The 56,253-nt window shown below is 69.9% G+C and carries 51 protein-coding genes and 1 pseudogene (2 of these 52 cut by a window edge); 23 read left to right on the top strand and 29 right to left on the bottom strand.

All coding sequences use genetic code 11. The features are described from left to right. The 3 genes from ITJ67_RS10110 to ITJ67_RS10100 all read left to right on the top strand — a co-directional run. Positions 1 to 471, top strand: partial view of a DUF3090 domain-containing protein gene (locus ITJ67_RS10110; protein WP_104241000.1) — the 3' portion only. 138 nt of this gene lie to the left of the window's left edge; the window shows 471 of its 609 coding nt (coding positions 139-609); the start codon falls outside the window, past its left edge; it ends in the stop codon at positions 469 to 471. A gap of 110 nt (positions 472 to 581) precedes the next feature. Beyond that, entirely contained in the window at positions 582 to 1,325 is a 744-nt protein-coding gene (locus ITJ67_RS10105; protein ID WP_194677542.1) for an SCO1664 family protein, read from the top strand. Between the two features lie 213 nt (positions 1,326 to 1,538). Next, positions 1,539 to 1,997, top strand: a complete 459-nt coding sequence (locus tag ITJ67_RS10100) for an SRPBCC family protein (RefSeq protein WP_194677516.1) — start codon at positions 1,539 to 1,541, stop codon at positions 1,995 to 1,997. Between the two features lie 255 nt (positions 1,998 to 2,252). Here ITJ67_RS10100 and ITJ67_RS10095 read toward each other — a convergent pair whose 3' ends face one another. Continuing rightward, positions 2,253 to 3,446: a zinc-dependent alcohol dehydrogenase gene (locus tag ITJ67_RS10095; protein ID WP_160074397.1), complete on the bottom strand. Its 1,194-nt coding sequence runs from the start codon at positions 3,444 to 3,446 to the stop codon at positions 2,253 to 2,255. Between the two features lie 168 nt (positions 3,447 to 3,614). Between ITJ67_RS10095 and ITJ67_RS10090 the strand changes: the two genes are divergently transcribed. The 3 genes from ITJ67_RS10090 (at position 3,615) to ITJ67_RS10080 (ending at position 6,271) form a co-directional block, all read left to right on the top strand. After that, on the top strand, positions 3,615 to 4,232 hold the full coding sequence (locus ITJ67_RS10090) for a maleylpyruvate isomerase family mycothiol-dependent enzyme (protein ID WP_160074399.1): 618 nt from the start codon (positions 3,615 to 3,617) through the stop codon (positions 4,230 to 4,232). Further along, positions 4,229 to 5,251, top strand: a complete 1,023-nt coding sequence (locus tag ITJ67_RS10085; protein WP_194677515.1) for a carbohydrate kinase family protein — start codon at positions 4,229 to 4,231, stop codon at positions 5,249 to 5,251. The genes ITJ67_RS10090 and ITJ67_RS10085 overlap by 4 nt, the downstream gene beginning before the upstream one ends. A 267-nt stretch (positions 5,252 to 5,518) precedes the next feature. Next, positions 5,519 to 6,271, top strand: coding sequence for a sulfite exporter TauE/SafE family protein (locus tag ITJ67_RS10080; RefSeq protein ID WP_194677514.1), 753 nt, complete (start codon positions 5,519 to 5,521; stop codon positions 6,269 to 6,271). A 77-nt stretch (positions 6,272 to 6,348) separates the two neighbouring features. Here ITJ67_RS10080 and ITJ67_RS10075 read toward each other — a convergent pair whose 3' ends face one another. The 9 genes and pseudogenes from ITJ67_RS10075 to ITJ67_RS10035 all read right to left on the bottom strand — a co-directional run bounded on the left by ITJ67_RS10075 (position 6,349) and on the right by ITJ67_RS10035 (position 14,758). After that, positions 6,349 to 6,549, bottom strand: coding sequence for a hypothetical protein (locus ITJ67_RS10075; RefSeq protein ID WP_160074405.1), 201 nt, complete (start codon positions 6,547 to 6,549; stop codon positions 6,349 to 6,351). A gap of 113 nt (positions 6,550 to 6,662) precedes the next feature. Continuing rightward, a complete protein-coding gene (locus ITJ67_RS10070) occupies positions 6,663 to 7,694 on the bottom strand; it encodes a heme-dependent oxidative N-demethylase family protein (RefSeq protein WP_160074407.1) in 1,032 nt (343 codons plus the stop codon). Continuing rightward, on the bottom strand, positions 7,691 to 8,653 hold the full coding sequence (locus tag ITJ67_RS10065) for a PDR/VanB family oxidoreductase (protein WP_194677513.1): 963 nt from the start codon (positions 8,651 to 8,653) through the stop codon (positions 7,691 to 7,693). The genes ITJ67_RS10070 and ITJ67_RS10065 overlap by 4 nt, the downstream gene beginning before the upstream one ends. Beyond that, complete coding sequence (locus tag ITJ67_RS10060) at positions 8,650 to 9,522, bottom strand: dimethylamine monooxygenase subunit DmmA family protein (RefSeq protein ID WP_194677512.1); 873 nt, start codon at positions 9,520 to 9,522, stop codon at positions 8,650 to 8,652. The genes ITJ67_RS10065 and ITJ67_RS10060 overlap by 4 nt, the downstream gene beginning before the upstream one ends. Positions 9,523 to 9,542: 20 nt before the next feature. Continuing rightward, positions 9,543 to 9,944, bottom strand: a complete 402-nt coding sequence (locus ITJ67_RS10055) for a cupin domain-containing protein (RefSeq protein ID WP_104240990.1) — start codon at positions 9,942 to 9,944, stop codon at positions 9,543 to 9,545. A gap of 71 nt (positions 9,945 to 10,015) precedes the next feature. After that, a pseudogene (locus ITJ67_RS10050) lies at positions 10,016 to 10,333 on the bottom strand (biopolymer transporter Tol); the annotation flags it as partial. 158 nt (positions 10,334 to 10,491) lie between these two features. Next, on the bottom strand, positions 10,492 to 12,303 hold the full coding sequence (locus ITJ67_RS10045) for a dipeptide ABC transporter ATP-binding protein (protein WP_228502560.1): 1,812 nt from the start codon (positions 12,301 to 12,303) through the stop codon (positions 10,492 to 10,494). A gap of 65 nt (positions 12,304 to 12,368) precedes the next feature. Then, entirely contained in the window at positions 12,369 to 13,697 is a 1,329-nt protein-coding gene (locus ITJ67_RS10040; protein WP_194677511.1) for an enolase C-terminal domain-like protein, read from the bottom strand. A 161-nt stretch (positions 13,698 to 13,858) separates the two neighbouring features. Then, complete coding sequence (locus ITJ67_RS10035) at positions 13,859 to 14,758, bottom strand: LysR family transcriptional regulator (RefSeq protein ID WP_104240988.1); 900 nt, start codon at positions 14,756 to 14,758, stop codon at positions 13,859 to 13,861. 147 nt (positions 14,759 to 14,905) lie between these two features. On the opposite strand from ITJ67_RS10035, the gene ITJ67_RS10030 reads away from it, so the two are divergent. The 3 genes from ITJ67_RS10030 (at position 14,906) to ITJ67_RS10020 (ending at position 18,329) form a co-directional block, all read left to right on the top strand. Beyond that, on the top strand, positions 14,906 to 15,865 hold the full coding sequence (locus ITJ67_RS10030) for a 5-dehydro-4-deoxyglucarate dehydratase (protein WP_104240987.1): 960 nt from the start codon (positions 14,906 to 14,908) through the stop codon (positions 15,863 to 15,865). Positions 15,866 to 15,966: 101 nt separating this feature from the next. Beyond that, positions 15,967 to 17,313: an enolase C-terminal domain-like protein gene (locus ITJ67_RS10025; protein WP_160074415.1), complete on the top strand. Its 1,347-nt coding sequence runs from the start codon at positions 15,967 to 15,969 to the stop codon at positions 17,311 to 17,313. A gap of 41 nt (positions 17,314 to 17,354) precedes the next feature. Continuing rightward, a complete protein-coding gene (locus ITJ67_RS10020) occupies positions 17,355 to 18,329 on the top strand; it encodes a 2-hydroxyacid dehydrogenase (RefSeq protein WP_194677510.1) in 975 nt (324 codons plus the stop codon). A 762-nt stretch (positions 18,330 to 19,091) separates the two neighbouring features. Here ITJ67_RS10020 and ITJ67_RS10015 read toward each other — a convergent pair. The 4 genes from ITJ67_RS10015 to ITJ67_RS10000 form a co-directional block, all read right to left on the bottom strand. Further along, positions 19,092 to 19,820, bottom strand: coding sequence for a sulfite exporter TauE/SafE family protein (locus ITJ67_RS10015; protein ID WP_194677509.1), 729 nt, complete (start codon positions 19,818 to 19,820; stop codon positions 19,092 to 19,094). A 70-nt stretch (positions 19,821 to 19,890) separates the two neighbouring features. Continuing rightward, the gene (locus ITJ67_RS10010; protein ID WP_160075039.1) at positions 19,891 to 20,931 is read right to left on the bottom strand and encodes an ABC transporter permease; all 1,041 of its coding nucleotides are present in this window, start codon (positions 20,929 to 20,931) and stop codon (positions 19,891 to 19,893) included. Then, on the bottom strand, positions 20,924 to 21,952 hold the full coding sequence (locus tag ITJ67_RS10005; protein ID WP_104240982.1) for an ABC transporter permease: 1,029 nt from the start codon (positions 21,950 to 21,952) through the stop codon (positions 20,924 to 20,926). Before ITJ67_RS10005 ends, ITJ67_RS10010 begins: the two co-directional genes overlap by 8 nt. A 34-nt stretch (positions 21,953 to 21,986) precedes the next feature. Then, entirely contained in the window at positions 21,987 to 23,606 is a 1,620-nt protein-coding gene (locus tag ITJ67_RS10000; RefSeq protein ID WP_104331655.1) for an ABC transporter substrate-binding protein, read from the bottom strand. A gap of 276 nt (positions 23,607 to 23,882) precedes the next feature. On the opposite strand from ITJ67_RS10000, the gene ITJ67_RS09995 reads away from it, so the two are divergent. After that, on the top strand, positions 23,883 to 24,908 hold the full coding sequence (locus ITJ67_RS09995; protein WP_194677508.1) for a 2-hydroxyacid dehydrogenase: 1,026 nt from the start codon (positions 23,883 to 23,885) through the stop codon (positions 24,906 to 24,908). A 307-nt stretch (positions 24,909 to 25,215) separates the two neighbouring features. Here ITJ67_RS09995 and ITJ67_RS09990 read toward each other — a convergent pair whose 3' ends face one another. The 4 genes from ITJ67_RS09990 to ITJ67_RS09975 all read right to left on the bottom strand — a co-directional run bounded on the left by ITJ67_RS09990 (position 25,216) and on the right by ITJ67_RS09975 (position 30,281). Then, positions 25,216 to 26,796, bottom strand: a complete 1,581-nt coding sequence (locus ITJ67_RS09990) for an aldehyde dehydrogenase (NADP(+)) (RefSeq protein ID WP_160075033.1) — start codon at positions 26,794 to 26,796, stop codon at positions 25,216 to 25,218. Positions 26,797 to 27,047: 251 nt separating this feature from the next. Then, positions 27,048 to 28,433 (bottom strand): glucose-6-phosphate dehydrogenase, encoded by a 1,386-nt coding sequence (locus ITJ67_RS09985; RefSeq protein ID WP_194677507.1) that lies wholly within the window; start codon positions 28,431 to 28,433, stop codon positions 27,048 to 27,050. 163 nt (positions 28,434 to 28,596) lie between these two features. Next, positions 28,597 to 29,607, bottom strand: coding sequence for a DUF4166 domain-containing protein (locus tag ITJ67_RS09980; protein WP_194677506.1), 1,011 nt, complete (start codon positions 29,605 to 29,607; stop codon positions 28,597 to 28,599). Continuing rightward, on the bottom strand, positions 29,607 to 30,281 hold the full coding sequence (locus ITJ67_RS09975) for a TetR/AcrR family transcriptional regulator (protein WP_228502558.1): 675 nt from the start codon (positions 30,279 to 30,281) through the stop codon (positions 29,607 to 29,609). Before ITJ67_RS09975 ends, ITJ67_RS09980 begins: the two co-directional genes overlap by 1 nt. Positions 30,282 to 30,331: 50 nt before the next feature. Between ITJ67_RS09975 and ITJ67_RS09970 the strand changes: the two genes are divergently transcribed. The 6 genes from ITJ67_RS09970 to ITJ67_RS09945 all read left to right on the top strand — a co-directional run bounded on the left by ITJ67_RS09970 (position 30,332) and on the right by ITJ67_RS09945 (position 38,495). After that, positions 30,332 to 31,345 (top strand): epimerase, encoded by a 1,014-nt coding sequence (locus tag ITJ67_RS09970; RefSeq protein WP_194677504.1) that lies wholly within the window; start codon positions 30,332 to 30,334, stop codon positions 31,343 to 31,345. A 51-nt stretch (positions 31,346 to 31,396) separates the two neighbouring features. Continuing rightward, complete coding sequence (locus ITJ67_RS09965; protein ID WP_194677503.1) at positions 31,397 to 32,311, top strand: WcbI family polysaccharide biosynthesis putative acetyltransferase; 915 nt, start codon at positions 31,397 to 31,399, stop codon at positions 32,309 to 32,311. Continuing rightward, positions 32,308 to 33,285 (top strand): hypothetical protein, encoded by a 978-nt coding sequence (locus ITJ67_RS09960; protein WP_194677502.1) that lies wholly within the window; start codon positions 32,308 to 32,310, stop codon positions 33,283 to 33,285. The genes ITJ67_RS09965 and ITJ67_RS09960 overlap by 4 nt, the downstream gene beginning before the upstream one ends. Continuing rightward, complete coding sequence (locus ITJ67_RS09955) at positions 33,282 to 34,691, top strand: glycosyltransferase family 2 protein (protein ID WP_323741441.1); 1,410 nt, start codon at positions 33,282 to 33,284, stop codon at positions 34,689 to 34,691. Before ITJ67_RS09960 ends, ITJ67_RS09955 begins: the two co-directional genes overlap by 4 nt. A gap of 157 nt (positions 34,692 to 34,848) precedes the next feature. After that, positions 34,849 to 36,627: an ABC transporter transmembrane domain-containing protein gene (locus ITJ67_RS09950; RefSeq protein ID WP_194677501.1), complete on the top strand. Its 1,779-nt coding sequence runs from the start codon at positions 34,849 to 34,851 to the stop codon at positions 36,625 to 36,627. A gap of 5 nt (positions 36,628 to 36,632) precedes the next feature. Beyond that, positions 36,633 to 38,495, top strand: a complete 1,863-nt coding sequence (locus ITJ67_RS09945; protein WP_228502598.1) for an ABC transporter ATP-binding protein — start codon at positions 36,633 to 36,635, stop codon at positions 38,493 to 38,495. 4 nt (positions 38,496 to 38,499) lie between these two features. Here ITJ67_RS09945 and ITJ67_RS09940 read toward each other — a convergent pair whose 3' ends face one another. After that, on the bottom strand, positions 38,500 to 38,970 hold the full coding sequence (locus ITJ67_RS09940) for a hemerythrin domain-containing protein (protein ID WP_194677499.1): 471 nt from the start codon (positions 38,968 to 38,970) through the stop codon (positions 38,500 to 38,502). A gap of 223 nt (positions 38,971 to 39,193) precedes the next feature. Here ITJ67_RS09940 and ITJ67_RS09935 point away from each other — a divergent pair, with 223 nt between their 5' ends. The 4 genes from ITJ67_RS09935 (at position 39,194) to ITJ67_RS09920 (ending at position 43,516) form a co-directional block, all read left to right on the top strand. Then, positions 39,194 to 39,829: a pentapeptide repeat-containing protein gene (locus ITJ67_RS09935; RefSeq protein ID WP_160073212.1), complete on the top strand. Its 636-nt coding sequence runs from the start codon at positions 39,194 to 39,196 to the stop codon at positions 39,827 to 39,829. A gap of 266 nt (positions 39,830 to 40,095) precedes the next feature. Next, positions 40,096 to 40,548 carry a DoxX family protein gene (locus ITJ67_RS09930; RefSeq protein ID WP_194677498.1) on the top strand — a complete coding sequence of 151 codons (453 nt, stop codon included), beginning with the start codon at positions 40,096 to 40,098 and terminating at the stop codon, positions 40,546 to 40,548. Between the two features lie 140 nt (positions 40,549 to 40,688). Next, positions 40,689 to 42,554 carry an AMP-dependent synthetase/ligase gene (locus tag ITJ67_RS09925; RefSeq protein WP_194677497.1) on the top strand — a complete coding sequence of 622 codons (1,866 nt, stop codon included), beginning with the start codon at positions 40,689 to 40,691 and terminating at the stop codon, positions 42,552 to 42,554. Between the two features lie 44 nt (positions 42,555 to 42,598). Next, positions 42,599 to 43,516, top strand: a complete 918-nt coding sequence (locus tag ITJ67_RS09920) for a DUF1295 domain-containing protein (RefSeq protein ID WP_160073218.1) — start codon at positions 42,599 to 42,601, stop codon at positions 43,514 to 43,516. A gap of 27 nt (positions 43,517 to 43,543) precedes the next feature. Here the strand turns inward: ITJ67_RS09920 and ITJ67_RS09915 are convergent, their stop codons facing one another. Genes ITJ67_RS09915 through ITJ67_RS09885 form a run of 7 tightly spaced genes read right to left on the bottom strand, consistent with a single transcriptional unit; the run spans position 43,544 to position 49,053 of the window. Next, on the bottom strand, positions 43,544 to 44,587 hold the full coding sequence (locus ITJ67_RS09915) for an LLM class flavin-dependent oxidoreductase (RefSeq protein ID WP_194677496.1): 1,044 nt from the start codon (positions 44,585 to 44,587) through the stop codon (positions 43,544 to 43,546). Between the two features lie 36 nt (positions 44,588 to 44,623). Beyond that, positions 44,624 to 44,821, bottom strand: a complete 198-nt coding sequence (locus tag ITJ67_RS09910; RefSeq protein ID WP_160073222.1) for a tautomerase family protein — start codon at positions 44,819 to 44,821, stop codon at positions 44,624 to 44,626. Between the two features lie 6 nt (positions 44,822 to 44,827). Then, positions 44,828 to 46,309, bottom strand: a complete 1,482-nt coding sequence (locus ITJ67_RS09905; protein WP_160073224.1) for an aldehyde dehydrogenase — start codon at positions 46,307 to 46,309, stop codon at positions 44,828 to 44,830. Next, on the bottom strand, positions 46,302 to 47,075 hold the full coding sequence (locus tag ITJ67_RS09900) for an alpha/beta hydrolase (protein ID WP_323741440.1): 774 nt from the start codon (positions 47,073 to 47,075) through the stop codon (positions 46,302 to 46,304). Before ITJ67_RS09900 ends, ITJ67_RS09905 begins: the two co-directional genes overlap by 8 nt. Positions 47,076 to 47,087: 12 nt before the next feature. Continuing rightward, entirely contained in the window at positions 47,088 to 47,639 is a 552-nt protein-coding gene (locus ITJ67_RS09895; protein WP_104240962.1) for an amino acid synthesis family protein, read from the bottom strand. After that, entirely contained in the window at positions 47,636 to 48,292 is a 657-nt protein-coding gene (locus tag ITJ67_RS09890; RefSeq protein ID WP_194677495.1) for an amino acid synthesis family protein, read from the bottom strand. The genes ITJ67_RS09895 and ITJ67_RS09890 overlap by 4 nt, the downstream gene beginning before the upstream one ends. Positions 48,293 to 48,345: 53 nt before the next feature. Beyond that, on the bottom strand, positions 48,346 to 49,053 hold the full coding sequence (locus ITJ67_RS09885) for a GntR family transcriptional regulator (protein WP_104240960.1): 708 nt from the start codon (positions 49,051 to 49,053) through the stop codon (positions 48,346 to 48,348). Between the two features lie 117 nt (positions 49,054 to 49,170). On the opposite strand from ITJ67_RS09885, the gene ITJ67_RS09880 reads away from it, so the two are divergent. Both ITJ67_RS09880 and ITJ67_RS09875 read left to right on the top strand, forming a co-directional pair. Next, entirely contained in the window at positions 49,171 to 50,115 is a 945-nt protein-coding gene (locus tag ITJ67_RS09880) for a flavin reductase (RefSeq protein WP_194677494.1), read from the top strand. A 69-nt stretch (positions 50,116 to 50,184) separates the two neighbouring features. Next, complete coding sequence (locus ITJ67_RS09875) at positions 50,185 to 51,933, top strand: BCCT family transporter (RefSeq protein ID WP_160073231.1); 1,749 nt, start codon at positions 50,185 to 50,187, stop codon at positions 51,931 to 51,933. Here the strand turns inward: ITJ67_RS09875 and ITJ67_RS09870 are convergent. Both ITJ67_RS09870 and ITJ67_RS09865 read right to left on the bottom strand, forming a co-directional pair. Continuing rightward, the gene (locus tag ITJ67_RS09870) at positions 51,903 to 52,121 is read right to left on the bottom strand and encodes a hypothetical protein (RefSeq protein ID WP_160073233.1); all 219 of its coding nucleotides are present in this window, start codon (positions 52,119 to 52,121) and stop codon (positions 51,903 to 51,905) included. The two genes, ITJ67_RS09875 and ITJ67_RS09870, sit on opposite strands and share 31 nt — an antisense overlap. 218 nt (positions 52,122 to 52,339) lie before the next feature. Then, entirely contained in the window at positions 52,340 to 54,079 is a 1,740-nt protein-coding gene (locus ITJ67_RS09865) for an L-aspartate oxidase (RefSeq protein ID WP_160073235.1), read from the bottom strand. Positions 54,080 to 54,156: 77 nt separating this feature from the next. Between ITJ67_RS09865 and ITJ67_RS09860 the strand changes: the two genes are divergently transcribed. Beyond that, positions 54,157 to 55,089, top strand: a complete 933-nt coding sequence (locus ITJ67_RS09860) for a LysR family transcriptional regulator (protein ID WP_194677493.1) — start codon at positions 54,157 to 54,159, stop codon at positions 55,087 to 55,089. A gap of 24 nt (positions 55,090 to 55,113) precedes the next feature. Here ITJ67_RS09860 and ITJ67_RS09855 read toward each other — a convergent pair whose 3' ends face one another. Further along, positions 55,114 to 56,253: the 3' portion of a tripartite tricarboxylate transporter permease gene (locus ITJ67_RS09855; RefSeq protein ID WP_194677492.1), read on the bottom strand. The gene runs 390 nt beyond the window's last position; 1,140 of the gene's 1,530 nt are visible here — the last part of the coding sequence; its start codon lies off the right edge, out of view — the gene reads right to left on this strand; the stop codon is at positions 55,114 to 55,116.

Genomic DNA, 56,253 nt, shown 5'->3' with positions numbered 1-56,253 from the left:
TCGGCGCTGCTCGCCGAGAAGGTCGACGAGATCCTCGACCAGCTGATGCTCGAAGACGGGAACCGCTACAGCGTCCCCAGCTCGACCCCCATCGAGCTCATCGACGAGGAACCGCTCGACACGCCCGTCGATGGTCGCTTCCGCGTGGGAACCATCGGCCTCGGCTGGGAGCCAGCGACCGCGCAGGTCATCCTCGAGGTCATTCCCGTGGTCGAGGTCGAACTGGAGATCGACGCCGATGCGGACACCGAGGCCCTCGAGGCCGAGCTCGCCCGCATGGCGGGCCTCGACGAGCTCGTCGAAGCCGTCGAGCCGGAAGAGCTGCTGCGCGTGCGCATCCCCGTCGGCTCAGCGCGGGCCTTCGCGAAGCGCACCCTCGAGATCGTGGGCGCCGGCCGGTCGCTCTGCCCGCGCTGCGGCCTCCCCAAGGACCCCGAAGGCCACGACTGCCCGGCCGACGACGGCCTGTGACCGACCCAGAACCGAACACTGACGTGGCGCACGATGACACGCCCGACGACGGGACCTCGTCGGTTGAGACGACACCGTCCGGGCCGACCCTCGAGCTCACCGCGAGGCTGATGGGCGCCTCCAACGCCTCCTTCGTCGGGAACTACACAGCGCCCGGCGAGGAACCCGTCGAAGTCGTCTACAAGCCCTCACAGGGCGAGCGCCCGCTGTGGGACTTCCCGAACAACGACCTCGCCAAGCGAGAGGTCGCCGCCTACCTCGTCTCCGAGAGCCTCGGCTGGAACATCGTGCCCCGCACCTGGCTCGGCGACGGCCAGTTCGGGCCAGGCATGCTGCAGCTGTGGCAGGACATCGATGAGGCTCAGGATGCCGTCGACCTCGTCGACGCCTCCGAGGTGCCCGACACCGGATGGCGGACCGTGCTCACGGGCGAGGACGAGACCGGTCGCGAGGTCGTCCTCGTGCACGAGGACTCCCAGACCATGCGCCACATGGCGATCTTCGACGCCATCGTGAACAACGCGGACCGCAAGGGCGGACACGTCCTCGCCATGGCAGACGGCCACCGCTACGGTGTCGACCACGGCCTCTCCTTCCACGCCGAACCGAAACTGCGCACCGTGCTCTGGGGGTGGGTCGGCGAGGCGTTCACGAGCGATGAGCTGGCAAGCATCCGGAAGCTCCGGGCCGCACTCGACGACAAACGCGACTCCGGGCTCGGGGCGCGGCTGGCCGAGCTGCTGTCCGACATCGAGCTCCACGAGCTCGCAGCCCGCATCGACCGCCTGGTCCAGGACGGCGAGTTCCCCGCCCCGGAAGGCGACATGCCCGCCGCTCCCTGGCCGCTCTTCTGACCGGACGCTCCGGACGCATCGACCGGCCCGGACGTGCTGGACGCTCCGGACGCGCTGAGGCGCTCTGGACGCTCTGGACGCTCTGGACGCTCTGGACGCTCTGGACGCTCTGAGGCGACTCCAAACCGTGGAGCCTAGCCTGCTGCCAGCTCGGCTCGCACGCTGACGAATCTGCAGCTGCCCTCGAGTCGACAGACGCAGAGGAGAGACGCCATGACCAGTCCGGAAGCCGTCGCCCAACCCGAATTCACCCTGCACAGCAGCGTCGGGGCTCCCCGCGAGCGCGTTTGGCGCGCGTGGACCGACCCAGACGAGCTCACCCTCTGGCATCACCCGGCCGGGGTCTCGACGCCGCGGGACTCCATCGCCGTCGACGTGCGCGAGGGCGGCACCTACCGGTACACGATGGTGAACGACGAGGACGGTGCGGAGTATCCGACGGCAGGCACCTATCTCCTCGTCTCGGAACCCGACCGGCTCGCCTTCACGTGGGCCTCCCCCGACGACGACCCCGCCGAGTCCCCCGTCGTGACCGTCGACTTCACCGCGAGCGGCGACGAGACCGAGCTCGCGCTGCACGTGCGAGGCATCGCGGGCGAGCCGGGTGATGACAACGTCTACGATGGCTGGACCCAGGCCCTCGAGAACCTCGCCAGCCACGTTGCTCGCTGACAGATCAAGCGCTGCAGCGCGCGAGGGAGATCTTCCGTGCGCCGACCAGGCGCCCGCACGGGACGCCTGGTCGGCCTTGCGAGACGCGCAGCGACTGGCAGCCCGTGATCTCTGCCAGCCCGTGATCCACCAGCCCGTGATCTGCCAGCCCCTCATCCGCCCGCCGCGGTGCGTCAGCCTCGCTGCATCAGCCGACGTGCGTCAGCCGCACGGGTTCACCGTCATGCGTCAGCCGCACGGGTTCACCGTCGTACGTCAGCCGCGCGGCTTCAGGACGACCTTGATGCACCCATCCGCCTTCTTCTGGAACACCTCGTACATGCGGGGCGCGTCCTCGAGCGGCATACGGTGCGTGACGAGGTCCTCGGTGCCGAGCGGATCGCTGCGGTCCTCGACGAGTGGAAGCAGCTCGGGGATCCACCGCTGCACGTTGCACTGGCCCATGCGCAGCGTCAGCTGCTTGTCGAACATCGTCATGAGCGGCATCGGGTCGGCCGTTCCCGCGTACACCCCACTGAGCGAGACCGTCCCGCCGCGGCGCACCGCGTCGATGGCCAGCATGACGGCGGACAGACGGTCGACGCCGACCGTCTCGATGACCTTCTTGGCGAGCGCATCCGGGAGGAGCCCCGCGCCCTTCTGCGCGATCTCCGCGATCCCGCTGCCGTCACCGGCACCGTGCGCCTCCAACCCAACCGCATCCACGACTGAATCGGGGCCTCGCCCCTCGGTTGCCGCGCGGAGGGACTCCGCGGTCTGCGAGTCGTAGTCGAAGACCTCGACCCCGTAGCGCTCCGCGAGCGCGCGACGCTCGGGCACCGGGTCGACGCCCAGCACCCGGTAGCCGAGGTGCTTCCCGATGCGTGCCGCGAACTGGCCGACCGGTCCGAGCCCGAGGACAGCGAGGGTTCCGCCCGCCGGGACGTTCGCGTATTGGACGCCCTGCCAGGCCGTGGGGAGGATGTCGCTGAGGAACAGGTACCGCTCGTCGGACAGCTCGTGGCCGACCTTGATGGCGTTGTTGTCGGCCAGGCGCACGCGCAGGTACTCCGCCTGCCCGCCTGGCACCGACCCGTAGAGCTCCGTGTAGCCGTACAGCTCGGCACCGGTGCCCTGATCGGTGTTCTGGGTCACCTCGCACTGCGTGGAGAGGCCGGAATGACAGGCGACGCAGTCGCCGCAGGCGATCACGAACGGCACGACCACCCGGTCGCCGACGCTGAGCTTCGTCACCCCGTCGCCGACCTCCTCGACGATGCCCATCGTCTCGTGGCCGAGGATGTCGCCCTTCGCGAGGAACGGCCCGAAGACGCTGTACAGGTGCAGGTCGGAGCCGCAGATCGCGGCCGAGGTGACGCGGATGATCGCGTCCCCCGTCTCTTGGATCAGGGGCTTCGGGACCGTCTCGACGGTGACCTTGCCGGTCGACTGCCAGGTGAGTGCGCGCATGAGGATTCCTCTCTTCGCGGGAGAACGGACGCCTGCCTCGAGCGGGCGCCCGGAGATCCCTGGGTTCGCCCCGAGGCTACGGACCGGCGCCTCTGCGCCGCGCGGGGTTGACTTCCCAGCCGCGCCTGCGGCTCGCCGAGAGCTCGCCGAGGCGGTAGCGTCGTGCACGTGAGTCGATCGGGAGCGCCCTGGAGCGTCGTGCACGCGGAGCGCGAGGCGCTCATCGCGGACCTCGAGCAGCTCGACGAGAGCGCCTGGGCGACCCCCTCCCTCTGCACGGGGTGGACGGTGCATGACGTGCTCGCGCACCTGGTGAACGACGCGAAGACGACGCCGTTCAGCTTCGTCACGCAGCTCGCGTCGGCGCGCTTCGACTTCGACGCCCTCAACCAGCGCGGCATGGAGGCCGAGCGGCAGGAGCATCCGCGCGACACGCTCGAGCGCTTCCGAGCCGCCGCCGGCCGCACGTCGAGCGCGCCGACACCGGCCGCAACTCGCTACGTGGAAGCGTTCGTGCACGGCGAGGACATCCGCAGGCCCCTCGGCATCACCCACACGTACCCGCGCTCGGCGGTGCTCGAGGCGATCTCTCACCAGCGCAAGACGCCCGTCGCCATGGGCGGCGGCCGGGAGCTCGCCGCCAACCGCATGCTCGTCGCGATCGACGCGGGTGCCACACCAGACCGATCGCTGACACTCGGCCACGGGCCGGCCGTCAGGGGAACAGCCATCGACCTGCTCATGTGGCTGAGCGGTCGCGACATCGCACCGGAGGCGATCTCATGAACCAGCGGGAACCATCCACCGACCACGCAGCACCCAGGTCCAAGCGCCACGACAGGTCCGAGAGCCACGACTCCGCTGGTCACCTCGCGAGCACCCTCGTGCTGGGTGAGGCACTCGTCGACCTCCTACCTGGAGACGCCGACTCCCCGGACGGGCGCGCCCTGCCGGGCGGTTCCCCCATGAACGTCGCCGTGGGACTCGCGCGTCTCGGCCACCCCTCCCAGCTCGCCGCGCGCCTCGCCGATGACCAGCACGGGCGCCTCGTGCTCGCACACCTCGAGGAGTCCGGCGTCGCGCTTGTCGACGGAGCACTCGACGGCGAGCGCACCTCAACTGCGAGGGCCACCCTCGACGCGCACGGCAGCGCCAGCTACGAGTTCGACCTCGACTTCTCGCTGCCGACGCCGCACCTCGATGGCGTCGACGTGCTCCACACCGGATCGATCGGCGCGGTCGTCGACCCCGGCGGTGCCGTCGTCCGTGCGTCCTTCGCCGAGGCAAGAGCGCGCGGAAGCGTCCTCACGAGCTACGACCCGAACGTGCGCGCGGCCATCATGGGCGACCGCGAGACGGTGCTCGAGCGCGTCGAAGCCCTCGCCTCGCTCAGCCACGTCGTGAAGCTGAGCGACGAAGACGCCGAGTGGCTGTACCCGGGCGTCTCCCCCTCCGAGGTGCTGCGGCGCTTCACGACGCTCGGAGCGCGCCTCGCCGTCATGACCCGCGGCGGTGAGGGCGCACTCGCGCGCACGTCACGGCGTGAGCTCACCGTCGAGGCTCCGCCCGTCCGCGTCGTCGACACCGTCGGCGCTGGCGATGCCTTCATGTCCGGACTCCTGCACGCCGTTTCCGCCGCGACCGTCCGCGACGCGCTCGTCGAAGGCCTCGATGAAGATTCGTGGGCGGATGCGGCTCTCGCGACCGCCGCACGCAGCGCGGCAGTCACCGTGGCGCGTGCGGGCGCCAACCCGCCCTGGCCGCGAGAGCTCGCCGGCGAGGAGACAACGCCCCAACTCGGCTAGGGTGCCCGGGTCCGAGCCTCGGGAATCCGAGCCTCGGGGATCCGGCGCTCGGGGATCAAGCGATCGGGGATCCGGCGCTCAGGATCCGATGCTCAGCGACGCACCCAGGGGTGACGGCGGAGCGACCGCGAACGGGCACAGGGGCGACGGACGCAGGTCACAGGCGGGTGGCGACAGGCGCGGGCCAAGAGACACCGACCGGCAGGTGCCGAGCGCTCCGTTGTCGTCACGACAGGACAAAACCGAGTTCGGGCCTAGACTTTTCTGATGCTCGAGCTGCTCCCCCAACTCCCCACGTACGCCTGGGTGCTGCTCGCCGTCGCCGCGTTCGCCGTCGGCGTCTCGAAGACCGCCCTGCCGGGAGTCACGACGCTCTCCGTCGCGACCTTCGCCGCGGTCCTCCCCGCCAAGCAGTCGACCGGGGCGCTGCTTGTGCTCCTCATCGTCGGCGACATGTTCGCCCTGTGGACGTACCGCCGCCATGCTGACTGGCCGACGCTCGTCAAGCTCATCCCGGCCGTCGCCGTTGGCCTTCTCGCCGGTGCCGCGTTCCTCGCGTTCGCCGACGACAGCTGGGTTCGCCGGGTCATCGGCATCATCCTGCTCATCCTCGTCACGATCACCGTGTGGCGCCGCTACCGCACCCCGGAGACGCCGAGCGATCGAGCCGCGAAGATCGCCCGCGCGGGGTACGGCTCGCTCGGCGGGTTCACGACCATGGTCGCCAACGCCGGCGGCCCGGTCATGGCGATGTACTTCCTCGCCGCGAAGTTCCCCGTCAAGGCCTTCCTGGGGACGGCCGCCTGGTTCTTCGCGATCGTCAACATCGCGAAGCTGCCGTTCTCGATCGGCCTCGGGCTCATCACTCCGGGCACCCTCGCACTCGACCTGCTCCTCGTCCCACTCCTCATCGGCGGGGCCTTCCTCGGGCGCTGGCTCGCACCCCGCCTGAGCCAGAAGGTGTTCGACCGCATCGTGCTCGTGCTCACGGTCGCCGGTGCTGTCTACTTGCTCGTCTGAGGTCTGAGAGCGCTGCTCGCCGGGGAACGCTGCTCGACCGTGATCGTGCCTCGCCTCCGGCGACCAGCCCACACCTGCTAGGGCGAGCGCCGGAAGAACGCCTTCAAGCGTGACACGTGGCGGTCGGTGAACTCGTTCGAGAGCTTCATGGTCTCGGCGGTCAGGTCGCCGCCGGACATGATCGACCGGAGCGTCGCCTCGGCGCGCTCCTGCTGGGTGGGCGCTGGCGGCTCAGTCGCGTCGGCGAGCTCGGACGGGACCTGGTCAGCATCAGCCATGACGACAGGCTACACAGCACCTCGACCCCACCCGCGTGCGGATGCGAGGCACCGAGCCACGAGCGCCGGGTGACCGGCACCGGCAGTCAGCAATTGGCAACGCAGCTAGGCAGCTAGGCAGCCCCTGCGGCCTCGCCATCGCAGGCTCCGCCGAACTCCCGCAGCCAGCGGATGCCCACCTCGCGTGTGCGGCTGACGCCCTTGTACTCGGCCATGTCCTCCGGAAGCTCCTCGAGCACATCCGCCGTCCGCTTCGCCCACTCCGGCACCGTCGCGAGCGCCGCGAACGGCAGCAGGTAGCTGCGGATCAGGAACATGATGGCGTTCGACTCGGGCAAACGGATGAGGTGCTGCACCTCGGTTCGCAGGTGGAGTCGCGTGCCGACGTCAGCGAGCGGCCCATCGACGAGCGAGGTCCTATCCGGCCCCCACTCGGGGTACGTCTCCGTCGAGGTGTCCAGCTTCCCATCCACGGTCAGGGTCCAGTTCGTGCGCCGGTAGCTCTGACCAGGCTCGAGCCGCATGAGAAACGCCTGGGCCCGCGGGATGATCCCCTCGTCGTGTACGCGAGGCACCGGCCCGTGGATCTCGAGGAACGACATGCCCACATCGAAGCCGAACGACCAGTCCGCGGCGAACGTCACGAGCCCGGCATCGGCCCAGAGCTCATCGTCGCGCTGGTCGAGGAGCACGACGTCCTCCTGCATCTGCTGGCCGATGAACCCCAAGGGTCCCTCCGGTATCGAGGAGGACTCACCGACGGCGAAGCAGCGGTCAATGCCGAGGAGTCCGTTGTGCCAGTGCCAGCCCCCACCCTCACGCGTGAGGCTCATGTGCTCTGGGTAGGCCTCGGAGAGCCGCTCCATGAGCACGAACATCGCATCCCACGCGGCGGGCACCATGTGCGGCAGGCACTGCAGTCGCGAGGGGTCGGCGCTGAGGATGCGGGCCCGCTCAGCGAGCTCGCCGCGGTAGGCGTGGTCGATGTCGACCGGATGCTCACCCCAAGATCCGACCGGCGTCGCGCGGGGCACCGAGGCGGGCTCCACGTTCGTGCTGTATCGGTAGGTCTCCTTGGGGAACGGGAAGGGGAATCCGGCGACGGCGACCGAAGGGTCGACCTCGCGGGCGGCGAATGCGGTCACAGTTCAAGCTCCAGGATCTGGCCTCTCGGGCGGGAGACGCACGGCATGAGGCAGTCGCCGCGGCCCTTCTCCTCTTCGGTGAGGAAGCTGTCGCGGTGCTCGATGCCGGCCGTCTCCGCGCCGCGCGCCGGTCGGACGCCGACGCGACACTCCCCGCAGACACCCTGCCTGCAGAGGTTCGGCACCGGAACGTTCTCGGCGAGCAGGGCGTCGAGGAGCGTCGTGCCCGACTCGACGCGGATCGTCCGACCGAGGCCCAGGAGCCGCGCGTCGAAGGCCTCGCCTGGCTCGAGTTCTGGAGCGGTGAAGGCCTCAGCATGAACGCGCGCCGCTGGCCACCCGGCGGAGAGCGCCGCGTCGCGGACAGCGTCGATCATGGCCACCGGCCCGCACACGTAGAGGTGGGCGCCGAGGGGCTGCTCGAGGAGCGCCTCCTCGAGGTGCCCGCTCAACGCGGTTCTGCTGCCGCACACGGTGAGACGCCCGCCGCTGAGGCGCTCCAGCTCCTCACGGTGTGCACCCCCGCCGGCGCCGAACGCGTAGACCACTTCGAAGGAGCGACCCCACTCGGCCGCCGCCCTCGCGTGGGACAGGATCGGCGTGACACCGATGCCGCCCGCGACGAGCAGGTGATGGCGGGCGGACAGCACGGGCGGGAACGCACTCGAGGGCACGCTGACTGTGACGGGGTCGCCGATCCCGCGATCGTGCATCCACTGCGACCCGCCCCGCCCGCGGTCGTCGAGCCGGACCGAGACGGAGTAGTGGTCGGGGCGGCGACCGGGGCCGGTCAGCGAGTAGGAATTGCGCGATCCGTCGCCGAGCTGCACCGCGATGCTGCTCCCCGGCACGAATGACGGCAGCACGCGGCCCGCCGGGTCCCGCAGCTCGATGGCCCGGACGCCGACGCAGAGCTCGCTGATTCCAGCGACGACCAGGTCGAGGACGGCGCCGCTCACGCGAGGGCCAGTTCTGAGCGCTCACGCGTGACGGGGCGTCGACCAGCCGAGGGGTGCTCGGCTGGGCCCTGCCCTGCAGGAATCTGCTGGCCGGGGTCCTGCTCGGTGCGCCCCTGCTCGGCTGGCTCCTGCTCGGCGCCGGCGAAGTACCCCAGGTAGGCACCCTGGCGACGCGAATAGTGGTGGTACACCGTGAGCGCGATGCCGCATCCCCCGCAGGACACCAGCTCGGACGGCTCGGACGGCTGCGCCGAATTCGCCGGACCACGTGCGTGCGGCGCCGTCGTACGCGTCTTCGCGTGGCAGTGACCGCAGTACACCGTCACCTGCGCGTCGCTCTGTCCGGGAGGTGCCAGCACGAACTCGATCTCCTCATCGAGGACACCCGCCTCATGCAGGATCGCCCGCAGCGCACCGACAGCGGCCTCGTCGCCACCGACGCGGAATCGCCACCCGGTCCTGGCTCGTGCGAGCCCGGCATCAATCCGTGCTCGGGATGCGGGCGAGGCCACATCGCCGAGCACGACGACGATGCCGGCAATGGAACGAGAAGCGTCGTCGAGATCTCCCGCACGGCGAGTTCCGGTGTCCGCGTCGCCGTCAGCATCGCTCTCGGGATGGCGGTCGGCGGCGGGATCAGCACGAGCACCAGCACCAGCACGAGCACGAGCACGAGCACGAGCGTCACCCGCCTTGTCGACGAGGAACGTGATGCGGCGGGCGCGAGCGTCCTCACCGAGGTCGGGATCCGCGTCCCTGCTGCTCCCCGCGGCCAGCAGCCGCCGCCAGCGAGCCGAGCTCGTCGCGGCCAAACTCACCCCCGGGGCGACCTCGGTCGTGACCGCTTCAGCGCCCGCCACCGGTTCCACGGCTGTCGCCTCCATCATGGTCAGGGCGCGACGGAGCGGTGGCCGACGTAGAACGCGAGCGCCGAATCCTCGGTGCTGAAGAGGATGCGCGATCCCTTCGGGAAGAAGATCGCGTCCCGCGGGCCCGCGAACGAGACCTGCCCCGTGTCGACGTTCTCGAGGCGGAACGTGCCGGAGAGCACGACCTTCATCTCGTCGTAGTCGTAGAAGTAGTCGAGCGGCGCATCGGTGTGGTTCAACGCGAAGTAGCCCGCCGACATGGCGGATCCGTCGGGGTTCGAGTAGACGTCCGCGATGTAGCCATCGGTGCCCGGGTACTGCTCAAGCGGCATCCGGGGCAGCTCGGACCAGAAGTCCGGGGTCACCCGGAACGGCGGTACGGCGGTGGTAACGGCGTCGACGCTCAGGAATTCAGTGCTCATGAACCAAGTATCGAGTGAACACAGTTTCCCACGTGTAAACAGTGGTGGTCGATCGTGTGGCGGTCGGGCCATCAGCCTCCGGACGCGTCGAGGGAGTCGAGAGCCTCGAGATCCGAGAGCGCCTGCCGGGCGCGCTGCAGGCGCGCCTCCTCCGGCTCGTCCCACCAGCGTGGTCCGCGCTCCCCGAGCCCGTGCTTCGCAAGGCCGACCCTGGTCCGAGCTGCGGCCACCGCGGCATCGTCACCGCGGCGCTTCGCAGCGCCGACCCCGGACCGGCCGCGCCCGAGATGCGACTTCAGGCGCTCCACCACATCCGCGGGCAGGGCCGGGTCGGTGCGCCGCCAGCGACGACCCTTGACGACAAGCCACCGCTCGTCGTCCTGCGCAGCAGCGCCACCATCCTGCGTGTCGCCGCCCCGCCCGCCGTCGCCGCCCCGCGCAGCGCCAGAATTCCGCGCAGCGTCGCCGTACTGCGCAGGAGCGCCGTGCCTCGCAGCGCCACGGCCTCCGCGGCTCTCGTCTCCGTCGTCGCCCATGGGCGCCGAGCCTATGCGGCGTGCGAGCTCCCGTGCCCGGGGATGGCGTCGATGAGCTTCCGGGTGTACGGCTCCTGCGGTTTCATGAGGATGTCCCCGGTCTTCCCGAGCTCGACGAGCACCCCGTCCTTCATGACGGCGACCCGGTCGGAGATCTGCGCGACGACTGCGAGGTCGTGCGTGATGAACAGGTAGGTGAGGTCGTTCTCCTGCTGGAGCTCGGTGAGCAGGTCGAGGATCTGCGCCTGCACCGAGACATCCAGCGCCGAGACGGCCTCATCGAGGACGATGAACTCAGGTTCGAGGGCGAGCGCCCTCGCGATCGCCACGCGCTGGCGCTGGCCGCCGGAGAGCTCGTCGGGCCCGCGATTGAGGAACAGCTGCGGCAGCGCGACCTGGTCGAGAAGCTCCCGCACTCGCTTCGCCCGGGACTTCGAGTCGCCGAGCTTGAACGAGACGAGCGGCTCCGCGATGAGCTGCTCGATCGAGAAGCGCGGGTTGAGCGAGGCGTACGGGCTCTGGTAGACCATCTGGAACCTGCGGCGCAGCGCCCGCAGGCGCTCCCCCTCGAGGTCGGTGATGTCCTGGTCGTCGAAGACGATTCGGCCGGAGGTGGGCTTCTCGAGGCGCAGCACGAGCCGCGCGGTCGTGCTCTTCCCCGACCCCGACTCCCCGACCACCGCGAGCGTCTCGCCGCGGTGCAGGTCGAAGCTCATGTTGTCGACGGCCGTCAGGCTCTTCTTGCCGCCGCGCCCACCGGGCAGGGCGAACTCCTTCGTGAGGTTCTCGACCCGCAGGAGCGGCGAGCTGATGTCGGGAACGCCGGCACGCGCATCCGCGGCCTGTCCGCTCGCTGCCCTCGTGGCCGTTTCCGTCACCGCGCCTGCAGCCCTGCCGGTCGCCTTGTCCGTCACGAGCACGGTGCGCGCCTCGTGGCTGTGGAGGCTGGGCGCCGCGCGCAGGAGCTTCTTCGTGTAGTCGTGCTGCGGGCGGAGCATGACGTCGTCAGCGGTACCCGTCTCGACGATCTCCCCCTTGCGCATGACGATGATGCGGTCGGCGCGGTCGGCTGCGACCCCGAGGTCGTGCGTGATCATGAGCACCGCGGTGCCCAGCTCCTGCACGAGAGAGTCGATGTGGTCGAGGATCTGCTTCTGCACCGTCACGTCGAGCGCGCTCGTCGGCTCATCGGCGATGACCATCTCGGGCTGACCAGCGAGCGCCGTCGCGATGAGCGCGCGCTGCTTCATGCCGCCGGAGAACTCGTGCGGGTACTGCTGCGCGCGGGCGGCGGGCTCGGTGAGCCCCGCCATGTCGAGCAGGCGCACCGCCTCGGCGTGCGCGTCCTTCCGGCTCGCGAGCCCGTGGATGAGCAGCGGCTCCGCGACCTGCGCGCCGACCTTCGTCGTCGGGTTGAGCGACAGGGCCGGGTCCTGCGGGACGAGCCCGATGCGGCGACCGCGGATGCCGCGCCACTGCGCGTCGCTGAACCCCTGGATGGGCTCACCGTCGAACTTGATCTCACCCGAGGTCACCGCCGCGTTGGGCGCGAGCAGGTTGATGAGCGCGTGCGCGACGGTGCTCTTGCCGGAGCCCGACTCCCCCACGACCGCGAGGACCTCCCCCGCGTACAGCTCGAAGGAGACACCGCGGACCGCGTCGACGGCGCGGCCGCCGATGCCGTAGGAGATGCAGAGGTCGCGCACGGAGAGGAGCATGGGCCTCCCGACCTTGTCGTCATTCGCCACCAGATCGGGCTGGAGAGCCTCGGCTCGCCCCGCCGCCTCGGCCAGTTCTTCGGCCTGGAGCTGCTGTTGCGTCATTCGCTGGTCCATTCTCACACCTCGTCGTGTTGGATTGGTTGCTCTGGGTGCTCGTGCGTCGCCCGCTAGGAGCGGACGAGCGCCGGCCGCTTCGGGTGGAACGCCCACTCGGGCATGAAGGTCTTCATCGCGAACGCGTCGTCGCGCGCCGAGTTCTCGAGACTCAGGTAGAGCTCGTGCGCGCGGCGGACGGCATCGTCGTCGAGCGTGACCCCGAGGCCGGGGGTCGTCGGGACGCGGATGACGCCGTCCTCGATCTTCGGGGCTGCCGTCGTGAGCTCCTCCCCGTCCTGCCAGATCCAGTGCGTGTCGATCGCCGTCGGCGTTCCAGGGGCGGCGGCCGCGACATGCGTGAACATGGCGAGACTCACGTCGAAGTGGTTGTTGGAGTGGGAGCCCCACTTGAGGCCGAGCTCGTCGCAGAGCTGCGCGACGCGCACGGATCCGCTCATGGTCCAGAAATGCGGGTCGGCGAGCGGGATGTCGACGGCCTGCGAGCGGATGGCGTGGCCGAGCTCGCGCCAGTCGGTCGCGATCATGTTCGTGGCCGTCCGCATGCCCGTCGCACGGCGGAACTCGGCCATGACCTCACGGCCCGAGTATCCGCTCTCAGCGCCGACCGGATCCTCGGCGTAGGCGAGGACCCGCTTGAGGTCCGGGCCGAGGCGCAGGGCTTCCGCGAGCGGCCAGGAGCCGTTCGGGTCGAGCGTGATGCGTGCATCCGGGAACGCGGCGGCGAGGTCGGTGACGACCCCAGCCTCGACGGCCGGCTCGAGCACGCCACCCTTCAGCTTGAAGTCGCGGAACCCGTAGCGCTCCTGCGCTGCCGTCGCGAGCCGGACGACCCCGTCGCTGTCGAGCGCCGTCTCGCGCCGCACCCGACCCCACGCGTCGCTGTCGTCGTCACCGCGCAGGTAGTCGAGGCCAGTGGCGTCGGGGTCGCCGACGAAGAAGAGGTAGCCGAGCACGTCGACCGTCTCGCGCTGCCTGCCCTCGCCCAGGAGGGACGAGATGGGCAGGCCGAGCTGCTGGCCGAGGAGGTCGAGCAGCGCGCACTCCCAGGCGGTGACGACGTGCACGGTGGTGCGGAGGTCGAACGTCTGCGCGCCGCGTCCCGCGCTGTCCTGCCAGGCGAATTCCTCATTGATACTGCGGAGGATCGCCCGGTAGTCGGCGACTGGCCTGCCGACGATGAGCTCCGCCGAGGCCACGAGCGTGGAGCGGATGCTCTCACCGCCCGGCACTTCGCCGATGCCGACGCGCCCGTCGCTGTCCGTGAGCTTCACGAGGTTGCGCGTGAAGAGGGGCGCGTGGGCTCCGCTGAGATTCAGCAGCATGCTGTCGTGGCCCGCCACGGGGATCACGTCCCACTTCTCGACCGTCACCTGGTTCATAGCTCCGCCTCCATCGCCGCGCTGACTGGTCACGCGTGGCGTTGGCCACGGTGCCGTATTGCCACTCTAAAGAGCAGCATCCATTCGATCGAGGGCGAATTCGGCATGATCGGATGCGCCTTCGACATTGATCGCGAGAGCCCGACTCTCGAGTCGGCGCTTCACGCGTGGCGCTGCATCAGCTCGACGACCGCCTTCACGAGGGGGTTCTCGGAATCCTCGCGCCAAGCGATGTCGAGATGCACGCGGTTGTAGGGCTCAGAGCGGTCACCGTCGGCGACCGGCCGGCAGATGACCCCGTCCGGAGCGAGCTGCGTCGCCGACTCCGGGATGAGGGCCACGCCGATGCCGGCGTTCACGAGCGCAAGCAGCGCGGGGACCTGGCCGGCGTACTGCACGATGCGCGGGTGGCTCGAGGAGGCGACGAACATGCTGAGCAGCAGGTCGTGGAAGTAGCGCGCGCCGCCCGGCGAGTACATGAGCAGCGCCTCGTCGTTGAGGTCGCTCAGGAAGATGGGGCCACTGAACTCCGCGAGCCTCGAGCCCTTCGGGAGGGCCAGCACCAGACGCTCCGTCAGCACCGTCGTCGACTGCACGCCTGGCCGGTCGCGCATGGGACGCAGCAGGCCGATGTCGACCGTCCCACGCTCGAGCTCATCCATCTGGTCGACCGTCACCGACTCCTGCAGGATGAGCTGGAGGCCAGGCAGCTCCTCGGCCGCCGCCCGAAGCAGCTTGGGGAGCACGCTGTGCGCGGCGACCGCCGTGTAGCCCACCGTGAGCGTGCCCGTCGCCCCCTCGCCGACCGCGCGAACGTCGGCGGCCGCCTTCGCCGAGAGGTCGATGAGCTTCCGTGCACTCGGCAGCAGCGTGCGCCCCGCTTCCGTGAGCGCGACCCGGCGGCTCGTGCGCACGAACAGCTGCGTGTCGAGCTCGCGCTCGAGCTGCTGGATCTGGCGACTGATGGGCGGCTGCGTCATCCGGAGCCGCTCGGCGGCCGCCCCGAAGTGCAGTTCCTCGGCGACGGCGACGAAGCACTCAAGCTGGACCAGGGTAAACATCAATTCACTCCCAACATTGATTCATCCACACTTTAGTTTGTTTGCGCATCCATAAGACCATAGCGTCGCAGATAGCCGGGCAATCAACTCGGAACAGCCGCACCGTGCAACGACGCACCGCGGAGTCACGCAACTAAGGAGATCGACGTGCTCGACAGAATCCTCTTCTTCCCGGTCACCCCCTTCACGGCTGACGATGCCGTCGATGTCGCAGCCCTCGCGCAGCACCTCGAGCAGGGCCTCGCCCATGAGCCCGGCGGCATCTTCATCGCCTGCGGCACCGGCGAATTCCACGCCCTGAGCCTCGACGAGTACACGACCGTCGTCGACACCGCCGTGAAGACCACCAAGAAGGCGACCCCCGTCTTCGCGGGAGCCGGCGGCACGGTCGCCGACGCCAAGGCGCAGGTGCGCAGCGCGGAAGCCGTCGGCGCCGACGGCATCCTCCTCCTCCCGCCCTACCTCGTCGCAGGCCCGAGCGAGGGGCTCGTCGCCTACGTCGAGGAGGTCGCCGGGGCCACGACGCTCCCCGTCATCGTCTACCACCGCAGCACCGCCCGCTTCGACGAGCACAGCGCCGTCACCGTCTCGCGCATCTCGAACGTCATCGGCCTCAAGGACGGCGTCGGCGACATCGACCTCATGTCGCGCATCGTGCGCTCCGTCACCGACGACGCCCAGTCGCGCGGCGAGGACTTCCTCTTCTTCAACGGCCTCCCCACGGCCGAGATCGCGCAGGAGGCCTACAAGGCCATCGGCGTGCCCCTCTACTCTTCCGCGTCCTTCGCGTTCGCCCCCGACATCGCGCTCGCGTTCTACGACGCGGTCGAGTCGGGCGACAAGGAACGCCTCGCCGAGCTCAACCGCAGCTTCTACCACCCGCTCGTCCGCCTCCGGAACTCGGTTCCCGGGTACGCCGTCTCGCTCGTGAAGGAAGCCACCAAGCTGTCGGGCATCGACGCCGGCCACGTGCGCGCGCCCCTCATCGACGCCAAGCCGGAGCACGTCACCGAGCTGAAGCGACTCATCGACGACACGAGAGCACTCCTCGCGAAGCGCGCCGACTCCCCCACGGAGCAGGACCGCGTCGCAGCCACCGTCGCCTGACGCTGAGCTGAGGGCACCCGATTGTGCCCGTCAGGCACAATCGGGTGCGCCCATCCGAGACCACCGACCGCGACGTTCAACGACGAACCGAGGGAGACGACATGACCGCGTCGAGCACAACCACGCAGACCGCAGCCGCTTCAGCAGCAGACACCGGGCTCCCCCAGCCCTTCGATCGGAACCCCGGGAACGAGATCGCGAGCGTCACGATCACGCCGGTCGCCTTCAAGGACCCGCCACTGCTGAACACGGTCGGCGTCCACGAGCCGTACGCGCTGCGCGCGATCGTGCAGGTCAGGACACGAGCCGGGCTCATGGGGCTCGGCGAAACCTACGGGGATGCGCCCCACCTGCACCGCCTGTCCCTCGCCGCGGATGCCATCGTCGGCGTGAACGTGTTCGACACCAACCGGCTGCGCTTCCAGGTGGCCGCGGCCCTCGTCGCCGACACCTCGCAGGGCGGGCACGGCATGAGCGGCATGGTCACCGGGTCGAGCACCGCCGACCGCGTCCTCTCCCCCTTCGACGTCGCCGCCCTCGACCTGCAGGGCAAGATCCTCGGAGTGCCCGTCAGCTCGCTCCTCGGGGGCGCCCTCCGGCCGGAGATCGCCTTCAGCGGCTACTTGTTCTACAAGTGGGCCGGCCACCCCGGCGCGGGCGACGACGAGTTCGGCGAAGCCCTCACCCCCGAGGGCATCGTCGAGCAGGCACGCCAGCTGGTGGACGGCTACGGCTTCACGGCCCTCAAGCTCAAGGGCGGCGTCTTCGAACCCGACCAGGAGATCGCCGCGATCCTCGCCCTCGCCGACGCCTTCCCCGATCTCGGGCTCCGACTCGACCCGAACGCCGCCTGGAGCGTCGACACGTCACTGCGCGTCGCCAAGGCCCTCGAATCATCGCTCGAGTACCTCGAGGACCCGACGCCCGGCCTCGCCGGCATGGCCGAGGTTCGCCGCGGCACGACGCTGCCGCTCGCCACCAACATGTGCGTCGTGAGCTTCGCCGACGTGAAGCCCGCCGTCGAGCAGGGCTCGATCGACATCGTGCTCTCCGACCACCACTTCTGGGGTGGGCTCACCCGCTCGCGCACCCTCGGCGGGCTCGCCGAGTCGCTCGACTGGGGCCTGTCCATGCACTCCAACTCGCACCTCGGCATCAGCCTCGCCGCCATGGTGCACCTCGCCTCCGCGACCCCCTCGCTCAGCTACGCGTGCGACACCCACTGGCCGTGGAAGCAGGCAGACGAGGACGTCGTCACGCACGACCTCTCGTTCGTGAACGGCGCCGTCCGGGTGCCCACCGGCCCCGGCCTCGGCGTCGAGCTCGACGAGGACGGCCTCGCGAAGCTGCACGAGCAGTTCCTGGCGAGCGGCATCACGCAGCGCGACGACACCGGCTACATGCAGCGCTTCGAGCCCGGCTACACCGTCGCCAGCCCACGCTGGTAGCCGCGAGCCCCGCTGCCCCTTCGAGAGAGCCGGAGACCGCCATGCGCATCCTCGTGACCGACCCGATCATCGCCCGCTTCGCGGAGCTCCTCGCCCGCACCGAGCGGGAGCACGAATGGAGCTTCGCGGCCGAGCTCGGCCCCGCGGAGCTGGAGAACTCGCTCCGCGGGGCCGACATCGTCATCGCCTCCGTGCTCACCGCGCAGCAGGCGTCGTCGCTCCGACCCGACGCGCTCCTCCACGTCACAGGCGCGGGGGCCGACCGAGTGAGCGTCGACGCCCTGCCAAGTGGGGTGACGATCTGCAACACGGGCCATCACGGCGCGGCCATCGCCGAGCACGTCGTCATGACGGCGCTCATGCTGCGCAGGCGAGCCCTGCAGGCGGATGCGCAGATGCGCGCGGGCGAGTGGCGCACCATCGGCAACGACGCGAGCATCCCCTTCCACCCGATGCTGCGCGGCACCACCCTCGGGCTCCTCGGAGTCGGCGAGATCGGCACCGAGGTGGGTCGCCTCGCGCAGGCCCTCGGCATGCGCCTCATCGCGCTCCGGCAGCGGCCGGATGCTCCCCGTCCCGACGGGCTCGACCTCGCAGAGGTCCTCGGGCCAGACCGACTGCTCGACTTCGTCGCGGCGTCCGACGTGCTCGTCGTCTCCATCCCCCTCTCGGAGCGCACGCGGGGCACGATCGGCGCCGCCGAACTCGCCGCCGCCAAGCCCGAGCTGGTGCTCATCAACGTCGCGCGCGGCGGGGTCGTCGACGAAGACGCCCTCTTCGACGCGCTCGCCGAGGGACGCATCGCCGGCGCCGGCATCGACGTGTGGTGGGGAGCGCCGGACGCGGACGGCCACGCTCCCGCGTCGGTCGAGCGCTTCTCGCCCCTCGCCAACACGGTGCTCACGCCCCACTACTCGGGCCACGCCCGCCAGGTCTTCGAGCTGCGGGCCGCCGACATCGCGCGCAACATCGACCTGCGCGCGGCCGGCCTGCCCCTGGAGCGCGTCATCCGGTAGCTTCCCTCCCGGCCTGCCCCTGACTCTGCCCCTCCCCTGACTCTGCCCCTCCCCTGCCGCAGACTCGGGGCGGGGGCGGGCGCGTCCGCTCGGTCGCCCAGACCTGCGGATTGAGCATCCGCGCGCAACGCGGCACGTGCGCAACCCCCAGATCTGCACGCCGCGCCCCCGCGTCCCCACAAACCTGGGACATCAGCACCCACACCCAGCCCAACACGTGCGCAACCCCAAGGTCTGCACAGCGCGCCCCCGCGCCCCCACAAACCCGGGACATCAGCACCCACACCCAGCCCAACACGTGCGCAACCCCCAGATCTGCACAGCACGCCCCCGCGCCCCCAGAAACCTGGGACTTCAGCACCCACACCCGGCCCAACACGTGCGCAACCCCCAGGTCTGCACAGCGCGCCCCGCGCTTCCCCACAAACCCGGGACTTCGGCACCCACGCCCGACCCAACACATGCGCAACCCCCAGGCCTGCACAGCACGCCCCCGCGCCCCCACAAACCTGGGACTTCAGCACCCACACCCGGCCCAACACATGCGCAACCCCCAGGTCTGCACAGCGCGCCCGGCGCTTCCCCACAAACCCGGGACTTCGGCACCCACGCCCGGCCCAACACGTGCGCAACCCCCAGATCTGCACAGCACGCCCGGCGCCCCTACAGACCTGGGGGTTCGACGTCAACGGCTGCCCGGCAGGATGCGCGAACCCCAGGTCTGCGCTGCAAGGGAGCAGACACAGAAGCAGGCGCGAGCGCTCAGGCGAGCAGCTGCACGAGCTGCGTCACCACGAGGAGCGCGCAGCCGAGGAGGGATGCGCCGAGCGCGAGCCGCTTCGTGCGCGTCTTGTCGAGATGCGGCGTGATGAATCTGCTCGCGACGAAGCCGAGCAGCACGACGGGGATCATCCACACGACGACGAGCCACGTCTGCGGTGCGACCGCACCGAAGGCGAGCAGCAGGCCGAACGAGATGATCGACCCGACGAGCAGGAACGCCGACAGCGTGCCCCGCAGGCGAGCCGAGTCCGAGCCCTGCCAGATGATGGCCATGGGCGCCCCGCCGATGGAGGTGGTGGTGCCCATGACGCCGGATGCGGCACCCGCCACGATCTGCGACCACCTGGTGACCTTCGGGGCCCATCCGCGCAGCGAGAACACGACGCCGGTGACGACGGTCGCGACCACTACCCACGAGAGCACGGCGGGTGCCATGACCGTGACGAGCAGTGCCCCCGCGACGCTCCCGGGAACGCGGCCGACGAGGGCCCAGCCCGCACCCCGCAGGTCGAGCGAGTCCTTCTCGGCGACCGTCACGATCGAGGTGAGGAGGATCGACATGATGATGACGGTCGCCGGCAGGAGGGCCGGGTCGATGAGTGCGATGAACGGTGCCGCGAGCATCCCCATGCCGAAGCCGATGCCGGCCTGCAGGCAGGAGGCGGCGAGGAAGATGACGACAAGCGCAACCCACTCGGCCGGAGTCATCGTGCGACTCCGGCCGAGTGGGTGACCGCGGCGCCAACCGCAGGCTCGGATTGCAGATCCTGGATGAGGTTCACACCTCGCCGGCGGGCTCGCGCGTGGGGAGCGCCGGGCGGAGCTTCACCTTGGTGGCCTTCTGCATGAGGCGCCACTTCTGGTTCGGGTCGGTCGCGATGCGCAGCCAGGAGGCGAGCACGTTCGCGGCGACGGCCGTGATGACGATCGCGAGGCCGGGGAGCACCGAGAGCCACCACGCCTGCTGCAGGTACTGGCGTCCCTGCGCCACCATGAGGCCCCAGCTGACGTCTGGTGACTGCACGCCGATGCCGAGGAAGCTCAGCGACGACTCCGCGAGCATGACGTAGCAGAACTCGAGCGTCGCGAGCGTGACGAGGGTCGGCACGACGTTCGGCACGATGTGGCGGAAGATGATGCTCCGCGGCTTGGTCCCGAAGTTGGTCGCCGCATCCACGAACATGCGCGACCGCAGTTCAGCGGCCTCGGCCCTCGCGGTACGCAGGTAGATCGGGATGCGGGTCAGCGCGAGCACCGCCACGATGTTCGCGAGGCTCGGGTTGAAGACGTACAGGATGACGACGGCGAGCAGCAGCGACGGGAAGCTCATGATGATGTCGGCGATGCGCATCGACACCGACTCGCGCCAGCCCCGGAAGTAGCCGGCCCAGACGCCCCAGATGGAGCCGATGATGAGCGCCACGAGCACGGCGGGAACCGCGACGCCGAGCGTCGTCCCCGTCGCGATGACGAGGCGCGCCAGCATGCTGCGGCCGAGCGAGTCGCTGCCGAGGATGAACGCCCAACCGTTGTCGAGGCTGAACGGGGCCAGGTTGATCGCCGTGAGGTCCTGCTTCGACGCGAGCTCGCCCACCATGAGCGGGCCGAAGACCGCCACGACGGCCACGACGGCGAGGACGGCGGCCGCAACCGTCGCGACCTTGTCCTTGAGCAGCAGCGTGAACATGGAGGGCCGCTCCGCGACATTCCGCTCGCGCTTCTCCTTCTGCAGGAGCACGTTTGTCGTCGCGGGCGGCTGCTGCGGTGCAGCTCCCGTGCTCGGGCCACCCGAGACCGGTGTGTTCTGGGGGTCAGACATGCGCCTTGCCCTTCTCTGCGTTGCTGCCGGAGGTGCGAGCGGCAGCGCCGGCCGCATCCCGCTTGTCGTCCTTGTTCGTCGGGCGGATGCGCGACTGCTTCGCGGCGGGCCTGACCCGTGGGTCGAGGAGCGCGTAGCCGAGGTCGATGAGGATGTTGAGGATGAAGATCGACAGTGCCGTGATGAGCACGGCGGCCTGCAGCACGGCGAAGTCGCGTTGCAGGATCGAGTCGATCATGAGCTTCCCGATGCCGGGCCAGCCGAAGATCGTCTCGACGACGACCGCGCCGTTGATGAGGCCGACGGTGAGGTCACCCGCCACCGTCAGGGCGGGGGCCGCCGCGTTGCGGAGCGCATGCTTGAACACGACCCGGAGCTGGCCTGCGCCCTTGCTGCGGGCCACCTTGATGAACGGCTGCCCGAGCACGCTCACCATGGAGCCGCGGACGATCTGCGTGAGCACCCCGACGGGCCTCAGCATGAGCGTGGCTATGGGGAGGATCCAGGAGAGCCCGCCGCTGTCGACGCCCGAGGTGGGCAGCCAGCCGAGCGTGATCGCGAAGATCCAGATGCCCATGATGGCCAGCCAGAAGTCCGGAACGCTGGCGGCGGCCATCGAGAAGAAGCTCGCGATGCGGTCGGCGACGCCGTTGGGCTTGAGCGCCGCCCAGCTGCCGATGATGACGGCGAGGACCACGGTGAGGAGCATCGTGACGCCGGCCAGCTGCAGTGTGGCCGGGAAGGCCCGCAGCACCATTGCTGCTGCGGGCTCTCCCGTTCGGAGGGACTCGCCGAAGTCGAAGCGCAGCACCCCGGAGAAGTAGTTGACGATCTGCATCCACAGCGGCTGGTCGAGCCCGTTGCGGACCGCGAAGTCCTCTTTCATCTGCTCCGTCGCGTTGAGCGGCAGGTACAGGCTCGCCGGGTTTCCGGTGAGGCGAGCCAGGATGAACACGCCGAGGACGACGGCCACGAGCGGCAGCAGGCTGGAGACGATTCTGGTTCTGAGATAAGTCCACATGAGCGGCTGCTTTCTCCGGGGTGGCGGGCGGCCGTCAGGCCGCTGGCTTCACCTCGGCGATGCGCAGCTCGTCGCCGCTCGCCGAGTTCGGCTCGTAGGTGATGCCAGACGCGATGCCGAGGAGGCCGGTCTGGTGCGCGATGTGCGCGAACTGCACGATCTCCTCGTTCTGGTCGGCGAAGATCTGCTCGTAGGCCGTCTGTCGCTCGTCGCCGGAGGTCTTCGCCGCATCGTCGAGCTTCTGGTCGAACTCGGGGGTGCCGAACGTCGACTGGGCTCCCGTGGAGCTCATGTACTGGTCGACCGTGAACTGGGCGTCACCGGCCTGGTTGCCGTGCTGCACGAGCAACGCGATGGGGCCCTCGTTCGTGACGAACGGACGCAGCTGGTACTGGAGGTGCTGCGTCGTGTCGACCATGCGGAGCTCGACGTTCAGGCCCGCCTGGGTGAGCTGCTCCTGCAGGACCTGCGAGAGCTCGTTGACCTTCGGGAACTGCGCCGTCCGCGTCACGAGGGTGATCTTCGTGTCCACTGGGACGCCGTCAGCCTTGGCCTCGGCGACGAGCGCCTTCGCCTTGTCGAGGTCGAACGCCCACGGCTCGAGCGAGTCGTTGTGTCCGACGACACCTTCGGGGATCAGCTGCGAGGCGACGACGTCGCCGTTCGGGTAGAGGGAGGAGATGATGCCCTCCTTGTCGACGGCGAAGTTGATGGCCTGACGGACGCGGATGTCATCCAGCGGCGCGATGTCGCCCGAGAAGCGGAGCGCGATCGTCTCGTTGTTCGGGTAGCTGACGCCGTTCTCGCCGATGCCGTCATCCGGGCTGAGGCCCATCGCGATGTCGGCTTCGCCACCCGTGATCATGGCGGCACGGACCGTGCCCTCGCCGCGCCACTGGTAGTCGACCTGCGGGTAGGCGGGGGCGTCGCCCCAGTAGCCGTCGTAGGCGTTCAGCGTGAGCTTCGTTCCCACGTCCCACTGCCCGATCTGGTACGGGCCGGTGCCGATGGGCTCGCGCACCTTGTCGGTGGTGCTCGTCGTGGTCGGGACGATCTCGATGAAGGACAGCTTCAGGGGGAGGATGGGGTCGGCCTCTGGCGTCGTGACCGTGAGCGTCGTCGCGTCGACCGCGTTCACCTCGAGGTCGGTCTCGCCGAAGACGTAGCCCTCGACGTTGCAGCCGAGGTCGCTGTTCACGGCGCGGTCGATCGAGAAGGCGGCCGCCTCTGCGTCGAAGGGCGTGCCGTCCTGGAAGGTGACGTCGTCACGCAGTGTGAAGGTCCACTCGGTGTCGCTCGTCTGCTCCCATTCGGTCGCGAGCAGCGGGTCGAGGTCGCCCGTCGTGGGGTTGCGCTCGATGAGCGGCTCCGTGATGTTGGAGCGCACGACGACGCCCGTCGAGGTGAGGTTCGCCTCGCAGGGCTCGAGCGTCGGCGGCTCCTGCTGGAGGACGACCCGGAGCGCGCCGGCTGCTCCACCGCCAGTGCCGCCCGCGGCGCCGTCCGAGTTGGCGACGGCGCAGCTCGTGAGGAGCAGCGCGGCGGCTCCAACGGCGACGGCCTTGGTGACGGATGCGATGGGACGGCGCGTGCGTGACGGCCGGTGAGCTGGGGATCGCCCGATCGTCGGGGACGGTTCGTGTGAAGAAGACATCGTTGTTCCTCCGGTGTTGTGAACTCGAGAGCCTTGCCCTGAGTCAGTGGTTCTCCTCGTTGAGACGCCTTCAGCTTGTGTCCGCCGATTCGGCGGCGTCAACACAGCTGAGCGAGGGAGCCGCGGGGGACGGCGGGAGGCGCGGGGCCGGACTCAACACTAGCGACCCGCGTTCCCTTGTGATTACTGGCAACACGCACATCAATGCTCCGAGTGAATCAATCTATGCAAAGTGCATCTTGGACCAGCATCGGTCGTGCGTCCTACGATCCAGACATGGAAACCCCTCTCGCGTCGACCCCAGCCACCGCTCCCAACGGCTCGCCGGACACCACGCCCGTACCTCCCTCGCCCGGCACTGCGGCCACCGTGCTGCGCGTCGGACCGCTCATGCCGCAGCTGGAGAAGGAGCTCATCGCCGAGTTCGACGCTCCGCTCATCTCGGCCGTCGCCGACGAGCTGACACCGGAGCGCGAGCGGGAGCTCACGCAGGTGCGCGTCGTCGTCACGGGCGGACGATTCGGCGTGTCCGCGGCGCTCATGGACCGTCTCCCCGCCCTCGAGGCGATCGTGAATTTCGGGGTCGGCTACGACACGACCGACACCGCCGCAGCCCGTGAGCGCGGCATCGCGCTCAGCAACACCCCCGATGTCCTGAACGACTGCGTCGCCGACACCGCCCTCTCGCTCCTGCTCGACGTGTACCGGGGCATCAGCGCCTCGGACCGCTACGTTCGAGCCGGGTCCTGGACGTCGGGCAACTTCCCGCTCACGACCAGATTCACGGGAACCAGAGTCGGCATCGTCGGCCTCGGCCGAATCGGCTCAGCCATCGCGCAGCGTCTGCAGGGCTTCGACTGCCGCATCAGCTACCACAACCGCCGCGAGATCCCTGGCTCCCCGTTCCCGTACGTCGACTCGCTCGTCGAGCTCGCACGCCGTAGCGACGCCCTGGTCGTGGCCGCCGCGGGAGGCGCGGACTCGCAGAAGCTCATCTCCGCAGAAGTCCTCGAGGCGCTCGGCCCGGACGGGGTGCTCGTGAACATCTCCCGGGGGTCCGTCGTCGACGAGGACGCGCTTGTGGCCGCCCTGACGACCGGCACGATCCGCGGAGCCGGCCTCGACGTGTTCGCCGACGAGCCGAACGTGCCAGAGGACCTCCTCGACCTCGACAACGTCGTCCTGCTCCCCCACCTCGGCAGCGGGACCGTCGAGACCCGAGCGGACATGCGTCAGCTCGTCCTCGACAACCTCGCATCCTGGCTCGAGAACGGCACCCTGCTCACCCCTGTAAAGCTCTGAGCAGCTCAGCGCGGCACTGAGCGTGCCAGGGCAGCACTCAGCACACCGCTTGCTCAGCGATCCGGTGGACTGCACGGCACACCTGCGGAGTGCTCAGCAAGCCAGCGGCGCGCTCAGCGCACCTGATGACACGAGGAAGACCTCACCCCGGTTCGGGTGAGGTCTTCCTCGTGTCACGAGGCGGTCGATGGTCTCGGAACCGGTGTCAACGCAGGACTCCCGGTGGCAACCAGCTACCGGCGGCGACTCAGCACGACCGGTGGTGACTCAGCACGACCGGCGGCGACTCAGCACGACCGGCGGCGACTCAATACTGTGCGGGCAGCTGGATGCGTCCTTCGACCAGGCGAGGAACGCCCCACTCGTTGTCGTCGCGCAGCGCCTCCGGGAGTAGAGCGTCTGGCACGTCCTGGTAGGCGACGGGGCGCAGGAACCGTTCGATGGCGAGCGCCCCGACCGACGTCGAGCGCGCATCCGACGTCGCCGGGTACGGCCCGCCGTGCACCATCGAGTAGCCGACCTCGACGCCAGTGGGCCAGCCGTTGAAGAGGATGCGCCCCACCTTGCGCTCGAGCACGGGCAGGAGGGCTCGGGCTTCGTCGGCGTCGGCATCGGCCGCGAGGACCGTCGCCGTCAGCTGCCCCTCGAGCTGCTCCGCGAACTCGCGCAGCTGCTCGGTGCCGTCGTAGCGCAGGACGAGCCCGGCGGCGCCGAAGATCTCGCCCTCGAGCGCCTCGCCGAACGCCTCGACGGCATCGCTGAACACGATCGGCGCCGGAGCGTTCGCCGCTGTGTCGGCCTGCCCACGCGCGACGACCGTCGCACCGGAGGCCTCGCGTTCGGCGACCCCTTCGCGGTAGGCGTCGCCGATGCCGGACGTGAGCATGGTCTGACCGCTCGCCGCGGCGATGCGGATGCCCACCTCGGCGAGGAAGGCGTCTCCCGACTCACCGCTCGGCACGAGAACGACGCCGGGGTTGGTGCAGAACTGCCCGGAGCCCAGCGTGAGCGATCCGACGTAGTCGGCTGCGACCTTCGCGGGATCGGCGGCGAGTGCCGCCGACAGGACGAACACGGGGTTGACGCTGCTCATCTCGGCGTACACCGGAATCGGCTCCGCCCGCTGCTGGGCAACGCGCACGAGGGCGAGCCCACCGGAACGTGAGCCGGTGAAGCCCACCGCCTTGATGCGTGGGTCGGCGACGAGGCCCTGCCCGATGACCCGCCCGGAGCCGAACAGCTGCGAGAAGACGCCGCTCGGCAGGCCGGAGGCCTCGACGGCGCGCGCGATCGCGTGGCCGACAAGCGCCGCCGTGCCCAGGTGTCCGCTGTGCGCCTTCACCACGACGGGGCTGCCCGACGCGAGCGCGGAGGCCGTGTCGCCGCCTGCCGTCGAGAACGCGAGCGGGAAGTTGCTCGCTCCGAAGACGGCGACGGGGCCGAGCGGGATCTTCCGCTGGCGGATGTCGGCGCGCGGGAGGGGCGCCCTGTCTGGCAGCGCCTCATCGATGCGGGCCCCCTGCCAGCTGCCCTCGGCCACGACCTTGGCGAAGAGCCGGAGCTGGCCGGTCGTGCGCCCGACCTCACCGGTCAGGCGCGCGACAGGAAGCCCGGTCTCCTCGTGGGCGCGGGCGATGATCTCGTCCTTGTCGGCCTCGATCTCCGCCGCGATCCGCTCCAGGAAGGCCGCCCGGGCAGCCGGCGACGTCGAACGGTACTCGTCGAACGCCTCGTGCGCCGCCTGGACGGCGGCCTCGAGCTCCTCGCTTGTGTTGCTGCGGAAGGTCGGCGCGAGCACCGCCCCGTCCGCGGCGCGGCGAGCAACGAGCTCGTCGCCACCCCCGAGTTCGCTGCTTCCGGCGATGAGCGAATGTGGTGCCAGCGTCATTGCGTGCCTTTCTTCGTGCGTTGAAGTGAGCCTCGTGCTCTGGCGCGAGCCTCGTGCTGTGGTGTGAGCCTCGTGCTGTGGTGTGAGCCTCGTGCTGTGGTGAGTCCTCCTTCGAGGCTATGGCCGGCCACCGACAGTGGCGCTTCAGAATCTGCATGACCCGATGCCGATTCGACATGCACGCGGCACGTGCACTCCTCCTGGGGCGGGGCGGGGCGGGGCGAGGCGGAGCGGGTTCGGGCCTGAACCGCTCAGCGGCCGCCCTCGTCCCCGACTTTCCCCGCCGAGCCGGCCTCGTACTCCCCCAGGTCATCCGCGTCCCGATCCCACGCGTCGAGCACGGGACCCACGATGCGCCAGAGCTCCTCGGCAACGTCGCCGCGCACGGAGAGCAGCGTGCTGCCGCCGAGCATGCCGGCGATCACCCTCGCGTAGGGGTCAGCACTGTTGTCGTCGGCCGGGGCATCGAGCGGGATGCGCGTCGGCTCCGTGCCAGGATCGGCGGGTGTCAGGATGATCTCCTGCCGCGCTGCCCCGATGGCCTTCCCGGAGCGCAGGAGGAACGGGACGCCCCGCCACCTCGGAGTCTCGACCCGCAGCGTGATCTCCGCGAGCGTCTCGGTGCCGCGCTCGGGATCCACATCCTCCTCTTCGACGTACGCCGGGAGCTGCTTGCCGCCCACCTCACCCGCCGTGTAGCGCGCCCGGCGTGCCGAGACCGGTTCGTCGTCCCACACGCTCACGTTGCGGAGCACGGCGATCATGGCGTCGTCGAGCGTGCCGCCCGGCTCGCCGTCGTGCGCCCCCTCGCCGTCGTGCGCCCCCTCGCCATCGTGCGCCCCCTCGCGCCTGCCTTCCTGACCGCCCGGCCGCTCCATGGCCGTGAGCGCGAGCATGAGCATGAGGTGGCTCTGCAGCATGTCGCGCAGCGCGCCGGTCTCGTCGTAGAAGGCACCGCGCCCCTCGATGCCGAGCTCCTCCTCGAAGACGATCTCGACCCGCCCGAGGTCGCCGCCCTCGCTCGCCTCGAGGCGGGGGACGCCGCTCGCGTCGACGACCTCGCGTGAGCGCATCAGCTCGAGGGCGGCCGGCGTGCCCAGGAAGTGGTCGATGCGCCACAGCCGCTCATCGGGAACGACCTCGGCGAGTGCATCGTTGAGTTCCCGCGCATCGGCCTCGCTCTCGCCGAAGGGCTTCTCGATCGCGATCCGCAGCTCTCCCGGCAGCTCGAGCTCGGCAAGCGCCGCAGCGACCTTCTTGCCCATGGCTGGCGGCAGGGCGATGTAGAGCAGCGGCGCGGTCGGGCACGCATCGAGCAGCTCCCGCAACTCCTCGGGCGACGATGCGTCGGTCGCCACGAACTCGGACCTCGCCACGAGACCGTCGATGGTCGCGGCGGACACGCCGGCGGCCTTGAGGCTGCGACGAACCACGCCCCGCCACTCGTCGCGGGACTGCGGCGTGCGGGCAGCCCCGATGAGGTGCACCTCGATCTCCGGGCTCGCGTCGACGACCTTCGCGATGCCGGGCAGCAGCAGTCGCTCCGTTAGGTCGCCGCCCGCGCCGAGGATGGCGATCGTGCGCCTGATCGGGCCGCCGATGGCGATCTCCGGAATCTCGGGCGTCTCGGTGCTCATGTCCATGCGGCCTCGCAATGCTGGTCTCGGGATGCTGATCTCGGGATGCTGGTCTTGGGATGCTGGTCTTGGGATGCTGGTCTGGGAATGCTGCTCTCGGTGCGGCTCGCTCCGGCGCGAGACTACGCGCTCGTGCCCGGGAATCCTCCGGAGTCGCCCGACCTCACAGCGGCTCCGATTTCGGCACTGGCAGCGCCTCCGGCACCGGCTCCGGTTTCGGCACTGCCAGTGGCTCTGGCACCGGCTCCGGTTTCGGCAGTGGCTCCGGCTCCGGCACCGGGACTGACACCGGCACGATGCCGTACTCGAACTCGCCGAGGTAGCGGAATACATCTCCGAGCAGCGGCGCCCGCAGGCGCACGTCGACGCACTGGCGCCCGTCGCCGTCCGGATGCGCGCGCTCGTCGAGCGTCATGGTCACGATGCGCGGCAGCGGGATGCGCAGGTGCCGGATGGGTGACGCGGCGCCCGCCCCGCCCGCCCCGCGCACGCCGCGCACGCCGCGCACGCCGCGCACCCGGCGCACGTCGCGCACCCCGCACGTCGGCAGGCGCGGCACCCGGAGCCGGAGCGCGAGCCGCGTCGATCGCATCCGCAGACCGCCCTCATCGACGGACAGCTCGAGCTCGACCTCGAGCCCACGACGCCTTCCAAGCCGGTCGATGAGGCGCGGCCGCGTTCCCGGGCTGCGGATGACGCTCATCGTGTCCTCCATGACGCGGGTCACGTGGGAAAACTCGAACTCCCGTCGCGCGGAGAGCACCTCGGCCCCCTCCTGCCGGTTGACGACGGTGAATGGCACGTCGCGGCCGCGCTCGGGGAAGAGGATGCGGCGCCACGCGAGCCAGGCAAGCACCGGGCGCAGCAGCCGGTACCGGGAACCGGCCCAGGCGTAGACGCCTCGCCCGCGGCCCTCGTGCCCGGCCGGGATCGGCCCGAAGTAGCGCTGGAGCTGGGCGTCGAGGCGCACGAAGTCGTCACCGAGCACCAACTCGGAGACGGACAGCGACCGCGCAGCCCGCGCCCCCGCAGCCCGCGGCTCGGCGCCCGGCTCGACGCAGGCCCAGACGCCAGTGCGCCCGCCAGCACCGACGCCGGCCCCGGCCCCGGCCCCGGCGCCAGTCTCGACCCCGACCCCGGCCCCGCGCTCCGCCGCACCCTCTCCCCCGCCCATCAGGCCCTCACATCGGAGGCCAGCGCGAGGAGCTCGCGCAGTGGGGCCCGGACGACGGGGATCCGCGTGAGCGGCAGCGTCATGCGCAGCAGGTTGAGCGCGCGGTCCAGGATGCGGCTCGTGCGCTCGCGCCCAGGCGAGGAGTCGTAGACCCAGAGCAGCGCGAGCAGCAGGTGGCTCAGCACGAGCGCCTGTGGCAGGCCAGCCCTGAACTCGTCGGGAAGCGGCGACTTCGCCCCCTCGACGGCGCGTTCGAAGAGCCCCCGGATCACCGCAAGCGCCGGCGCCGACTCCTCGGAGAGCGGGTTGATTGGCGAGCGCGGCGACACCGAGGCCGCGAGGAACTCCGGGGCGTGCGAGTGGTAGGGCTCCAGCTGCTCGAGTCCGGTGCGGTAGACGACGGCGAGGCGATCGACGAGGTCGCGCACTCCGTCGAGCTGTGGTTCCGCTGCGGCGGCGTGCCCGAGTTGGACGTCGAGGTACAGCTCCTGCACGAGGTGGTTCTTGGTGGCGAAGTGGTAGTTGGTGGTACCGACCGACACCCCGGCCTCGTCGGCGATGCGCCGCACCGTCGTGGCGTCGTACCCGCGCTCGCGAAAGGACCGGAGTGCGATGTCGCGGATGAGGGCGCGGGTCCGCTCGCGCTTCGTGGGTGCCGCTCCCGGTTCGATCATCTCGCCACTCTTAGAACTGAACATGTTCAGAAAGTACTACACTCGGCCACATGGAACCGAAGAACCACGCCGAGCATTCCCACGCCACCAGCCGACGCCGCGTCGTCATCGCCGGGGCAAGCGGCTTCGTGGGCCGAGCCCTCGCCGCCGATTTCGAGCGCGACGGCTGGGAAGTCACGCGAATCGGCAGGCACGAGTCGGTGCGCTGGGACGACCCCGCGGCGATCCAGCGGGCCATCGACGGCTCAGAGGTGGTCATCAACCTCGCCGGCAAGTCCGTCAACTGCCGCTACACCGATGCCAACAGGAACGAGATCCTGCGCTCGCGGGTCGAGACGACGAGCGCACTGCGGTCCGCCGTCGAGACCGCGGCCGCTCCTCCGCGCGTCTGGTTCAACGCGTCGACGGCCACCATCTACCGTCACGCCACCGACCGACCGAACACGGAGTCGACCGGCGAACTGGGGCAGGGCTTCTCCGTCGACGTCGCCCGCAGCTGGGAGCGCGCGTTCTTTGAGGGCGAGCTGCCCGGCACTCGTCGGGTCGCGCTCCGCATGGCGATCGTGCTCGGCGACGGCCCCGCGGCGAGCAAGCTGTTCACGCTTGCGCGCATCGGCCTCGGCGGGCCCAACATCGACGGCTGGGCGCCGAACCACCGTCGCTACCGGGGCATCGGCAGCGCGCCGAGCGGCGACGGACGCGCCCCGCAGTACCGCACGCGAGGCCGCCAGAAGTTCAGCTGGGTGCACGTCGACGACGTCGTCGGTGCCGTCCGCTTCCTCCTCGACCGAGCGGAGCTCGACGGCGTCGTGAACGTGTCCAGCCCGAACCCGAGCGACAACCGCACCCTCATGGCGGGCATCCGCCGCGCCGTGCGGGCCCCCTTCGGCATGCCGTCCTGGCGGTGGATGCTCGAGCCCGCGATGGCCGTGCTGCGCACCGAGCCCGAGCTCATCCTGAAGAGCCGGTGGGTGCTGCCCGAGCGCCTCACGGAAGCCGGCTACCACTTTGTGCACCCCGAACTCAACCCCACGCTGCGGCAGGTCGCCCGGGAGCTAGGCTGAGCCGCACCCCACCCCCACCCACCTCGGCAGGTTCGGAGAACGCTCCCCTCGATGACGCACGCCACCGCACGCCTCGCGCACCTCGCGGAGTTCTTCGCACCCGAGAACGGCCCCGTTTCCGAGGACGACCGCCCCGTCGGGCTCGCCATCGGCAACTGCCAGGCAGAATCGCTCCGTCTCGCGCTCGGTGACGACGTCCGCTTCGTGCGCACGCCGCCGGTGCACGAGCTCGAGGCCACCGACCTCCCGTACCTCGAGGCCTGGCTCGGCCGCGCGAGCTTCCTCGTCTCCCAGCCCGTGCGCGACGACTACCGCGGGCTGCCCGTCGGCACTCGACAGCTCGCAGCACAGCTGCCAAGCGACGCGCGCGTGGCCCTGTTCCCCGTCATCCGGTTCGCTGGCCTCTACCCGTTCCAGGCGATCATCCGCCCACCGTCCGACACCTCGCTGGTGCCGCCCCTCGTGCCGTACCACGACCTCCGCATCCTGGCCGAGGCGGCGGGGGTGGATGCGCTCCCCGCGTCCGCCTCGCGGAACGCGATCGCCGCCGTCGCCGCCGAGTCGATCGCCCAGCTGCGCACCCGCGAGGAGCACCACGGCACCGTGACGGTCTCAGACCTCTTCCGGCGCCCCACGTTCGCGCAGGCGCGCACGATCAACCACCCCGGCAACCCCATCTGGCTCGAGACCGCGAGCCGCGTGCGCGATCGCCTCGGCCTCCCGGAGGTGGCCATCACCCTCGACCGCGAGATCCTGAACTCCATCCACGCACCCCGTGAGCAGTCGGTCATCGACGCGTGGGGTCTCGAGGACGACGCGACCGAGTCGTGGACCGTCGATGGCGAGGCCGTCGCGACCGACCGCATCCGCGATGCCCACCTCGACTGGTACCGAGAGCACCCAGACGCCGTCGCGGCGGGGCTCGCCAGGCACGGGGCGATGATGGAAGCGCTGAGGGCGGCGTGAGCACCACGCCCCTGCTCCTCCACCGCGACGACGAGACCCACGGCGTCGACCAGTACGCGCGCGCCGTCGCGACGGCCGTCGCGAAGCTCGACTCCGCCGTCACGTACCGCAGCGCCCACGGGCTGGACTCGTCGCAGCTCGCGCACGTCCACTTCACCGACCGCCTCTGGGGCAGCACACCCGAACGCGCCGCCGAGCGGTTCGAGCGCCTCGCCGCGCGAGGACCCGTGAGCGTCACCCTCCACGACGTTCCCCAGCCCTCCGACGGCGAACGCGGCTTCCCCCGCCGTACCGACAGCTACCGCAGGGTCGTGGAGGCCGCGGCCGGCACCGTCTGCAACAGCGCCCACGAGCAGCGGCTCCTCGAGCTCGCCCTCGGCAGACGCGTGGAGGTGCACGTCGTGCCGCTTCCGGCTCAGCCCCCGCAGCCCCGCCCCGCCGACTGGCGGCCGAGCGACGAGATCGCAGTGCTCGGCTTCTACTACCCGGGCAAGGGGCACCTCGAGGTCGTCGAGGCGGTCGCCAGCATTCCGGCTTCCGATCGTCCGCGCGTCGTGGCCCTCGGCTGCGCGTCCGCCGGGCACGAGCAGGAGCTCGTCGACCTCGGCAGGTACGCGGCCGAGCTGGGCGTCAAGTTCACGAGCACCGGGTTCCTCTCGCCAGAGGATCGACTCGCGCGCAGCCGCGCCGTCGCCGTGCCGATCATCGCGCACCAGCACGTATCGGCCTCCGGCTCCCTCACCGACTGGCTGTCCGCAGGCCGCAGGCCGCTCACGGTCGACTCCGACTACTTCCGCGAGATGGACACCATCCGCCCGAAGACCATGCGCCTCGTGCGGGATGGCCAGCTCGCCGAGGCGCTGCGAGGTGCGCTCCGCGAGCCCGAGTCGACGTGGCTCGACGAGGCCACGTCGACCTCCCCGAGCATCGAGGAGATCGCCCGCGCCTATCTCAGCTGGTGGGCGGCGCTGTGAGCGCGAGCTCCTCCGAGCTGCCCCCGTTCGGCCGCCCGGTCCCCGGCAACCGCTGGGACCTCGCCCTCGCTGACACGGACAGTGGCGGTGGCGGTGGCGCACGTGCCGAGGACCCCGCACCGCGAAGCGTCTCGGTCATCGTCGTGCACTTCGAGCAGCAGGCGGAGCTCGACCGAACCCTCGCCGCCCTCTCGCGGCAGACACATCCGACCGAGCTGCTCGAGGTCATCGTCGTCGACGACGGATCGCGAGAGGCGCCACGCGTGCCAGCGGGGGTGCGCCTCCTCATCCAAGAGGACCTCGGCTTCCGGGCCGGTGCCGCGAGGAACCTCGGCGCGAGCGCCGCTACAGGCGACGTGCTGTGCTTCCTCGACGCCGACACCGCACCGGAGCCCGAGTACGTGTCGCGGATGGCGGCGCTGCCGTCCCTCCTCCCGGAGGCGGTTGTCGCGGGCCACCGCAAGCACGCGGACTTCGCCGACGTGGACGCCGATGCTGCGGTCGAGGCGGCCGGCCCCGTGCATGAGCTCGAGGAACCCGCCTGGCTCGCCGACGCCTACCGTGATTCGCGCAGGCTGCTCGATGCCGACGACCGCTCCTACCGGTTCGTCATCGGCGCGGTCTTCTCCTGCACCCGCTGGTTCTTCGACCAGACGGGTGGCTTCGACGAGGACTTCCTCGGCTACGGCGGCGAAGACTGGGAGTGGGCCCACCGAGCCTGGCTCGCCGGGGCGGTGCTCGCCTACGAGCCGGCCGCCGTGGCCTGGCACGACGGCCCGGACTGGGCTGGCAGGACCGCCGCCGACGCTGACAGCCAGGTGCACAAGAACGCCGAGACCCTGCTGCTGTCGCGGAAGATCGGCGTCGACGGCTCTCGACCCCGCGCACTCCGCGCGGCGGCCCCCGACGTCATCGCCGTACTGGCCGCTGCGCCGAGCGCGGGTGCCGCCTTCGTCTGCGTGGACAGCCTCCTCGAGCACCTCCCCCACGCGAGCGTCGTCGTCCCAGACGAGCACCACCGGCTCTTCGGTGCGGATACGAGAGTGGTCCCGGCCTCGCACGCGCTCCCCCGCGGGCGAGTCCGCATCGAGATCGACGCCGCCGTGAGCTTCGGTCGGCCGGTGGCACCGACACGCGAGGTCACCGCCCCGCCGCCCGGCCGAGCAGCCCCGCCAGAGGCAAGTGCCCTCCAGCGTGCGGTGTCCGAGGTCGGCATCTCCGATCTCGGAACAGTACGCCTCAACGAGCACGTCGTCGTGAGGTCGGAACGCGCGCTCCGCCGCGCGGAACGCTGGGGCGCGGCCGCGGCGTGGCGCACCGAGCAGAGGCCCGACCCGGCGGTCCGGGTCCTGCCCCGCGATGTCAGCGTCGCCGCCCACCTCGGCGGGTGGCTCTCCCTCGACTGAATGCGGCACACGTGAATGCCGCACCCGTGATCGCCCCACAGGAGCGGAATTCTCGAAACTAGGGAAAAATAGCAAGGTCGCCCTGACCGGAGGCGTCTCGCGGCTCAGTTCCCGCGCATCCGAAGCACGTTGATCGCACCCAGCAGGAGGCCGCCGCGTGGCAGCAGCGCAGACGACCGGGCCAAGGCGCCTCATCGTGCAGACCGCGATGAGCGTGAAGCGCTGGCTCGCCCCGGCGACCGCCCTCTTCGTCTCGCACCAGCTCTGCGAGGTGGCGGTGCCGGTCGTGGTGGGCCTCGTCATCGACCGAGGCATCGTCGACCGAGACGTGCCCCAGCTCGCGGTGTGGGTCGCGGTGCTCGTCGCCGTCTTCGTGTTGCTGGCCTGGTCGTACCGGACCGGCGTCTACTTCCTCGTGAACGGCATCCAGCGAGCACACCACGAGCTGCGGATGCGGGTGAGCGAGCGGAGCCTCGACCCACGCGGCTTCGGCGACCGGCAGCGCCCCACGGGTGAGCTGCTCGGCGTCGGCGGGTCCGACGTGCAGCGGGTCGCATTCGGCGGTCTCCTCTTCGTGCACCCCGTCGCCGAGCTCGCCGCCGTCATCGCCGCGGGCGCCGTGCTCATCAGCATCGCCTGGCCGCTCGGGGTCGCCGTGATCATCGGCGGCCCCCTCTTCCTTCTGCTGCTCGACCGCTTCGGCAGGCACCTGCGCGCGCGGGCCGAAGACCAGCAGCGGCTCACCGCCGACTCCGCGTCGCTCGCCGCCAACGCCATCGCGGGGTTCCGCACCCTCACAGCGCTCGGGGCGACGGGGCGCGCCGCCCGCAGCTACGCGGAAGCGAGCCAGCGGGCGCGCGTCGCGGCGATCGCCACGAGGAGGGCCGAGGCGTGGTTCGTGGGCGTCTCGAGCACCGCGACGGGGATCTTCGTCGTCGCGATCGGCCTCATCGCCGCGGCCCTCGCCGCCCAGGGAAGCATCACGGTCGGGCAGCTGATCACCGTCGTCGGCGTCGTCCAGGTCGTCATGGGCCCGATGGAAGCGCTCGCCGTCAACGTGGGCGCCGTGTGGGCGCGAGCCGGCGCCTCCGCGAAGCGCGTGCTCTCCCTGCTCCAGGCCCCCTATGCGCGGGAGCCGCGCGGAGGCGCAGGACCAGCCGTCGACCCGAATGCGGAGACCTCAGGCGGCGCGTCGGCCCGCGAATGCCCGATCCCAGCGCTCGCGGTCCCTGTGGGCCCGACCCCGGCACTCGCTGTCTCCGGTCTCACCGGCGAGCACCTCCGCGAGGTGAGCTTCACGGTCGAGCGGGGCGAGATCATCGGCGTCGTCGCCGACGCCCACGACGCCGCCGAGCTCGTCGGACTGCTCGGCGGGCGCATCCACCCGCCCCTCGGCACCATCACGGTCGACGGGCTCCCGCTCGCGGAAGTCGATGCCGACCGCCTCCACGAGCTCGTGACCGCGGCGCCCCACGCCGCCCACACCGTTCCGGGCACCGTCGCGGCGAACGTCGTCGGCGTGACCGGCGTCGCCGGCGCGCGACGATCGCCCGACGACGCGCTCGCGGCCGCCGCGTTCGAGGACGTGCTCGAGCAGCTGCCGAACGGCATCCGCACCCCACTCGGCGGTGCGGGGCGCACCCTCTCCGGCGGCCAGCGCCAGCGGCTCGCCCTCGCCAGGGCCCTCGCCGCCCCGGCCCCCGTCCTCGTGCTGCACGAGCCGACCGGATCCATCGACGCCGTCACCGAGCAGCACATCGGCGAGCGGATGCGCACGGCCACGGCCCAGCGCGCGACCGTCGTGGTCTGCTCCAACCCGCAGCTCCTCGTCAGGGCTGACCGCGTGCTCGTGCTCCGCGACGGCAGCATCACCGCAGAGGGAACCCACGAAGAGCTGATGTCGACGGACCTCCACTACGCGGAGGCGGTCGCGTGACCGGCATGCACTCGTCGGCCAAGCCCACGACGCTGCCGATCGCGAGCGGCAAGCGCGCAGCCAGGCTCGCCTGGCATCTGCTCACCCTTCGCCCGTGGATGCTCGTGCTCTCGATCGCCCTGCTCGGGGCCGCCGCGGGCGCAGCGCTGCTCGTGCCCACGGGGCTGGGGCGTCTCGTTGACGCCGTCACGGGCGTCGACCACAGCCTCCTCGACGTCGCGCTCCTGCTCATCGCCGGGATCGCGGGTAGCGCGGCCCTCGGCGCCTTCGGCTCGATGGCGCTCGCCGCGGTCCTGGAGACGGCGCTCGCCCGCCTCCGCGAGGACTTCGTCTCCGCCGCGCTCTCCCTGCCGCCGGTCCTCGTCGACGAGATCGCCGACGGCGAGCTCGTCTCCCGGGCCACCGACGACGTCGACACCGTCGGCGAGGTGACCACGGGCGCCGTGCCTGCCGTCGTCTCGGCGGGGCTCGCGGTCATCGCGACGGGCATCGGCCTCGCCGTCCTCAACCCCCTGTTCCTGCTCGCCATGCTCACCGTCGTGCCCGTGCATGCCTTCGCGCTGTGGCGCTACCTGCGGAAGGCGCCACGCCTCTACGCCGCCGAGCGGGTCGCCGTCGCGGCGCGCTCCCGCGAGATGGTCTCCGCCATCCAGGCCCTCCCGACCGTGCACGCCTTCGGGTGGGGCAAGGCCATCACCGAGCGCATCCGCACGCGCTCCTGGAACGTGCTGCGCTGGTCGCTGCGCACCCGCATCGTGCAGAGCCGCTTCGGGTTCCGCATGAACATGGCTGAGGCCGTCGGCCTGGCATCGGTTCTCCTCGTCGGCGCCTGGCTCGCCTTCAGCGGTTCGGCGACGATCGGTGAGGTCACGACCGCGGCGCTCCTCTTCCAAGCCCTCTTCGGGCCCTTCATCGCACTGCTCATGCTCGTCGACGACCTGCAGTCGGCGGGCGCCTCGCTCGCGCGCGTCGCGGGCGTCATCCAGCTCGCTCCTGCACCGGCCGGGCTCTCCGCGCCCGCCTCCGCGGCAGGGGCAGCGATCGCCGCCGCCGTCGCCGGGGAGCCAGCCACCCCTGACATGGAGCTGCGCGGTGTCGTCGCCGCGTACCCCGGCCGCCCGGCGGTCCTCTGGATCGACGAGCTGCGCATCCCGGCAGGCCAGCGCGTCGCGATCGTCGGCTCGTCCGGCGCAGGCAAGAGCACCCTTGCACGCGTGCTCATGGGGCTCCTCGATGTGCGCGAAGGGCGTGTCGACGTCGCCGGGCTCGACCCGGCAGTCATGGAGGAGAACGAGCGGGCGCGACGGGTCGTGATGGTGAGCCAGGACGTGCACGTCTTCTCGGGAACCCTCCGCCACAACCTCCTCATGGCCCGCGAGAACGCAAGTGACGCGGAGCTGCACGAAGCCCTCGAATCGGTCGCGGGGCAACGATGGCGGCACACGTTCACCGACGGCCTCGAGACGCTCATCGGCGAGGGCAACGCCGAGCTCACGGCCACGGATGCGCACCGCCTCGCCCTCGCTCGTGCGCTCGTGACCCGCGCCCCCATCGTCATCCTCGACGAGGCGACGGCCGACGCCGACACGACCGACGCACGCGCCCTCGAGGCCGCGGCACGGCGAGCCCTCGCGGGGCGGACGGTCGTCACCGTCGCCCACCACCTGACGCAGGCGAGCAGCGCCGAACGGGTGCTCGTCATGGAGCACGGTCGCATCGTGGAGGACGGAACGCACGACGAGCTGCTCGATTCCGAGGGCCCCTACCGCGAACTGTGGGCCGCCTGGTCGTCGCACCGATCCCGAGCGCCCCTCGAGCATCGGGCTGAGCCCAGCAGCACGACCGACACCGAGAGGCACCGCGACTGACGCGCTACAGGGGCCCAAGCACGGCAGAGGGATCGGCGTCGAACGCCAGCGTCTCGAGCACCTCGAGCAGCTGCCGCTCCTCATAGCGGAAGTGCGACTCCATGATCGCGGCGATGCCCTCGAGGTGGCGGTCGAGCACACGGGGCGGCGCACCCGCGTCCACGGACGACTGCAGCCCCGAGAGGAGGTGCGCGATCATCGAATGATCCTGCTGCAGGTACCGCAACGTGTCACGCAGCTCGGGATGCGCCGCCGCGATCGCCGGGAACAGCTCGCGGTCCTCGCCACGGTGGTGCCCATCGAGCGCCGAGCAGAAACCGTGGCAGTACAGCAGCAGGTCTCGCGCCGCCGGCTCTGCCGGATCACCGCTCTCGACCGCTTCTCTGGTGACTCGCAGAGCGGTACGCAGACGCGCGTGCACGGCCCTCAGCTCGCTGCTCCAGGCAATGAGCCTGGCTTTCTCGTTCGCACTCATCAGTTTCGCCCTCAGTCACACGAGGGCGAAGGGGGTGACGACATCATCGCCGTTCTCCTTCGATTCGGCGCCTCCATGCCTGACACGAACTGCCAGCGGCACGCAACGCTGCGAACAGGATAGCGAAGAGGAAGGGGATCCGCGCCTGGCCGAAACTCCCACCCCACGTCGTGCTCGATCCCCTCAGCTCAGCCCAGCTGCCAGGCCCGCTACGCTCGAGGGCATGAGCGCCGCCGACCGCAAGACCCTCCGCGAACGATGGACCTCCGAAGAGCTCTCGTCGCTGCGCACCCAGCTCTCGCGCCTCTCGAGCGTCGTGCCCGGGCCGCATCGGCTCACCCCCAGCTGGCACGACGCGTCCGCCGGAACCACGGACCTCCGCGAGCTGCAGGCCGGCAGCCTCGGCATCGCCATCGCGCACCTCGACCTCTCGAACATCGACGCCAGCAGCCTCGTCGGCGGGCTCAGCATCAGCAACAGCACCCTCACGCACTGCCACTTCGACGGCGCGAAGCTGACGGCGCACACCCGACTCGAGGGCTCGCTGCGGGCCTGTGCGTTCACGGGCGCGAGCATCCCGCAGGCCTCCATCGGTCCCGAGGTCTCCGACTGCACGTTCCGCGACGCGAAGCTGCGACGCCTCCGCGCCGTCCCCGGCACGGTCTTCTCGAACTGCGCCTTCGATGGCGCCGAGCTCTCCGGCGCTGAGTTCACGAACACGCGGTTCATCGACTGCAGCTTCACCGGAGCCAAGTTCAACCCCGCCACGACGTTCCGCGGATGCACCTTCGTCGGCGAGGCACCGAGGTTCGGCAAAGCGACCGAGAGCGGCACGACGATCGAGCCGCTCGCGGGTTGACCCCGGCGACCACGCAGAGCAGGCACGCCCGGCCAGGGCCCAGAAGCTCTGAGTCATAGCAAAGTCATACAGACAGGCTCGGGGTGAAGAGCAGTTCACCCTCCGGGCTTTCCGTCATACAAGCACCTGCGGCCCAGCAGACGAGCATCGGTGAAGCTCGCCTCGCGGACGACCAGGAACACCCGGGGCGCACCCGGACAGCTGCGCATCACTTACGACCAGGGCTTCTCAGGTTCCCGCTTGGCTCTCTTCCTAGCGTCGACCGCATGTCAACCTCAGCGAATGCCGCTCTGCTCATCCTCCGTATCGCGCTCGGCGCGACCATGCTGCTCCACGGAGTCCAGAAGCTCACGACCACGGGAATCGGTGGCGTCCAGGAGATGCTCGCGGGTCTCGGCGTCCCGCTCGCCGACGTGGCCGGCGTCGCCCTCCCCTTCGTGGAGATCGGCGCGGGAGTGCTGCTCCTCGCGGGTCTCTTCACTCGCGTCGCCGCAGCCCTGCTCGCGATCGTCTCGCTCGGCGCCATGTTCACGGTGCACTTCACGGCAGGCTTCTTCGCGCAGGACGGCGGCTACGAGTTCGTGCTCGTGCTGGCGCTCCTCGGCATCGCGCTTGTCCTCACGGGAGGCGGACGGTGGGCCGTTGACGCCCTTCTGCGTCGACCGCGCAGCGCCCGCACCGCCAGCGCCGACCGCCACGCAGTCGCCCAGACGGCGTGATAGCTAGCCCGGCTAGCAAAAATCTGGCGGGTCGATAGCCCCCGAAGCCGAAGACACGATACGGTCCAATCCACCGGCTTCCCCTGCTCCGAATCCTTCGTACACGGGCGAGACAGCCCGGCGCGCGAAAGGCGGCTGCAGTGCTGGAATCCTCGACTCCCCTCCTCGTGGGCCCCGACGTCATCGGAGCCCCCGGCGGGTACCGCAACGTCACCGACCTGCTCGCCCGGCGGGCTGAGATCGCCCCGGACCACGCGGCGTTCGAGGTGCCGAGCGACCCGACCGACCCGAATGCTCCGTGGCGCGACGTCTCCACGCGTGAGTTCACGGAGACCGTGCGAGCAGTCGCCAAGGGGCTGCTCGCCATCGGCGTACGGCCCGGCGACGCGATCGCCATCATGGCACCCACCCGCTACGAGTGGGCCGTCGCAGACCTCGCTGTGTGGTTCGCCGGCGGCGTCGTCGTACCGATCTACGAGACCTCGGCACCCACCCAGGTCTCGGCCATCATCCACGACGCCAAGGTGGTGCTCGCGGTCGGCGGCAGCGCCCACCATGTCGGACTGCTCACGACACCGCTCGATGCGCGCGGGTCCGACGCGCTCGGCGTCTGGTCGATGGATGCGGCCGACGGCCCCGGCGAGCATCGCGACCTCGATCGCCTCGCCGCCCTCGGGCTCGGCGTCGCCGACGAGGCGCTCGAGGAGCGACGCCTGCTCGCCACCGCCGACTCCCCCGCGACGATCGTCTACACCTCCGGCACCACTGGAGAGCCCAAGGGGGCCGTGCTCACGCACGAGAACTTCCTCGGCCAGGTCCTCAACATCGCAGCTGCCTACGGCGAGGTCGTGCATCCCGCGGGCAACACCATCATCTTCCTGCCCCTCGCCCACGTGCTCGCCCGCGGACTGCAGCTCATCTGCCTCGCGAGCGGCATGCGCATCGCCCACCTCGCCGACCCGACCGCCGTCGTCGGCACCCTCGGGCAGCTGAAGCCGACGTTCCTCGTCGTCGTGCCCCGCGTCCTGCAGAAGATCCAGGCCGCAGCCGGCGCCAAGGCAGCCGCGAGCGGGCTCGCCAAGGTCTGGGGGTCGGCGCAGAGCACCGCCGTCGAGTGGAGCGAGTTCCGCGAGACGGCGACTCCGGCCGCACGCGCCCCGCTTGGCCTGCGCATCCGACACGGCCTCTTCGACGCGGTCTTCTACCGCCGACTGCGGCAGGTCATGGGCGGCCGCGTCACCCACATCCTCTCCGGCGGTGCCACCCTCGACGCCGAGCTCTCCCTCTTCTTCGGCGGCATCGGCGTGCCCGTCATCGAGGGGTACGGCCTCACCGAGACGACGGCGCCCCTGACCGGCAACCTCCCGAGCGACATCCGCTCGGGAACGGTCGGTCGGCCGCTGCCCGGCTCCACGGTTCGCATCAGCGACGACGGGGAGATCCTGGCCCGCGGGATCGGCGTCTTCAGCGGCTACAGGAACCCCGAGCACAACCAGGACGCATTCGTCGACGGCTTCTTCCGAACCGGCGACCTCGGCCGCCTCGACGAGCAGGGCCGGGTTGTCCTCGAGGGACGCCTGAAGGACGTCATCGTCACCTCGAACGGCAAGACCATCGTTCCCATGAGGTGGGAGTCCTCCGTCGAGTCGGACTCCCTCGTCTCGCACGCCGTCATGATCGGCGAGGGACGCAACTACCTCTCGGCGCTCATCATCCTCGACCCATTGGCACTCGCCGAGTTCTCCGCCGAGGTCGCCGCGAGCGCCCACCCGAGGCCAGAGCAGCACGAGCTCCTGACGGTCGTGGATGCGAAGGCGCGCGAGCACGTCCAGCGCGCCGTCGACCGCGCCAACGAGCTCGTCGCCCGCAGCGAGCAGGTGCGGCGCTTCACGCTCATCGCAACGGACCTCGACGATCCGACCTTCGTGACGCCGACGCTGAAGCTCAAGCGCGCAGCGGTGCTGCAGCGCAGCACGGACGTCGTCGACGCCCTCTACTCTTCCTGATCACCCCATTCCCCCTGGCGCACAGCGCCTCGAGAGGCAACAGCATGACGAGCGACATCACCCCTGGCGGCACGAGCACCGCGGGAAGCAAGAACCGAGCGACGATCATCACGATCGCCATCGCCGTGCTGATCGGGGCGCTCGTCGCGCTGGCCGGCAGCCAGGGCGGGGCGGCGCTCGCCGGGTTCCCCCTCTACGCGTGGGCCGTCGCGGCCGCGTTCCTCATCCAGGTGCTCGTCTACCTGCCCTCGGCGGCGGCGAAGACCGAGCGGTTCTTCGACCTCACGGGAAGCGCGACGTTCATCGTCGTCACCATCGGCCTGCTCATCGCGGCACCGGCACCGGATGCCCGCTCCTGGATCCTCGGAGCCATGGTGATCCTGTGGGCCCTGCGGCTCGGCTCGTTCCTCTTCGCGCGCATCCACCGCTCGGGGTCCGACGATCGCTTCGACGACATCAAGGGCGACAAGCTGCGCTTCCTGCGGGTCTGGATCATGCAGGGCCTCTGGGTGAGCCTCACGGCCGCCGCGGCGTGGATCGCGATCGCCGGCGGCACCGCGGAGCGCGAGCCCATCGGCTGGCTCGGCATCGTGGGCATCGTCATCTGGGTGGCCGGGTTCGTCATCGAGGTCGTCGCCGACCTGCAGAAGAACGCGTTCAAGGCCGACCCGGCGAACAAGGGTCGGTTCATCCGCACGGGCCTCTGGTCCCGTTCGCGCCATCCCAACTACTTCGGCGAGATCCTTCTCTGGGTGGGCGTCGCCATCGTCGCCATCCCCGTCCTGGTTGGCTGGCAGTGGATCGCGCTCATCTCGCCGGTCTTCGTCGTGCTGCTGCTCTCGAAGGTCAGCGGAGTGCCGCTGCTCGAGGCCAAGGCCGACAAGAAGTGGGGCGGCGACGCCGACTACGAGGAGTACAAGGCGAAGACGCCCGTGCTCCTGCTGAAGCTCACGCGCCCCTGACCTCGGCCGGGGCGCGTGAGCCCCGAGCTACTGGAAGGCGGGTACGACGTGCTCGATGAACAGTTCGAGCGAGCGCTTCTTCTGCTCGTGGGAGAGGGAGTTGTCGCTCCAGAAGCTGAACTCGTCGACCCCGAGCGACTCGTACTCGCGCAGGCGGGCGATGACCTCGTCCGGCGTGCCGATCATCGCGGTCCTGTGCAGTGACTCGGGCGTGAACTCGGGCCGCTCCGAGAACTTCGCCTCGGGGCTCGGCTCGAGGAACCCGTCGACGGGGTCGGTCTTGTTGCCGAACCAGGCGTCGAAGGTGCGGTAGAACTTGTTGACCCCTTCGGCGGCCGGTCGCCAGCCGTCTGGGTCGCTCTCCTCGTGCACGTAGGTGTGGCGCAGCACCATGATCTCGGGGCGCGCAACCTCGGGATGGTTCGACACTGCTGTCTCGAACTTGGTCACGAGGTCGGCGACCTCCTCGTCGCCCTTCATGAGCGGCGTCACCATGACGTTGCAGCCGTTGGCGACCGCGAAGTCGTGCGTGTCGGGGTCGCGGGCCGCGACCCACATCGGCGGAGTCGGCTGCTGCACGGGCTTCGGGACGCTCGTGGAGACGGGGAACTGCCAGACCTCGCCCTCGTGGGCGTAGTCGCCCTGCCAGAGCTCGCGCACGGCGGGGATCAGCTCGCGCAGGTGCTTGCCGCCCTCCTTGCCTGGCATGCCGCCCGCGAGGCGGTCGAACTCGAACTGGTACGCGCCGCGCGCCAGTCCCACCTCGGCGCGCCCGCCGCTGATGACGTCGAGCAGGGCCGCCTCTCCGGCGACCCGGAGCGGGTTCCAGAAGGGGGCGATGATGGTGCCTGCGCCGAGCCGGATCTTCGTGGTCACCGCGGCGAGGTACGCGAGCTGCGGCATGGGGCTCGGGGAGATCGTGTACTCCATCGAGTGGTGCTCGCCGATCCACACCGTACTGAAGCCGGCCTTCTCGGCCAGGAGAGTGAGCTCGACGAGCTCGGCGAAGAGCTGCTCGGTGCTGACGGAGTCGTCCCAGCGCTCCATGTGGATGAACAGAGAGAAACGCATTGTCGTGTCCTTTCGAGAGTGGAGGTGCTGCTGCCGTCAGCGGCGGCTGGCGCGTTCCGCGATGGTGGTGTTCCCGCGAGACCAGTGCTCGTGCTCGATCTCGCGGATGACGACGGTGATGTTCTCCGGTGCTGCGCCCACGGCCTCCTCGGCGACGCGGTGCACGCCGTCGATGAGGGCCCTGAGCTGCTCCGGAGTGCGCCCCTTGGCGATGGAGATGTCGATGAGTGGCATGCGCCCCTACCCCCGCATCACGAACGGGTCGGCGACGGGCGATTCGTCGGTGTTGATCCACACGCTCTTGAGGCGCGTGTACTCGTGCATGGACTCGATGCCGTGCTCGATGCCGACGCCGGAGTTCTTGAAGCCCTGCCTCGGAGACATGGGCGACATGGCGCGGTAGGTGTTGACCCAGATGGTGCCGGCGTCGAGGCGACGCGAGAGGCGATGGGCGCGGGCGAGGTTCTGCGTCCACACGCCGGCCGCGAGGCCGAACTCGGTGTCGTTGGCCAGCCCGACGACCTCGTCCTCCGTGTCGAAGGGCATGATGGCGGCGACGGGCCCGAAGATCTCCTCGCGGACGACGCGCATGCTGTTGGTGACGTCGGTCAGCACGGTGGGCTCGAAGTAGTAGCCGGGGAGCTGCACGTCGGGGCGACCGCCTCCGGCGTAGAGGGTCGCGCCCTCGTCGACACCGATGCCGACATACGATCTGACCTTCTCGAGCTGGTCGCTGAAGGCGAGGGGGCCGAGCTCGGTCGCATCGTCGAGGGGGTCGCCGATGACGATGGACTTCGCGCGAGCGGAGACGCGCTCGAGGAGCTCGTCGTAGACGGAGCGATGCGCGAAGACGCGGCTCCCGGCGATGCAGGTCTGGCCCGCCGCGGCGTAGATCCCCGCGATGACCCCCATCGCCGCGTTCTCGATGTTCGCGTCGTCGAACACGATGTTCGGGCTCTTCCCGCCCAATTCGAGCGTGCATCCGATGAATCGTGCCGCCGCGCTCGCCGCGATGGCCGAGCCCGTGCGCGTCGACCCCGTGAAGGAGATCTTCGCGATGAGGGGGCTCTCGACGAGCGCCGCGCCTGCTTCTGCGCCGAGGCCCGTGACGACGTTGACGACACCGTCGGGGAACCCGGCCTCGCTCGCGAGCTGCGCGAAGCGGAGCACGGTGCGCGAGGTGTACTCACTCGGCTTGATGACGACGGTGTTGCCGGCTGCGAGCGCAGGCGCGAGCTTCGAGGTCGTGAGCGTCAGCGGGGAGTTCCACGGTGTGATCGCGCCGACCACGCCGAGCGGCTCGTGCTGCGTGTAGTTGAGGATCTGCAGGTTGCTGGTGGGGATCTGCGAGCCCTGGATCTTGTCGGCGAGCCCGCCGTAGTAGTAGAGGTACTCGGGCAGCGACGCGAGCTGGCCGCGCATCTCGCGCAGGAGCTTGCCGTTGTCGAGGCTCTCCAGGCGGGCGAGCTCGTCGGCGTTCTCGGCCACCAGGTCGCCAAGGCGACGCAGCAGCTTGCCTCGCTGCGTCGCCGTGAGCCCGCTCCAGCTGGGCGCCTCGAACGCCCGCCTGGCCGCGGAGACCGCCAGCTCGACATCGGCGGCGTCGCCCCTCGCCGCCTCGTACAGCACGTCGAGGGTCGCGGGGTTGATGCTCTCGAAGTAGGCGCCGCCGGCGGGATCGCGCCAGCCCCCGTCGATGAAATGTCCGTAGCGGTCAGTCATGGTGTGCTCCTTCGTGGTGCTTGGAGTTGGAGAGTTCCGTGTCTTCGATGTGCTCCGCGAGCTCCGCGGCGAAGGCCTCGGGCGCTTCGACGGGAAGCATGTGCCGGACGCCGGCGACGATGCGCGACCGGGCATCCGGGATGGCGGCCGCGAGCCTGCGGCTCATGTCGGGCGTCGAGCCAGGATCGAGCTCGCCCGTGATGGCGAGGGTCGGGACGGAGATGGAGGCCAGATCAGCTTCGATCTGCCGGTCACCCGTCGCGAAGATCTCGTAGGCGTGCCCGAACGACTCGACGTCGTTCGCTTCGAGCACGCGCCTCGTCGCGTCGACTGTCTCGGGAGCGACGTCGCTTCCCGAGTACCAGCGTTCGAGCGAGCGCTCGACGGTCGCAGCGAAGTCGGTCCGTGCCGAAGCCAACCGGGCGAGTACTGCGGCGCGCTCCTCCGGGGTCCGCTGGCAGACGGAGCTGACGCAGACGAGCGACCGGACTCGGTCGTTCGAGTGGCTCGCGATTCGCTGGGCGACGAGCGCCCCGAGTGAGAAGCCCACGAGGTGGACCGGCCCGCTCGGAAGTCGCTCAGCGACGTCGGCCGCGAACTCGGCGAGCGACATCGCCCCGCGCAAGCGCGGCTGGGCCCCATGACCCGGCAGGTCGAGGGCGATCGTCGGCCGGTCGAGCAGCTCCTCGACGCGGCCCCACATGCTCCGATCAAGCCCCACCCCGTGCAGCAGCACGATGGGCGTGCGTGTCGGCGTCGAGCTCACGTCGTCGCCCCGCTACAGCTCGGTCGAGAGCGCCGCGAGCCGCTGCTGCGGGCGGCCCTGGGCAGCCCCGGCCAGGGCGACGAGGATCTCGTCCGGGTGCGGCGCATCCGCGATCCGCACCTCGAACGACTGGTGGTGCGAGCGGATCGTCGCGTCGGTGAAGTGCTTGAGCGGGATGTCGAACGCGACGCCGGCCGGCCCTCGCTTCTCGACGGCGGGCAGCAGGGTGCTCGCGTTTGCTGCCTTCCGGAAGTGGTCGCCGAACTTGAGCGTGTGGATGAGCGCCGAGCCGTGCTCGACCTCGCCGTTCAGCCCGATGATCGCGGCTTTGCCGTATGCCTCGAGAGGGGCTCCGAGCGCCTCCATGACTCGGGGCGCGAGCAGCGCTCCGAGCTCGGATGCGACGGCGTCGATGCCGGCGCTCAGGTCCTCGACGAATCCCTGGCCAGCCCACGGGTTCTCGATGATGGCGGCCACGACCGCGGTCCTCGCTGCGGGCGAGACCGTGCGGCCGCCCTCGATGAGCGTCTCGTCGACGATGGTGATGACTCTGCGAACCTTCATGCTGCGATTCCTTTCAGGATGTCGGAGGTGACCTTCACGTCGGTCGTGCGGTCTCCGATCCGGGGGTGAGGGCGGGGGCCGGACGACGCGACCGCGATGACCGCGATCTCGTCGCGGTGCGGTGCATCCGCGAGGTGCACGTCGAGTGACTGGTAGTGGCTGCGGGTCGCCGCCGCGGTCTTGTGCCAGAGCGGCACTCGCAGATCGCCCCCGGCATCGGCTCTCGTGTCCGAGAAGCAGATGATCGAGGTGCCCTCGAGGAACTCGCGGAGCAGGTTGCCGAAGTAGGGGGTGTGGATGAGCGCGCCGGCGTGCTCGATCTCGCCGTCGACGCCGACGACGGCGGCCTTGCCGAACGCTTCGACGTTGGCGGCCCCGCCGAGCGCCTCGAGGAGGCGGTCGCTGAGGAGCTTGGCGAGGATGGGGGCGATCTCGGACGTCGCCTCCGTGAGGTCGGCGAGGGGCCCGGCCCCGATCCACGGGTTGCGGACGACGGCGACGGCGCTCACCTGCCGGATCGCGGTCGGGGCGTCGACGCCGCCGTCCGAGATGATGTCCTCGTAGGCAGTCGAGATCTTTCGCACGCCGAGGGCGACGGCGCGCTCGCGCAGTGTCTCGCCGCGACGCTCGGTCGCTGTGGCGGTGGTGGTCATGGTGGCTCCTGGTCTCCTCGATCGTCTGGTGTGCCCGGATGGGCGGCGGCGACTCAGGCGGTGATCGACTCGCTGTCGGCCGGGTTGCCGTGATCGGCCGGCGCGAGGGCTGCGCGGCTCGACGCCTCGACGTGTGTTCGCATGGCGAACTCGGCGCCGATCGCATCCTTCTCGACGATCGAGCGGACAACCGCGCGGTGCTCGTGGTTGGAGGCGAGCAGACGACCGGGGCGCTCGATCGTGCGCAGCACGATGCGGTGGTAGGCGAGCTGGTTCATGAGGCGCTCGTAGTGCTCCGCGAGCTTCGCGTTGTCGGCGCCGAGCACGATGGTCCAGTGGAACTCGTGCACGAGGCGGGCGTATTCGGCCGTGTCGCCGGCCTTGGCGGCGGCGTCGCTCTCGTCGAGGTTGCGCGAGAGGGCTGCGACCTCCGAGGTGGGGCCGCGGCGGGCGAGCAGGTTGGCGGCGAGCCCTTCCAGCGATTCCTTGAGCTGGAACAGCTCGACGATCTCCCGCCTGGTGGGTGTTCGCACGAACGTCCCGACGCGGGGACGGATCTCGACGAGGCCCTCGTTCTCCAGCTGCTTGAGGGCCTCCCGGATGGGGGTGCGGCTGACGCCGAACTCCTGCGCGAGCACGAGCTCCGGCATCGGGTCGCCTGGCGGGTACGTGCCGCTCGTCACGAGACGGCGGAGTCGCTCGAGGAGAGGGAGGTCTGCGTACGCCTCATCGCTGAGACCCAACGGCGTGATCTGTTGCATACAAGAACGCTAGCTGGCATGCCACAGACTTGTCAACGACTCCGCATTTTCTCAGGAAACACAACGTTTACAACCAAGCGTTGACGCATGCATGAACGCGGGGTTACGCTCCGTTGCATGCAAGCAAACATCAAAGATGCTGTCGCAGCTGCATGGTCCGACGTCTGGGATCGGGGTGACTTCGGTGCGTTCGAAGCCCTCGTGACCACGGACTATCGGCGCGAGAGCACAAGATCGGGTCGGGTGTCCGCGCTCGACGAGTTCAAGCAGGAGGTCACCGAGGTGCGCGCCGCGTTCCCGGACCTCGTCACGCGCATCGACCAGGTCCTGGTCGAGGATGACGCGCTCGCCGTCTTCTGGACCTCCGACGGCACGTTCAGCCAGCCGCTCGGCACGGTCCCCCCGACAGGCAAGCGCGTCGTCACGAACGGATCCAATTACGGCACACTGCGGGACGGACGCGTCTCTTCCGAGCGCGTGACCTGGGACTCCGCCGAGCTGCTCACCCACCTCGGCCTCCCTTCCCTGCACTCGGCGTTCGAGGATGCCGACGCCGACTACGCCGACGAGTCCGCAGCTCCCCCGCGCGAGATGCTCAAGGCCTTCAACAAGCAGTTCATCTCCGGCGTCACGGTCGTCACGACGAAGGACGAGGAGGGCCGGCCCCGCGGACTCGCCGTCAGCGCCTACTCCTCGGTGTCGCTCGACCCGCCGCTCGTGCTCGTGTGCGTGCAGAAGTCGTCGTCCACCTACCCCTCGCTCTTCAGATCCACGCACCTCGGCATCAACATCCTCTCGAGCGAGCAGCAGCACGTGCTCGCGACGTTCGCCTCCAAGTCCCCAGACAAGTTCGCCGACATCACCTGGCACGACGGGCCAGAAGGCAGCCCGCTCATCGACGGCTCCTCCGCCTCCATCGAGGTCGAGATCAAGGAGCGCTTCCAGGCGCTCACGCACACCATCTTCATCGGCCGCGTGCACCACGCGACGACCACCGACGACGCGCCCATTCTGTACAAGGCCGGCAAGTTCTTCGATGGACGAGGGCTCTCAGAGCTCTGACCAGGTCATCACAACCGCGATGACCGTTCCGCCCTCCCGGGCCTGCCTCCTCCGAAGTGGAGCAACACCATGACTCTTCACCATCCCCCGAAGCCCGAGCTGCATGATGACGACGCACTCGATGGTCACGGGCTCGAGCCGACGTCCGGCCCGAGTCGAGCTCAGGCGGCGGCCGACGCGCTGCGTCACCGTCCCGGCGTCGTCTTCTGGGTATCGATCGCCCTCATCCTGGCGTTCGTGTCGTGGGCGGCGCTGTCGCCCGAGACGCTCAACGCATCCATGACGGGAGCCATCAACTGGGCCTCGGCGACCGTCGGCTGGTCGTACCTTCTTGTCACGACCGGCTGCATCGGCTTGCTCATCTACCTGGCGTGCAGCAGGTTCGGACGGGTCAGGCTCGGGGCCGACGAGGACCGCCCCGAATTCACCACGTGGGCCTGGCTCGCCATGATCGTCTCGACCGTGATGGGCGTCGGGCTCATCAGCTACGGTGTCGCCGAGCCGATCTCGCACTTCGTGCTGCCGCCGCACGCACTCGCCGATCCGGGCACCGCTGAGGCCGCGGTCGTCGCCATGCAGTACTCGTACCTCGACTGGGGGCCCCATGCCTGGGCCGTGTTCGGCGTGTTCGGCGTCGCCATCGCCTACTCGACGCACCGCAAGGGCAACACGGGTCTCGTCTCCCCCATGCTGCGCCCGATTCTCGGCAAACGCGTCGACGGGTGGCTCGGCAACGTCATCGATGTCTTCGCCATCATCGCGACGCTGTTCGGCACGACGACCTCGCTCGGCCTCGGAGCGTCGCAGATCACCGAGGGTCTGAACCGGGTCTTCGGCTTGCCCGCAGAGACCTTCACGCAGATCCTCGTCATCGCCGTCATCACGGTCATCTTCACGCTCTCCGCCCTGTCAGGCGTGAATCGCGGCATCAAGTACATCAGCCAGTTCACGATGCTCGCCTCGATCCTCCTGGCCATCTACGTCTTCTTCGCGGGCCCGACGAACTTCATCACCAACCTGTTCTTCCGGGCGACGGGTGCGTACTTCGGTGACTTCTTCTCGATGAGCCTCACGACCCCGCTCACGGCAGAGGACGGGCAGTGGATGCAGTGGTGGACGTACTTCATGATGGCCTGGTGGCTGAGCTGGGGTGCGTTCGTGGGCGTCTTCCTCGCGAAGATCTCGCGTGGCCGCACGATTCGCCAGTTCGTGATCGGCGTGATGGTCGTTCCGAGCCTCGTCTTCTTCGCCTGGTTCACCATCTTCGGTGGGTCGGCGATCAAGTTCGACATGGACGGGGTCGGCAGCATCGGCGAGGCCGCGAGTGCCGATGTCAATACCGCGTTCTTCGAGATGCTCTCCAACCTCCCACTGGTGGGCATCACCTCAGTGGTCGCGATCATCCTGGTCGTGTTGTTCTTCGTCTCCGGTGCTGACGCGAACACGTTCGTCCTCAGCATGATGTCGTCCCGCGGCGCGCTCGAGCCGACGAAGCTGGTGTTGGCGATCTGGGGCGCGCTGACCGGCCTCTGCGCGGCCCTGCTGCTTCTCACCGGCGGGTTGCAGGCGCTGCAGCAGGCGGCGATGCTCTCCGCGCTGCCCTTCACGGTCATCGTCGCGCTGCTCGCGGTCTCGCTGGTCATGCAGCTGAAGAAGGACCCGCACTTCGATTACACGCGGGACGTGCGTCGGGAGGACCTTCGCACCGGGGTCCTTCGACTGCCCATCCACGGCCCCGCGCGGAGGAAAGAGGCCGACTCAGCACCTGAACAGCCGGGTTCCGCGGGTCAACCGCCGCTCTTGCCTCCAACGCCGTAGACGATGATCGCGGAGATGGGGATGGCGAGGAAGAAGACCCACGCCCATCCCCATCCACCCGCGATGAAGCCGATGAGGAGGAACGCGGCGAGCGCGAGCAGGGGCACGATCGCGACGATCGCAACCCCCGTTCGGCCGCCGAGCGGTGTCTTGCGTGCAAGTGGGTTCGAGGTGTCGTCGGTGCTCATGAGGGGCTCCTGCGGGATCGGGGTGTTCCTGACAGTGGATGCACGGCGACTGCGTTCACATCTGCTGACGATCGAAGGCACACCAGCCGAGGTCGGACACCGCGAGAGTGATGGAGCACTTCATTGTGCGCTCGTCGCTCCCGCGGTGTCTACACCCAGCTCGGAATCGGGATTCCCGATTCGCTAGACGGGCTCGATCGTCCGATCCTGGCTTGCCGTCATTCGACGAGCTTCCCCTCCACAGAGACCTCGCCGATGAGCTCGGCGATCTCGGCGGGCACGGGCGGGATCTCCTCGCGGGTGATGCCGCCGCCCGGCGACCACACGAGGTTGACCTGCATGGCGGGGTCGAGTTCGGGGAAGTCGCTGCGGTTGTGGCAGCCGCGCGTCTCACGACGTTCCAGAGCGGCCTCCAGGGTCGCCCTCGCAGCGAGCGCCGACGACTTCAGGTCGAAGGCGTGCGCGAGGTCCTGGAACCCGGCGATGTCGGGGTGGATGCCGACGTCCTCCATCCGAGCCTCGATGACATCGAGCGCTGCGATACCGGCCTTGAGCCCCTCTTCGTCTCGCACGACGCCCGCGAACTCGGTCATCGTGTCGCGGATGGCGCGCTGCAGGGCGCGCACGTTCTCACGACCATCGGCGCTGAGCAGGGCGTCGATCTCGCCGCGCGCCTGCGCGACGGCTGCCGGGGACCGGAGCTGCGCATCCAGGCCCTCGGAGTGGGCGACGGCCGCCCGGCCGACGATGCGGCCGAAGACGAGCAGCTCGATGAGCGAGTTGCCGCCGAGGCGGTTCGCGCCGTGGAGGCCGCTCGACGCCTCGCCGATCGCGTAGAGCCCGTCGACGTCGGTGCCGTGGTCGTCGGGGCGGACCCACACTCCGCCCATCGAGTAGTGGGCGGTCGGCGCGATCTCGATCGGGCTCACGGTGATGTCGAGCATCTGCAGGTCGAGCATCTGCTGGTAGATGCGCGGCAGGCGGTTCATGATCGTCTCGCGGGGCAGGTGCGAGACGTCGAGCCAGACGCCGCCGTTCGCGGTGCCGCGGCCCTCCTTGATCTCGGTGTACGCGGCGAGCGCGACCCGGTCACGCGTCGAGAGCTCCATGCGCTCGGGATCGTAGCGCTCCATGAAGCGCTCCCCCAGGCCGTTCGTGAGGATGCCGCCTTCGCCGCGGGCGGCTTCCGAGACGAGCGTGCCAGCCGCGTTCTCCGGCTCGATGATGCCAGAGGGGTGGAACTGCACGAGCTCGGGGTCGCGGAGGCGCCCGCCGGCTTCGACGGCGAGGCGGAACGAGTCGCCCGTGTTCTCGTCGCGTCGCGAGGAGGTGCGCCGCCAGATGCGGTTGTGCCCACCGGCGGCGAGGATCACCGAGTCGGCGTGGATGAGGTACCTCGTGCCGTCGTTGATGTCGAACCCGTATGCACCGAAGACGACGTTGTCGCGCACGAGGATGCGGGTGATGTAGACGGTGTCGAGGATGGGGATGTTCAGCTGCTCCGTGCGGGCGACGAGCGAGCGCTGGATCTCGAGGCCCGTGTAGTCGCCGGCGAAGGCGGTGCGGCGGAACTTGTGGGCGCCGAAGAAGCGCTGCGAGATGCGGCCGTCGCCTTCGCGCTGGAAGCCCATGCCGTAGCGCTCGAGGTCGCGGATGCCCTGCTCGGCGCCCCTGGTCACGATCTCGACGGTGTGCGGGTTGGCGAGCCAGTAGCTCTCCTTGATGGTGTCGGCGGCGTGCTGCTGCCAGCTGTCGTCCGCGTCCATCGTGCCGAGGGCCGCGTTGATGCCACCGGCGGCGAGCGAGGTGTGGGCATCGTGCTTGGGGCGCTTGCCGACGGCGAGCACGTCGACGCCCTGCTCGGCGACTTCGATGGCGGCGCGCAGGCCGGAACCGCCGGTTCCGATGACGAGCACGGTGGTGGAGATCTGGCGTTCGATGGACTTGGTCGCGGTCATGTCAGCAACGTTAGAGAGCACCGCATGATTACTCCAATGCATAGTCCTGCTCATCCTGATGCACGTAGGCTATCGCCATGAACCTGGACCAGTTGCGGAGTTTCGTGGAGGTCGCCTCGCAGGGGCACTTCACCCGGGCGGCGGAGGTGCTGCATCTCGCGCAGCCCTCGCTGAGCCGACAGATCTCGACCCTCGAGCAGGACCTCGGCGCGCCCCTCTTCAACCGCACACCCGGTCGAGTCGCTCTCACCGATGCCGGCGAATCCCTGCTCCCGCTCGCGCGGCGAATGCTCGCCGACGCCGACTCGGTGCGGCGCGAGATGGCGGAGCTCACCGACCTCCAGCGTGGCACGGTGCGGCTCGGCGCCACACCCTCGCTGTGCGTGAGCCTCGTCGCGGACGCCTTGCAGTCGTTCCACGCCTCGCATCCCGGCATCGACCTGCACGTCTCGGAGAGCGGCTCCCAGGGCCTCATCGAGCAGCTGGCGGAAGGCGCGCTCGATCTCGCGCTCATCACGACCCCCGAATCCAGGCAGACCCCACGCGCCACCCTCACCAGGCTGCCGCTGCTCAACGAGGAACTCGTCGTGGTGTCCCCCATCGACGGGGCCGCAGCGATCCGCTCCCCCACCATCACCCTCGAGGAACTTGCCGCCGCCCCGCAAGTGGTCTTCTCTCGGGGCTACGACCTTCGTGCCACAGCAGAGGCCGCGTTCCTCAAGGCTGATCTCCGACCGAACGTGGTGGTCGAGGGGCCGGAGATGGATGCGGTGCTGCGGTTCGTGGAGCTCGGACTCGGCGTCGCGGTTGTGCCGGCCATGGTCATCCGCGGGCGGGCGGGCTTCCGCTCCGCCAGGCTCACCAGCTCCATCCTGCAGCGCACCGTGAGCCTCGCTCACCGGAGCGACGTGCCCCTCTCTCGCGCCGCACGCGCCATGGCGGCGACGATCGAATCGATCGCCGCCGCCATGGTCGGCCAGACGCCCGGAACCAGCAGCGTGGAGCTGTGAGGCTGCTGCAGTGGGTGGCTCCCGCTAGCTGTTCACGAGCTCCTTCGCCTCCTGCTTGGCACGCTTGCGCGCCACCAGGCGGCCGCGCACGGTGAAGGCGAGCACGAGCGCCAGCAGGGTGTAGAGCGCGATCGCGATCGGCCCCTGCACCAGCACGGAGAAGTCGCCGTTGGCGCTCATCGCCGCATCCCGCAGGCTGGTCTCGGCCAGCGGCCCGAGAACCATGCCGATGATGAGCGGTGCGATCGGGAAGTCGAGGGCCCGCATGAGGAAGCCGAGCAGGCCGACCCCGAGCAGCATGAGCAGGTCGAACGTCGAACCCGACGTGGCGTAGATGCCGAGCGCGCAGAAGATCGTGATGCCCGCGTACAGGTACGGGCGCGGGATCAGGAGCAGCTTCGCCCACAGCATCGCGAACGGCAGGTTCAGGACGAGCAGCACCACCATGGCGATGAAGAAGCTCGCGAGCAGCGCCCAGACCAGCTCAGGGGCGCGGTCGAAGAGCAGCGGGCCCGGCTGCAGGCCGTACTGACGGAACGCGGCGAGCATGATCGCCGCCGTCGCCGAGATGGGGAGGCCGAGCGCCAGGAGCGCGCCCATCGCCATACCCGTCGTCGCGTTGCCAGCGGCCTCCGGGGCTGCGAGGCCCCTGATCGCGCCCTTGCCGAACTGCGGGTCCTTGCGGCGCGCGTCCAGTCGCTTCTCCAAGCCGAAGGCAAGGAACGTGGGGATCTCGGAGCCACCGGCCGGCACAACACCGAACGGAAGACCGATGACGGTGCCGCGCAGCCAGGCCGGAGTGGCCTCCTTGAATTCCTTGCGGCTCAGCCACGGGCGACCCTTCGGACGGATCATGCCCTTGTCGTCGACGTGCCGCTCGAGGCAGGCGACGTAGATGACCTCACCGAGCGCGAGGACCGCGACCGTCACGGTCACCAGCGAGATGCCGTCGAACAGCTGTGGGGAGTCCATCGTGAAGCGCGGGGCGCCGGAGACGCCATCGATGCCGATGACCGCGATGCCCAGGCCGATGAACAGGGCCGTGAGCCCCTTGACGACGTTGTCGGTGACCACGGTGGAGGTCGCCGCGAACGCGAACACGGCAAGGGCGAAGAACTCCGCCGGCCCGAAGCTGCTGGAGAAGTCGGCAAGCGCAGGGGCCAG

Source organism: Pseudoclavibacter sp. VKM Ac-2867, assembly GCF_015351275.1.
Lineage (GTDB): Bacteria > Actinomycetota > Actinomycetes > Actinomycetales > Microbacteriaceae > Pseudoclavibacter.
The sequence above is the reverse complement of the archived record's forward strand: the minus strand, read 5'-3'. Positions and strand labels throughout refer to the sequence as shown.

Excerpts from the sequence above, each read along its gene's own strand:
- ITJ67_RS09870 (WP_160073233.1), bottom strand. The coding sequence starts at position 52,121 with ATGAGCACCGACGACACCTCGAACCCACTTGCACGCAAGACACCGCTC.
- ITJ67_RS09940 (WP_194677499.1), bottom strand. The coding sequence starts at position 38,970 with ATGAGTGCGAACGAGAAAGCCAGGCTCATTGCCTGGAGCAGCGAGCTG.
- ITJ67_RS09860 (WP_194677493.1), top strand. The coding sequence starts at position 54,157 with ATGAACCTGGACCAGTTGCGGAGTTTCGTGGAGGTCGCCTCGCAGGGG.
- ITJ67_RS09915 (WP_194677496.1), bottom strand. The coding sequence starts at position 44,587 with ATGCGTTTCTCTCTGTTCATCCACATGGAGCGCTGGGACGACTCCGTC.
- ITJ67_RS10000 (WP_104331655.1), bottom strand. The coding sequence starts at position 23,606 with ATGTCTTCTTCACACGAACCGTCCCCGACGATCGGGCGATCCCCAGCT.
- ITJ67_RS09990 (WP_160075033.1), bottom strand. The coding sequence starts at position 26,796 with ATGACGCTGGCACCACATTCGCTCATCGCCGGAAGCAGCGAACTCGGG.
- ITJ67_RS10025 (WP_160074415.1), top strand. The coding sequence starts at position 15,967 with ATGACCGCGTCGAGCACAACCACGCAGACCGCAGCCGCTTCAGCAGCA.
- ITJ67_RS10075 (WP_160074405.1), bottom strand. The coding sequence starts at position 6,549 with ATGGCTGATGCTGACCAGGTCCCGTCCGAGCTCGCCGACGCGACTGAG.
- ITJ67_RS09865 (WP_160073235.1), bottom strand. The coding sequence starts at position 54,079 with ATGACCGCGACCAAGTCCATCGAACGCCAGATCTCCACCACCGTGCTC.
- ITJ67_RS09935 (WP_160073212.1), top strand. The coding sequence starts at position 39,194 with ATGAGCGCCGCCGACCGCAAGACCCTCCGCGAACGATGGACCTCCGAA.
- ITJ67_RS10080 (WP_194677514.1), top strand. The coding sequence starts at position 5,519 with ATGCTCGAGCTGCTCCCCCAACTCCCCACGTACGCCTGGGTGCTGCTC.
- ITJ67_RS09945 (WP_228502598.1), top strand. The coding sequence starts at position 36,633 with ATGCACTCGTCGGCCAAGCCCACGACGCTGCCGATCGCGAGCGGCAAG.
- ITJ67_RS10105 (WP_194677542.1), top strand. The coding sequence starts at position 582 with ATGGGCGCCTCCAACGCCTCCTTCGTCGGGAACTACACAGCGCCCGGC.
- ITJ67_RS10100 (WP_194677516.1), top strand. The coding sequence starts at position 1,539 with ATGACCAGTCCGGAAGCCGTCGCCCAACCCGAATTCACCCTGCACAGC.
- ITJ67_RS10085 (WP_194677515.1), top strand. The coding sequence starts at position 4,229 with ATGAACCAGCGGGAACCATCCACCGACCACGCAGCACCCAGGTCCAAG.
- ITJ67_RS09895 (WP_104240962.1), bottom strand. The coding sequence starts at position 47,639 with ATGAAGGTTCGCAGAGTCATCACCATCGTCGACGAGACGCTCATCGAG.
- ITJ67_RS09980 (WP_194677506.1), bottom strand. The coding sequence starts at position 29,607 with ATGGGCGGGGGAGAGGGTGCGGCGGAGCGCGGGGCCGGGGTCGGGGTC.
- ITJ67_RS09985 (WP_194677507.1), bottom strand. The coding sequence starts at position 28,433 with ATGAGCACCGAGACGCCCGAGATTCCGGAGATCGCCATCGGCGGCCCG.
- ITJ67_RS09965 (WP_194677503.1), top strand. The coding sequence starts at position 31,397 with ATGACGCACGCCACCGCACGCCTCGCGCACCTCGCGGAGTTCTTCGCA.
- ITJ67_RS09880 (WP_194677494.1), top strand. The coding sequence starts at position 49,171 with ATGCAAGCAAACATCAAAGATGCTGTCGCAGCTGCATGGTCCGACGTC.
- ITJ67_RS09910 (WP_160073222.1), bottom strand. The coding sequence starts at position 44,821 with ATGCCACTCATCGACATCTCCATCGCCAAGGGGCGCACTCCGGAGCAG.
- ITJ67_RS09930 (WP_194677498.1), top strand. The coding sequence starts at position 40,096 with ATGTCAACCTCAGCGAATGCCGCTCTGCTCATCCTCCGTATCGCGCTC.
- ITJ67_RS09975 (WP_228502558.1), bottom strand. The coding sequence starts at position 30,281 with ATGATCGAACCGGGAGCGGCACCCACGAAGCGCGAGCGGACCCGCGCC.
- ITJ67_RS09970 (WP_194677504.1), top strand. The coding sequence starts at position 30,332 with ATGGAACCGAAGAACCACGCCGAGCATTCCCACGCCACCAGCCGACGC.
- ITJ67_RS10095 (WP_160074397.1), bottom strand. The coding sequence starts at position 3,446 with ATGCGCGCACTCACCTGGCAGTCGACCGGCAAGGTCACCGTCGAGACG.
- ITJ67_RS09890 (WP_194677495.1), bottom strand. The coding sequence starts at position 48,292 with ATGACCACCACCGCCACAGCGACCGAGCGTCGCGGCGAGACACTGCGC.
- ITJ67_RS10010 (WP_160075039.1), bottom strand. The coding sequence starts at position 20,931 with ATGTCTGACCCCCAGAACACACCGGTCTCGGGTGGCCCGAGCACGGGA.
- ITJ67_RS09995 (WP_194677508.1), top strand. The coding sequence starts at position 23,883 with ATGGAAACCCCTCTCGCGTCGACCCCAGCCACCGCTCCCAACGGCTCG.
- ITJ67_RS10040 (WP_194677511.1), bottom strand. The coding sequence starts at position 13,697 with ATGAACCAGGTGACGGTCGAGAAGTGGGACGTGATCCCCGTGGCGGGC.
- ITJ67_RS09905 (WP_160073224.1), bottom strand. The coding sequence starts at position 46,309 with ATGACTGACCGCTACGGACATTTCATCGACGGGGGCTGGCGCGATCCC.
- ITJ67_RS10015 (WP_194677509.1), bottom strand. The coding sequence starts at position 19,820 with ATGACTCCGGCCGAGTGGGTTGCGCTTGTCGTCATCTTCCTCGCCGCC.
- ITJ67_RS09885 (WP_104240960.1), bottom strand. The coding sequence starts at position 49,053 with ATGCAACAGATCACGCCGTTGGGTCTCAGCGATGAGGCGTACGCAGAC.
- ITJ67_RS10020 (WP_194677510.1), top strand. The coding sequence starts at position 17,355 with ATGCGCATCCTCGTGACCGACCCGATCATCGCCCGCTTCGCGGAGCTC.
- ITJ67_RS09875 (WP_160073231.1), top strand. The coding sequence starts at position 50,185 with ATGACTCTTCACCATCCCCCGAAGCCCGAGCTGCATGATGACGACGCA.
- ITJ67_RS09920 (WP_160073218.1), top strand. The coding sequence starts at position 42,599 with ATGACGAGCGACATCACCCCTGGCGGCACGAGCACCGCGGGAAGCAAG.
- ITJ67_RS10035 (WP_104240988.1), bottom strand. The coding sequence starts at position 14,758 with ATGTTTACCCTGGTCCAGCTTGAGTGCTTCGTCGCCGTCGCCGAGGAA.
- ITJ67_RS10005 (WP_104240982.1), bottom strand. The coding sequence starts at position 21,952 with ATGTGGACTTATCTCAGAACCAGAATCGTCTCCAGCCTGCTGCCGCTC.
- ITJ67_RS10045 (WP_228502560.1), bottom strand. The coding sequence starts at position 12,303 with ATGACGCAACAGCAGCTCCAGGCCGAAGAACTGGCCGAGGCGGCGGGG.
- ITJ67_RS10055 (WP_104240990.1), bottom strand. The coding sequence starts at position 9,944 with ATGAGCACTGAATTCCTGAGCGTCGACGCCGTTACCACCGCCGTACCG.